The sequence below is a fragment of the Lysobacter sp. Root916 genome (assembly GCF_001429785.1).
Taxonomy (GTDB): Bacteria; Pseudomonadota; Gammaproteobacteria; order Xanthomonadales; family Xanthomonadaceae; genus Lysobacter.
The window spans coordinates 1-57,671 of record NZ_LMJF01000017.1; the positions used below are offsets into that span (position 1 = coordinate 1).

Consider the following 57,671-nt stretch of genomic DNA (forward strand, 5'->3'; position numbering starts at 1 on the left):
TGGTTGCTGCCGGGGTAAGCGAAGTTGGTGGTGATACCGCCGTGCAGCAGGCTGGTGCGGTTGCCGGTGGCGTTGGTTGCTGCCGGGGTAAGCGAAGTTGGTGGTGATACCGCCGTGCAGCAGGCTGGTGCGGTTGCCGGTGGCGTCGTAGGTGTAGGTCTCGATCGGGATACTGCTGACACCATCGCGCAGGATGGTCAGACGACCAAGGTTGTCGTAGTCGTAGCGGGCCAGGAACGCGCTCTGCAGGCCGTCCTTGAGCTCGGTGTCTGCGGAACTGTGGGTGTCCTTGTTTAAGACTTCTGCGGAACTATGGGTGCCCTTGTTCGCCGTTCGATCCAGGCCTTACGGCGCTCGAAAGAGCGCCCGGTGTAACGGTCGACTCCACATAGGAACGCACGACGTACACTGCGCTGCACGCAGTGGAAGGTCCTGGACTGGCCAGGAGGGATCAACAAGGAACGAGCCTGAGTCATATGACCAGCTTCGCCGACCCACCTCGTTTGCACAGCCAGGAAAGTCTGATCTGGATGTCAGGCTACTGCAGAACTGTGGGTGTCCTTGTTCACTGATAGGTGTCCCTCACGGGGCGGAAACAGTCGTATCCAGCGCGTCGCCACTTCGGCATCCGTCCATTGCCGCGCTAGGGTCGGCTCCAACTGCACGACCAAGTGCAGGTGGTTGCTCATCACGGCATAAGCATGAATGGCGACGGCAAAGCACTCAGCCAGCAATGCCAATCGCTGTTCGACCCAAACCTTCCGATGCTCGAAAGATCGACCGGTGTAGCGATCAACTCCACACAGGAACGCTCGACGCACGCAGCGCTGTATGCAATGAAAGGTGCCGGCCTGGCCGGGCGAGATTAGCGAAGAACGGGCCTGTGTCATGGGGCCAGCATCTCGGGTCTGCCGTGCTCGCGCAGCCAGAAAAGTCTGAATCGAATGTCAGGCTAGTGTGGAACTGTGGGTGTCCTTGTTCACCGTCTGAACTATGGGTGTCCTTGTTTGGAGCGAGCAGTCGGCTATAGGCGGAACTGTGGGTGTCCTCGTCCCCATACTCGCCCCCCTCCGCGTGTTCGCTTCGCCCCAAGAAATCAGCGCGCTGCCGCAATCGCAACAATCGCCATGCCAATCAGTTGACTTGCAACCACCAAAGCAACCGGACGACGTCGAATAACCGCTGCCGCAATCGCCCCAGCCACCAAAGCCGCCAACAAGGCTATACCGACAATTATTAGCACCAACTCCAGATCAAGCCTGCCCATCGCCCTCATGGCCAAGTTATAAAAAGCCAGAGTGAGCCAGGTTATGCCAACAGCATTTATTAGCCGACGAAAGTAGCTTTCACTCCCTACCTGCTGGCCCATGTATATACTCCCTATATTGATTAAAAAAGTGACTTTGACCTTCGATTATAGCCCCATCAAGCATAACCTTAGGCAGGTGATACAAAGTTCGCATTTCCGAGTACTTTGAGTACATCTCATTCAAAAACTTTAGAGCCTGTGAATAGCTAAGCTCGCTGCGTCGAAAGCCTGCGGCTTCGTAGTCCTTAAGCAGCTTTGAATCAAGCAGACCGCATTCAAGATAGTCCGTATACGGGCGTTTAGGCCCGACTGAATCGGGCTTTGTAGCGTCTATAAGGGAGCCCAGTTTATCAACACTCTTCCTGATCCTCCCACCCCACCCCGGGACATCCTTAGCTGAAATGGGCTTGAAGTTCAATTTGAACTCCCAAGCCATCGCCTGCATGCCACCACCACGATGAAAAGCCTCAATAGTCAGCAAACCATGGGGATCAAATGCAGTTACAGGGGTATTGTCGGCATATACAAATAAAGCAGTACCTCCGCCCAACCCAATCGGATCACTCTGCACATACCGCCCACTCCCCGCATCGTAATCCCGAAAGTAGTTGTAATTCAGCCCAGTAGCGGCGTCATACCGCTGCCCCGGGAACCGCATGTCGAGCACGAAGTCCGTGCTGTCCAGGTCCGGGTCCTGATTCGGCGGATCTTTGCCGAACGCCTCGCCGGCGTCATACCGCTGCCCCGGGAACCGCATGTCGAGCACGAAGTCCGTGCTGTCCAGGTCCGGGTCCTGATTCGGCGGATCTTTGCCGAACGCCTCGCCCTGTAGCGCCCAGGTCCAGATCGCGACGTCGCGGCTGCGGTCGATGACGGCACGCGGGGTGCCCAGGTGGTCGGGCTCGATGTAGTGCAGTTTCTGGTKGGCACCCGCGCCGGCCAGCAGGCCGACCGGGAGGTCGTCCAGCCAGATCGCTTGTTGCAGGACCGCGCCGTTGTGGTCGTAGTCGCCCAGCCAGCGGCCCGACTCGTCGTAGACGGTGTAGGTGTTCACGGCCGGGGTGCCGCCGCTGCCATCGGGGTTGCMGGTAACSGCCGGGATGGTCGAGAGCACGCGTTCGCCCAGGGCGTTGTAGGCGTAGCTGCGTAGCATGGTGCCGTTTTGCGACACGCTGTTCATGCGGTCGTCTTCGGCGTAGTTGAACTGCTTGAGCGCGCCGCCGATGGCCGTGGTGTTGCCCACGCCGTCGTAGCTGCGCGCGACGCTGCCCACCGWACTCAGGCGATGGTTGCTGCCGGGGTAAGCGAAGTTGGTGGTGATACCGCCGTGCAGCAGGCTGGTGCGGTTGCCGGTGGCGTCGTAGGTGTAGGTCTCGATCGGGATACTCTGACACCATCGCGCAGGATGGTCAGACGACCAAGGTTGTCGTAGTCGGGTCGTCTTCGGCGTAGTTGAACTGCTTGAGCGCGCCGCCGATGGCCGTGGTGTTGCCCACGCCGTCGTAGCTGCGCGCGACGCTGCCCACCGAACTCAGGCGATGGTTGCTGCCGGGGTAAGCGAAGTTGGTGGTGATACCGCCGTGCAGCAGGCTGGTGCGGTTGCCGGTGGCGTCGTAGGTGTAGGTCTCGATCGGGATGCTGCTGAGGCCGTCGCGCAGGATGGTCAGGCGGCCAAGATTGTCGTAGTCGTAGCGGGCCAGGAACGCGCTCTGCAGGCCGTCCTTGAGCTCGATGAGCTGACCGGCGGCGTCGTAGCCGTAGTGCAGCGACAGGCCGCCGCTGGCGTTGTCCTGGATCGTGACGGGCCGATAGTCGAGATCGTGCTGACGCGCCAGGGTGCGGCCGTTGCCGTAGACCCAGCCGACCGCCGGGCCGAATGGAGCGTAGCCGGCCTGATTGAGCAGCACCGTGCGGCTACCGCCGTTCGGGGTCACGCCAACTTCGGTGATGCGGCCCTGAGCGTTACGTACGTAGTCGACGACGGCGCCGTCGGGGTAGCTGATCGACTTCACATCGCCCGCAGCGGTGTAGGTGTAGTCGACCATAAAGAACCGGCCACCGACGATCTGCATCTTGGTTTCGACCTGGCCGAAGCGGTCGTAGCAGTAGCGCATCGCGGCGCCGAAGTTCTTGTTCGTGCCGGTCATGCGGCCCTGCGCGAACGCTGGGTCGCCGCCGCAGCCGGTGTTGAAGGTGTCGTAGTGATAGACGATGTCGTTGCCGCCGCTGGTGGCCAGCATCGAGACCGAGGTCAGGCGATTGAGCGCGTCGTAATCGTAGGTGTGCGCCTGGGCATCGTTGGCGTCGAGGCGGCTGTCCAGGTTGCCCGCGCTGTCGTAGCCGTACTGGGTCAGCCCGGTGTCCGGACTGGTCATCTGGGTCACGTCACCGAAGCCGTTGTAGCTGTAGTTCGTCTGCAGCCCCTTGGGGTCGGTCACGCGGGTGACGTTGTCGAGCGCGTCGTAGAGGTAGCCGGTTTCCGCGGCGATGCCGCCCGGGTCCTGCACGGTGCGCGAGACGCGGTTGAGCGGGTCGTAGTCGTGGTCGACCACGCGGCTGAGCGGGTCGGTGACCAGGTTGGGGTTGCCGTCGGCGTCGTAGGTGGTGCCGGTGATGTGGTTGCCGGCGTCCTTGTGCTGGGTTTGCTCGCCCAGGCTGTTGTAGAAACGCGACAGCTGCCGGCGCAGCACTGCGCCACTGTCCTTGGTCTCTTCCTTGATGCGGTTGCCGGCCTTGTCCAAGGTGTAGTGAATGGTGTTGCCGGCGTTGTCGGTGACGTCGGTCAGGCGCTGCGCGGCGTCGTAGGCAAAAGTGATGTAGCTGCCGTCAGGCTGGGTCAGGCGCTGGACCAGGCCGGTAGGTTCGTAAATCGCGCTGGTAATGCGGTCGTCGGCTTCGCTGGCGGCGTTAGGCCCACGCACCTTGGTGGCGGTCAGCCAGCCGCGCGGGTGGTATTCGTAGTCGGTGACCACGCCGGCAATGTCCTTGAGCGACAGCACCCGGCCTTGGGCGTCGTACTGCAGCACCTCGGTGACCTGCCCCAGGGCGTTGGTGGTCTTCCACAGGTCGCCCTTGCGGTGTGGGCAGGTCGCGGGCGCGGATGCGCAGCTGGCGTCGTCGCTGGGGTAGTAGGCGTAAGCGGTGACGTCGTTGACGTCCGTGCGTGGGCCATTGACCGACTTGAGCAGGCCGAGCAGCGGGCAGGTGCTGTTGCTGGCCGCGACATCGGCGGCTTCGCAGTAGACGTAGGCCGTGGTCCGGGTGGCGCTGGTGGCGGTGTCGCGCACGGTGACGGAGGTCGGCTGCATTCGTGCGTTGCGAGTGATGCGAGTCTCACGGTTGCCGATCAGAGTCGTCAGCACGCGGTTGACCGCAAGCTCGTGGCGCTGCTCGATGGTGCGCGCCTGCGCCGCGCCCTGCGCTTCGACCACGGTATGAGCGCGAGCAAGAAGGCCCGACACGGTATCGGTGAGTTCCGCATACTGGTGCTTGGTCACGGTTCCGTTGGGATCAGTGACCGTGTCGATGCGGCGGCGGAAGTCGGTGGTTTCGGGGTAGTAGGTAAAGCTGGTCGTCCCGGCGCTGTTGGCGACCGATGCGATTTTGCGTGGCGCACCGCTGGGCGGCGTCGCGGTGAGCGCGTAGACGTTCTGACGACCTAAGGCATTCGTGGCGGTGGCGGTGCCGGCCGCCGAATACGTCAGCGACAATCCGTCGGTGATATCTCCTAGCGTGCGTGACTGCACACGCGCCTTTTCGTCGTATACGTTGGTACTGAGGCGCCGATTATCCTCCGCCGTAACGCCGACCAGCAGCATCGGTATCCCATCAATACCGTAGTGGTAACGGCGCTGCGCGCCGTCCGGATAGGTCGCGGTCTCGACCTGCCCCAATGAGGTGTAGGTGTAGCTAACCAACACCACGCCAGCGGAACTGATCGATGCGATTGGAGCGCCACCCTTACCAGTGGTGCGAGTGAACTCAAGTACTCGTCCGCTGCTGTGGGTAATCGTGCTCAGTCGCTGCAAACTGTCGTAGCCGTAGACCAACGTGGTGCCGTCTTCGTAGGCCTGCTGCAACAATCGTCCTTCGGCATCAAAACTCAGAGTGCGATCGCCGCGGTACACGACCCAGTTCGTGCCGGAGGCGACCAGCCGGTCGCCGCTGCCATCGCTGGCCTCGTAGGCCGCGCCCACAGACTTGAACGCCGTGTGCCGCCCGTCCGCATCGACCAGGCCGTAGTGCACGGTCGAACTGCCGCCAATCGGATCGGTGCCCATCGCCAAGCGGACGTTGTGCGAGTTGGTCCAGCCCCCGCCGAACCCCCCGCCGGCGACGGAACCACCCGATTGATAGCTGCGCTGCAACGAAACCCAGCCCAGATCGAAGTCGTTGGTGGTCTCCGCCAGGGTGCCGCTGCTGATCTGGCAGTTCTCCTCTGTCGGGCAGGTTCGCACCGGTGCGCTGGCGTAGCTCATCTCGGAGCCAGGCACGCCCGCGCAGGCCTGCTTGGCGGCGCTCCACGCATGCACGGTGATGTTGGGGCATTGAATGGAGCGGTTACGCAGGATCGCCCCATTCTCGTTCGTGCTGGTGCAACTGCCGGGCGAGCCGACCGTATAGCTGGCCGTGTAGGTGGTGCTCTCGTTCAGGCTCTGACCGTTGTCCCAACTGCTGTCCACCTGCCAGTTCGGCGACACGGTCACGACGGTGGACGCAGGACAGCCTTGCCCGGTGCTGTCCGCGTCCAGACGCTGCTTGATCTGGTCCACCACCATCTGCAAGGTCGCGTTCGGCTGCTGCGGGTCGAGCAGGCTGTGGTGGCTCCACTCGCCCACCACCGGCGGCACGCGCTCGAATTCGTACTGGTAGATCGTGCGGTCGCTCAGCACGGTCTGCTTGGTGACTTCGAAACTGAAGGGGCCGTAGGGCAGCGAGGCGGCATGGATGCTTTCCATGTCCTGCTGCACGGCGCGCTCGGTGAGGTGCGGTCCGTTGAAGGCTAAATCGCTGGTCCAGACCTGGCCGATCTCCTGCGCGGAAGCGGCGCCGCTCAGTAGCGCCAGCAAGCCCAGCGCGGCCGCGAGCGAGCGAGCGCGCACGGCAATGGAGCGGCGGCGGTTCAATCCTTCGTAACCCATACCATCCCCTTCTTGTTGTCTGCGCCGACCTTGCGGACGGCGTGGTTTGCTGCTGAGGCGTGCGCGGCGCGAGCCGGGCATGACCCACGATGAGGCCTACCCGTCGCGGTCGCTGCGACAGCCTCTATAAGAAGTCCAACAAAGCGATGACACGGCGCAAAACCGGACGCGCCCAGGCTTCCTCGCGGCGCTTGCGCCCACCTTCGGCCAACACCAAGACAGGCCCACGACAGGCGCGAATCGGCGAATGGATCGATGCGAAGGAGCCGACGGCGAACGGTCGGCGGGCCCACATTCCTTATGCGTCACTGCGTGGCTCCCCGGTGGGATGCAGCGGTTACTGTTCGCCCCAGCACGCGGGTTACAGCCCGGTACGGCGTGGGGCCAGCTTCTCCACGGCCGAGGGCGGCGTCAAGTGCCGCGCATCGAGGTTTCGAAACTGTTCGAAGCGTCGGGATTGATGGCACACAGAACGCATACTTTGTGCAGGGTCATCCAGCGCCGAACCGTGCACAAAGTGCGCCAAAACGGTGGCTCTTAGCCGCGCAACGCCCACCACGCCCCGACCGCGACGATCGCCAGCATGCCGGCACCGGCGCCGACCAGGATGCGTTCCTGCCGTTGCGCTTTGGCCAGCGCATCGCCGTAGGGCATCGTGGTGTGCGCGATCATGGTGTACAGCGGCAGCCAGGAACGCGGCAGCAGTCGGTTCAAGGTCACGTCCAGGCGCTTACGCGCGAGGAACCATGGCGACTGCACTTTCTGACGCAGTTCGACGAAGTTGGCCTTGGACAATTCGGCCAGGGTGTCGGTGTGCGGGCGGCGCGAGCGCTCGTAATCGGCGAACGCGTCCGCGCGCCGGCCCGGATGACGCGCCAGTGCGGCCATCAACGCCGAGCAATCCTCGAACGCCGAGTTCATGCCCTGGCCGTAGAAGGGATAGACCGCGTGGCAGGCGTCGCCAACCAGCACCATCCAGTCCTCGCGGCTCCACGGCGCGGTGCGCGTGGTCACCAGCGAGCCGACCGGATGCGCCATCCATTCCTCGACCAGCTGCGGCAGCAGTGGCAGCAGATCGGGGAAGTACTTGGTGAACAGCGCGCGCACGTCGTCTTCGCTGCGGGTGGTGGCGAAACTATCCGGGCCCTCGAACGGCAGGAACAGGGTGAGCGTGTGCGAGCCGTCGCGATTGGGATGCGAGACGAACAGGCCGTGGCTGCGCGGCCACACGTGCAGCGCCTCCAGTTCGATCGCCGAGCTGCCGTCGGCCAAGGGTTTGAGGGTGAGCTCCTTGTAGCCCCACTCCAGGTATTCCTGGTGGTAGTCGGCGCGTTCGCCGCGCTGCATTTCCTGGCGCGCGCGCGAGAACGCGCCGTCGGCGCCGACCACCCAATCCGGGCGCACCTTCAAGGTCGCGCCGCCGGTGTCGAATTCGAGTTCGCGCGCGACCTTGTCGGCCGCGACCAGGCGATGGCCGAAATGCAGGCGCACCTGCGGATGGCGCTCGGCGCGATCCAGCAGCAGGCGGTTGAGTTCGTTGCGGTCGATCGAGTGCAGCACTTCGCCGCGGTCCTTGCCGTAGGGCTGGTAGCGGGTGCTGCCGTCGGGCGCGTGGATCACACGACCGGCCATGGTCACCGAGGTCGGCATCACCGCATCGATCAGCTCGGCCTCGGTCAGCGCCTGGATGCCGCGCTTGGACAGGCCCAGGTTGATCGAGCGCCCGCCCTCGGCGCCGCTCACGCGCGGATCGGGGCGGCGTTCGTAGACGTCGACGCCGTGACCGAGCGCGGCCAGACGCAGGGCCAGCAGCGAGCCGGCGAGGCCTCCGCCGACGATCGCCACGCGTGCGGCGGCGGTGGATGTGGCGGAGGCGTCAGTCATCTAGCGCGGATCCCGCGGCGGCGCGCGCCGTGCGTGCGCCGCCCGCACGCGCGGCGGTGCGCGGCAGCGCGCTCAGGCGCGGTGTTTCGACCGCGATCGCGGCTAGGCGCAGCTGCAGCTCGGCCTCGACCAGGGCTTCGATCGCCTGTTCGAAGTTGTTGCGGCGCAGATTGGGCCCGAGTCGGCGCAGGTAGGAACGCAGATAGGCCGCGCGCGTTTCCGGCGCGTCGATCTCGCGGCGCAGGAACGGCAGGTCGGACTCGACCATGTGCCGGATCGCGAGCATGGGCACCGGGCTGCGCAGCGGGAAGAAATCGGGATTGCGCAGGCCGGGGCTGCTGTTGTGGGCGTGAAACTCGCCCAGCATCAGGCCCAGCTCGACGAAGCCGCCCTTGTTCTCGGCCTGGATGCGATCGACCACGCTGGCGCCGTCGACGCCCAGGTTGGGGAACACGATCAGGATCGACTTGTTGACCGCCGCCGCGCCCGAGCGCGGTTCGATCTCCAGGAACAGGCCGCGGTAGTGCGCGATCAGCTCGGCCATGCGCTCCGGATCGGGCTCGGCGTCGGCGACCTCGGTGAGCCAGATCGTGTCCAGGCCCAACGCCAGCGGCGTGAACGGACACACCGGCCCGGTCCGGCCCAGCTCCGGGTGCGGTTGGGCGAGGAACTCGCGCACCCAGCTGACGATGGTGGGCAGCGGCGCGCTGGCGGGTTGGTTGCGCTCCACGTCGGAGGCGCGCAGCAGCTGGCCACGCGCGGCCGCGCCCGCGCTCTCGACATGGCTGCGGCCGGCCATCATGGCCGCGTCCGGGTCGGGCAGTTGGAAGGAATCGTTATCTGGGCTCATCGCCTCGCTCCTGGTTCCTGGCTCAGCCGCGTGCCGCATCGCGCACGCTGAGCGGGCGCATGTCGGTCCACCACTCGCGGATGCGAGCCAGGCAATCGTCCTTCGATCCCTCGAAGCCGGCGTCGCGCCAGCCCTGCGGAATCGCGTATGCCACCGGCAGGATCGAGTACTGGTCTTCGTGATTGACCACCACCCGATACGCGCCGAGATCCATCTCTTCTCCTTGCATGCAACCTCCATCCCAACTCAAGCCGCGGCGCCGATTCCCGCCGCCGAACCCGTCGCCAGGATCGGCGCATCGGGCAATTCGTCCTCGACCCGACGGATCGCGCGCACCGCATAGGCGCTGGCCGCGACCGCCGTCATCAGGACCCCAAGGACTATGAACATCAGGCCCAGGCCGCGGCCCGGACCGACGCCGATCCACGCCCCGACCGTGCCGGCCAGGGCGCCGCCGGGCGCCATCAACGGTTCGAACACGTGTTCGGCCAGCGGACCGGCCAGGCAATAGCCCAAGGGCATCGCCGCTTCCGACAGCACTCGCTGGATCGCGAAGCAGCGGCCCTGCAGATCGGCCGGCACCTTGCTCTGCCACAGCGCGGCATTCGACGCGTTGAGCACAGGTAACGTCAGGAAGAAGCCGAAACCGGCCACCAGCACCAGCGCGAACGACGGCGCCAGGCCGTGCACGGCCAACAGCACGCCGGCGGCCAGCGAGTAACCGAGCACGCCGTGGATGCGCCGACGCGGTCCGCCCCAGGTGCTCATGGCCAGGCCGCCCAGCAGCAGGCCGCAGCCGCCGACCGCCATCTGCACGCCCAGCAGGGCCGCGTCGGCGAACGACAGCACCAAGGGCGTGATCGCGATGCTGGCGATGCCGAACAGGAAGTTGGTGGCGCCGAACACCAGCAGCAGGCCGTACAGGCCCGGGCGATCGTGCACGTAGCGGAAGCCGGTGGCAGCTTCGCGCCACAGACTGTCCTCGGCCTCGGCCTCGGCGCTGCGTTGCGGGCGCGGCACGCGCGCGAAGCACAGTGCGATCACGCCGATCACGAAGGTCAGCGCATCGACGATCAGCACGCCCTGCATCGAGATCGTGCTGACCAGCACGCCGGCCAGCAGCGGCCCGCCGACCTGGGCGATCGCGAAACCGGTCTGGACCAGGCCGTTCACGCGGGTGAGCTGCTCCTGGCTGGCGAGCAGCGGAATGCTGGCCGCGTACGCCGGCTGCAGGAAGGCGTTGGCGATCGCCGAGATGCCAACGCCGGCATAGACATGCCACAAGGCCAGGCCGTCGGTGGCGTACAGCACGGCCAGCGCGACCATGGTCAGGGCCGAGACCGCGTCGCAGACGATCATGGTGCGGCGACGGTCCCAGCGATCGACCAGGGCGCCGGCGATCGGCGAGATCAGCAGCGCCGGCACCGCCATGGCGACGAAGATCAATGCGAACTGGGTGGTGGAACCGGTGCTCTGGTACACCCAGATGCCCAGCGCGAACGAGGTCAGGCGCGAGCCCACGCCCGACACCAGCTGGCCGACCCAGATCAGCAGGAAATCGCGCAGGCCGGCGTAGCGGTTCACGCTTCCTCCTCCTCGACCGCCAGCGGCAGGGCGCCGCGGCTGCGCAGGAAATCCAGATAAGTCGCGAACAGCACGCGGTCGGCGGGCGGACAGACCAAGCCCAGCGCGGCGACCGCGTCGAGGGTGGCGCTGCAATCGAAGCGCGGTTCGCGCGGGTCCGGATCCTGCGGGAACAAGCCGGCGAACGGCGCCAGCGCGTTCTCGCGCGACACCGCCGCTTCGGCCAGCAGCGCCTTGCGCCAGGACGGGTAGTCGATCTCTTCCACCGCCAAGCCGGCGTCGCGCATGGTCTCGACCGCTTCGACGATGGGCAGGCGACACGGATTGAAGAAGTGGTACTGGCCGTCGGCATCGCCCGCGCCCAAGGCCAGGCGCACGATCGCGCGGCCGACGTAATCCACCGGCGCCATGTCGAAGGACTCGTCGGGCAGGTGCGGCGCATAGCCCAGCTGCACGCAGCCCTTGATCCAGGCGTTGAAGTAGTCGCCCACGTTGCTGGTGCCCAGGCGGCTGTCGCCGGTGATGCGCGCCGGGCGGTAGATCGCCACCGGCAGCCCGCGCGCGCGCGCGGCCAGCGCCAGTTGCTCGCCCACCCACTTGCTCTGGTTGTAGCCGCCCATCTGGCCTTCGGCATCCGGCGGCGGATCGGATTCGCGCACCACCCGATCCATGTGGCGCTCGGTGAGATACACGCCCAGGGTCGACACCAGATGCACCGGCTTGACCCGGTGACGCGTGGCCAGGCGCAGCACCTCGAGGGTGCCGCCGACGTTGGCCGCTTCCAGATGTTCGTAGGGCGCGAGGAAATTGACCTGGCCGCCGTTATGGAAGATCACCTCGGCGCGCTGCGCGAGCGCGTCGAACGCCTCGGCGTCCAGGCCCAGGCGCGGCGCCGACAGATCGCCGCACACCGGCAGCAGACGATGTTCGTCGCCCGCGCGCCATAGCTCGTAGGTATCGAGGTTGGCGCGGATGCGGCGCAAGCCCTCGGCCTCGCTGTCGGCGCGCACCAGACACAACAGTTCGGCGTCGGTGGTGTCGAGCAGCTCGCGCACCAGATAGGCGCCGAGGAAGCCGGTGGCGCCGGTGACCAGGGCCGAGGCCGGTTGCGCGCGCGCGGCCGGCGCGCGCGCGCCGCTGGGATCGATGTCCGGCGGCAACACCACGCGCGCCCGCAGATCGGTGCGCGCGTCGGCCACGCCGGCGCGCTGAGCTTCGATCGCGCGCGCCAGGCCGGCCACCGTGGGGCTGGCGAACACCGCCGCCAACGGCAGCTCGACGCCGAACGCGGCGTGCAGCTTGAACACCAGCGGCAGGGTCGACAGCGAATCGCCGCCGAGCGCGAAGAAATCCTCGTCGGCGCCGATGTCCTCGCGCCCCAGCACTTCGCGCCAGACCGCGAGCACGCCGGTTTCGATTTCGCCCTGCGGCGCGCGCACGCGGCGCTCGGCGGCGGCCGTGGCCGGCGGCGCCGGCAGGGCGTGGCGATCGACCTTGCCGTTGCGATTCAAGGGCAGCGACGGCAGCGCCACGAACAGCGACGGCACCAAGGCGTCGGGCAGGCGCTGGGCGAGGAACTCGCGCAACGCCGCCGGCTCCAGTCCCGCCTCGGCGACCACGTAGGCGACCAGGCGCTTGTCGCCGGGCCGGTCCTCGCGCAGCGCGGCGGCGGCGGCCTGCACCTGCGGGTGCGCGGCCAGCGCGGTTTCGATCTCGCCCAGTTCGATGCGCACGCCGCGCAGCTTGACCTGATGATCGCGGCGGCCGAGGAACTGCAGGCTGCCGTCGGTGTTCCAGCGCGCCAGGTCGCCGGTACGGTACAGCCGCGCGCCGGGCGTATCGGCGTAAGGGTCGGGCAGGAACGCGGCTTCGGTGAGCGCGGGCTGGCCAAGGTAACCGCGCGCGATGCCGGCGCCGCCGATGCACAGCTCGCCGATCACGCCGCGCGGCGCCAGACCCAGCTCGGCGTCGAGCACGTACACGCGCACGCCCGGCAGCGGCGTACCGATCGGCAGCTCGGCGCCGGCGAATTCGCCGCCGTCGCGGGTGGACAGCATGGTCGCGCAGACCGAGGCTTCGGTCGGGCCGTAGTGGTTGCACAAGGCGACCCGGCCGCCGCTGACGCCGGCGTATCGACGCACCTGCTCCAGCGGCACGCTCTCGCCGCCGATCATCATCAGGCGCAAGGCCGGCAACAGCGGGCGGGTGCGCTGGGCCGCGAACCAGCCCTCGCTCCAGCGCCGCCACAGCGCGGCCGGCGCGTCGATCGCGGTCACGCCGTAATCGCGGCAGAAACTTTCCAGCTCGTACGGGCCCAGCTCGGCCGGGGCCGGATGCAGCACCAGCGCCGAACCGCTGGCCAGTGCCGGGAAGATGTCGCCGACCGAGGCGTCGAACACCAGCGGCGGAATCATCAACAGGCGCTGGGCGACGAAGTCGTGGCGCGCCATGAAGCCCAGGGTGAGATTGACCGCGCCGCGGTGCTCGATCACCACGCCCTTGGGCGCGCCGGTCGAACCGGAGGTGTAGATCACATAGGCGGCGCTGTCGGCGCCGGCCAGTTCCGCCGGCGGCTGCTCGGCCGGCGGCACGCCGTCGGTGATCACGCAGGGCACGGCACCGGCGACCGCATCGGCGCGCGCGACCAGCGCCGCGGGCGCGACCAGGGCCAGCGCGCCGGCGTCGGCGAGCAGGAAGGCGATGCGTTCGTCCGGGTGGGCAGGATCGATCGGCACATAGGCGCCGCCTGCGGCGAGCACGCCGAGCACGCCGATCAGCGCCTCGGTGGAACGGTCGGCGAGCACCGCGACGCGGGTTTCGGCGACCGTGCCCAAGGCGCGCAGGCGCTGGGCGATGCCGTTGGCGCGCCGGTAGACGTCGCGATAGCTCAACTCGCGTCCCGGCTCGACGATCGCGATCGCCTCCGGGCTGCGCTGGGCCTGGCGTTCGAACAGGGCGTACAAGGTCGGCGCGGGCGGCTGCGGCGCGGGTCCGCCGTCGCCCAGCGCCAGCACTTCGTGGCGCGCGTCCTGGTCCAGCAGCGACAGCCGCGACAACGGCAGGTCGGGATCGGCGAGCACGCGGTGCAGCAACACGCCGTATTGATCGGCCAGGCGCGCGATGGTGGAGGCGTCGAACAGGTCGCTGTCGTAGTCGAGCACGCCGTCCAGGCCGGCTTCGGACGCGCCCAGCGACAGGGTGAGCTCGAAGCGCGAGGTGTGCACTTCGGGCTCGAACCATTCGACGTTCAAACCGCGCAGCGTGAGCGGCGCGGTGCCGGCGTTCTGCAGCACGAACATGGTCTGGAACAGCGGCGTGCGGCCGGGCACGCGCTCCAGGCGCAGTTGGTCGATCACGCGCTCCAGCGGCGCCTGCGCATGCTCGAACGCATCCAGGCAGTGGGCGCGGGTGCGCGCGAGCAGATCGCGGAAGCTGGGATCGCCGGACAGGTCGCCGCGCAGCGCCAGGGTGTTCACGAACAGACCGATCAGCGGCGCGACGCCGTCGACGCCGCGGTTGGCGACCGGCGAGCCGATCACCACATCGTCCTGACCCGCGTGACGGCCAAGCAGGCTCTGGAACGCGGCCAACAGGGCCATGAACAAGGTCGCGTGCTCGCGCCGGGCGAGATCGGCCAGGCCGGCGGCGACGCTGAGCGGAATGCGCAGGTGATGGCGCGCGCCGCGCCCGGTGGGCGTCGGCGAGCGCGGACGGTCGCCGGGCAGGTCGAGCAGGCCGCTGCTGCCTTCCAGGGCCTGGCGCCAGAACGCCAGTTGGTCGGCGACCTGGCGCTCCTGCGCCGCATCGCGCTGCCACAGCACGGCGTCGCCGAACTGCAGGCGCAACTCCGGCAGGGCCGGGGTCTGGCCGTCCAGGCGCGCGTCGTAGCAACGCGAGAGTTCGTCGAACAGCACGCCGCCGGACCAGGCGTCGGAGACGATGTGGTGCATCACCATCAACAGCAGGTGTTCTTCGTCGTCCAGACGCAGCAAGGTCGCGCGCAGCAAGGGCGCGCGTGCCAGATCGAACGGACGTTTGGTTTCCTCGTCGGCGTAGCGGCGCGCCGCCGCTTCGCGCGCGATCAGGTCCAGGCCGCGCAGGTCGATCAGCGGCACCGTCACCTCGACCTGCGCCGCCACGGTCTGGCGGGGCTCGCCGGCGACTTCGGCGAACGACATGCGCAGCGCATCGTGGCGCTGAATCACGTCGGCCAGCGCGCGCTCCAGCGCGACCGGATCGAGCGCGCCGCGCAGAATGTGGTGACCGTACACATGGTAGGCGCCGCTGCCGGGCTGCAGCCGCTCGAAGAACCAGATCCGTTGCTGCGCGGCCGACAAGGGCAGGGATTCGCCCGGTCGGCTGCGGCGCTGGATCGCGTTGTCTTCCGCCGCGTCGGTGTCGCGCGCGGACAGGCGTCGGCTCAACAGCTCGCGCTGCTGCGGGGTCAGCCGGGCCAGGCGCTCGGCCATTGCGCCGGGCGCGTTGTCGTCGGGCCGGCTCATGCGCGGTCCACCGCTAAGGCGATCGTCGCGTTCATCGTTCCGCGCCCTCGCCCGCCAACAACAGTTGGATGTCGTCGTCCGACAGCCCTTCGAGCTGGTCGAGCATGCTCGCCAGCGCGTCGGCGTCGACGCTGTCCATGCGCTGGCGCAGCAGCAGCTCGGCGAAGCCGGCCACGCTAGGCGCCTCGAATAGGGCGCGCAAGGCGATTTCGCCGCCGAAGGCCTTCTGCACGCGCGTGATGAGCTGCGTGGCCAGCAGCGAATGGCCGCCGAGCTCGAAGAAATCGTCGTGGATGCCGACCCGTTCCAGCCCAAGCACCTCGGCCCACAGCCGCGTCAGGGTCTCTTCCTCGCCGTTGCGCGGCGCCACATAGGCCTGAGTCTCCAGCGCCTCGGCGTCCGGCGCCGGCAGCGCCTTGCGGTCGACCTTGCCGTTCGGGGTCAGCGGGTACTGCGCCAGCGCCACATAGGCCGAGGGCAGCATGTATTCGGGCAGACGCTGGCGCGCATGCGCACGCAGCTCGGCGGCGTCGGCCTGGCCGATCACATAGGCGACCAGGCGCTTGTCGCCGGGCCGGTCCTCGCGGCAGACCACGACCGCCTGACCCACCTGCGGATGCTCGGCCAGCACGGCCTCGATCTCGCCCAGCTCGATGCGGAAGCCGCGCAGCTTGACCTGATGGTCGATGCGCCCCAGCACCTCGATGCGGCCGTCGCGCAGGCGCCGCGCGAGATCGCCGGTGCGGTACAGGCGAGCGCCGACGCGCGCGCCGTAGCGATCGGGCACGAATTTCTCGGCGCTGAGTTCGGGCCGCGCCAGGTAGCCGCGGGCGACGCCGAGGCCGCCGATCAGCAACTCGCCGGGCACGCCCACCGGCACCAGCTGGCCGCGCGCGTCGACGATATGGATCTCGGTGTTGGCGAGCGGACGGCCGATGCTGATCGCCGCGTCGTCGGCGCGCACGCGCTCGACCGCCGACCAGACCGTGGTTTCGGTGGGGCCGTACAGGTTCCAAAGTTGCGCGCCGTGGGCGAGCAGACGATCGGCGAGCTCGCGCGGCAGCGCTTCGCCGCCGCACAGCAGGCGCAGTTGCGCGCGCCCACGCCAACCGGCGTCGAGCAGCATGCGCCAGGTGGCGGGCGTGGCCTGCATCGCGCTGGCGCCGGCGCTGTCGATCAGGCGCGCCAGCGCCGCGCCGTCGGCCGCGGTGGCGCGATCGGCCAGGGCGATGCGCGCGCCCACGCTCAACGGCAGCAGCAGTTCCAGCACCGCGATGTCGAAGGACAGGGTGGTGACCGCGCACATCACGTCGTCCTCGCCCAGGCCCGGCTCGCGCGCGACCGCGCTGAGGAAGTTGACCGCGGCGCGGTGCGGAATCTGCACGCCCTTGGGCCGGCCGGTGGAGCCGGAGGTGAAGATCACATAGGCCAGGTCTTCCGGGCCGACGCCGCTGTCGACGCGCGCGCCGGGCGCGGCGTCCAGATCGTCCAGCCACAGCGGCTCGCAGTCGCAAGCCGGCAGCTGCGCCTGCAACGCGCGTTCGCTCACGATCAGACGCATGCGCGCGTCCTCGACCATGTAGCCCAGGCGCTCGGCCGGATAGCTGGGGTCCATCGGCACGTAGGCCGCGCCGGCCTTGAGCACGCCGAGCAGGCCGACCAGCATGCGCGGCGAGCGTTCGACGAACAGGCCCACCAACTCGCCGGGGCCTACCCCGCGCGCGGCCAGGGCACGCGCGAGGGCGTCGGCCTGGGCATCGAGTTCGGCGTAGCTCAGGCGCTGCGCGCCGCATTCGACCGCGATCGCCTCGGGCCGGCGCTCGGCCTGGCGCTCGAACAGACGATGAAGCGGCGTATCCACCGGCGCATCCAATGCGGTGTCGTTCCATTCCGACAGCAGGCGCTGGCGCGCTTCGGGCGGCAGGATCTCGAGCTCGCCGATGCGCTGGTCCGGGTCGTCGGCGATCGAACGCAGCAGCTGCTGGAAGTGAGCGGAGAAGGCCTCGATGGTGGTGGCGTCGAACAGGTCGCTGGCGTATTCGAAGAACAGGGCCAGGCCGTCCTCGTGTTCGCTGGCGAACAAGGCCAGGTCCGAGCGCGCGGTGCCGGGATTGATGGTGTCGAAATCCACCGGCACCAGACTCAGCCCGGCCAGATCGCTCTCTTCGGAGGGGAAATTCTGGAAGAACAGCATGGTCTGGAACAGCGGCGCGTGGCTGAGCGAACGCTCCGGCTGCAGTTCCTCGATCAGACGTTCGGCCGGCAGGTCCTGGTGCGAGTACGCGCCCAGGGTGGTGTCCTTCACCTGCGCCAGCAGGGTGCGGAAGGTGGGATTGCCGGACAGGTCGTTGCGCAGCGCCAGGGTATTGACGAAGAACCCCGCCAGCGGCTCGAGTTCCTCGCGGCGGCGATTGGCGACGCCGACGCCGACCACCAGGTCGTGCTGGCCGGAGTAGCGCATCAACAGGGTCTGATAGGCGGCCAGTACGATCATGAAGGGCGTCGCGCCCTCCTGCCTGCTCAGGCGCTTGATCGCGTCCCAGGTCTGCATCGACAGCATGCTGCGCAGCACGTCGCCGCGGTAGCTTTGCACCGGCGGACGCGCGCGATCGCCGGGCAGTTCCAGCACCGGCAGCGGGCCGGCCAGGCGCTGGCGCCAGTAGTCCAGCTGGGTCTGCAGGGTCGGGCCTTCCAGCAACTCGCGCTGCCACAGGGTGTAGTCGACGTACTGCACCGGCAACTCGGGCAGCGGCGAGGCCGCGCCGGCCTGGTAGGCGCTGTACAACTGGCGCAGTTCCTCGTGCAGCACGCCCAGCGACCAGCCGTCGACCGCGATGTGATGGGCGTTGAGGGTGAACAGATAACGCTCGTCGTCGACCTGCACCAGCAGCGCGCGCAGCAGCGGCCCGCGCGCCAGGTCGAATGCGCGCCGAGCTTCGGCGCGGGCCAGCGCGAACGCCGCCGACTCGCGCTCCGACGCCGGCAGCGCGCGCAGATCATGGCGTTCGATCGGTACCGCCGACGGCGGCTGCACGACCTGGTGCGGGCCCTGTTCGTCGGCCGCGATCAGCGTACGCAGGCTTTCGTGGCGACGCTGGATCTCGTCCAGCGCGCGCGCGAACGCCGCCTGGTCCAAACGGCCCTGCATCCACAGCGAGGTCGGCACGTTGTAGGCCGCCGAACCGGGATCGATCTGGTCGAGGATCCACAGCCGCTGCTGCGCGAACGACAGCGGAATCCGCGCCGGGCGCGGACGCCGGCCGATTTCGCTGCGCGGCACCGACGGCGATTGTTTGGCCAGTTGCTGCAGCAGCAGCGCGCGTTTTTCCGGCGACAGGCCGGCCAGGCGCTCGTGGATTTCAGCCATGCGCGCCTCCGGACAGGGTCGCGGCCAGACGCGCGCTGGCCTCCTCGTCGCTGAGGTGCTCCAGACTCGCGAGCAGGCTTTCCAGGTCCTCCGGCGCCAGCTCGGTGCTGGCCGCGGCGACGCGCGCGGCCAGGCGTTCCAGGGTGGCGTCCTCGAACAGCGCGCGCAGCGGCAGCTCGACGCCGTACTGCTGCTCGATCCGCGCCAGCAAACGCGTGGCCAGCAGCGAATGGCCGCCGAGGTCGAAGAAATTGTCGCCGCGCCCGATCCGCGGCGCGCCCAGCAGTTGCTGCCAGATCGCGGCCAGCGTCAATTCCTCGGGCGTGACCGGCGCCTCGTAGCTGGCGTCGTCGTCGCCGCCGGCCACGGCTTCCGGCGCCGGCAGCGCGCGGCGGTCGACCTTGCCGTTGGGCGTGAGCGGGAAGCGCTCGAGCACGACGAAGGCGCTGGGCACCATGTAATCGGGCAGCGCGGCCTTGAGGTGATCGCGCAATGCGGATATCGCCGGCGCGACGCCGTTGGCGGTCACGTACGCGACCAGACGCTGGTCGCCGGGCCGGTCCTCACGGCAATGCACCACCGCCTGGGTCACCTCCGGCACCTGCGCGAGCACCGATTCGATCTCGCCCAGTTCGATGCGGAAGCCGCGCAGCTTGATCTGATGATCGATGCGGCCGATCACCTCGATCGTGCCGTCGCGGCGCCACAGCGCGAGATCGCCGCTGCGGTACAGGCGGCCGCCCGGCGCGCCGAAGGGATCGGAGATGAACTTCTCCGCGGTCAGATCGGGGCGCCCGCGATAGCCGGTGGCCAGGCCGTCGCCGCCGATCAGCAGTTCGCCCGGCACGCCCGCCGGCAGCCGCTTCATGTGACGGTCGACGATGTGGATCTGGGTGTTGTCGACCGGCTTGCCGACCAGGATCGGGCCGCTGCCCGGGTGCACCCGGCACAGCGCCGAGTACACCGTGGTTTCGGTGGGGCCGTAGAGGTTCCACAGTTCTCGCGCGCACGGCAACAGACGGTCGGCCAGTTCGCGCGGCAGGGCCTCGCCGGTGGAGATGATCTTGATCCCGGCTTTGCCGCTCCAGCCCAGCTCCAGCAGCATGCGCCAGGTCGCGGGAGTGGCCTGCATCACGTCGATCGCGGTGTCGTCGACCAGACGGCGCAGGCGCAGGCCGTCGCGCGCGGTGTCGCGGTCGACCAGCAGGATGGTCGCGCCCACGGTCAGCGGCAGCACCAGCTCGAACAAGGCGATGTCGAACGACAGCGTGCTGATCGCGCACAGCACCTGACCGCGCGCCAGGCCCGGCTCGCGCGCGACCGAACGCAGCAGGTTGACCGCCGAGCGCTGCTGGATTTCCACGCCCTTGGGCTTGCCGGTGGAACCGGAGGTGAAGATCACATAGGCCGGATCGCGCGCCGCGGCACCGCCGTCGGGCGCGCGCTCGGCGCGCGCGTCCAGCGCCGCATCGGCGTCGGCGTAGATCACCGTCGCGACATCGCCTGGCAGGCTGTCGGCGAGCGCGCGCTGGCTGACCAGCACACGCGCGGCCGAGGCCTCGAGCATGTAGGCCAGGCGATCGGCCGGATAGGTCGGGTCCAGCGGCATGTAGGCGCCGCCGGCCTTGAGGATGCCGAGCAGGCCGATCAGCATTTCCGGCGTGCGTTCCACGTACAGGCCGACCAGCTCGCCGGGACCGACGCCGGCCGCACGCAATTCGTGGGCGAGCGCGTTGGCGCGGCGGTCGAGTTCGCGGTACGACATCTCGCGTGCGCCGCAGCGCAGCGCGATCGCGTCGGGCGTGCGCTCGACCTGGGCCTGGACCTGGGCGGCGATGGTGGGATCGTCCGGCAGCTCGCGCGCGGTGTCGTTCCAGCGCGCGAGTTCTTCGCGCTCTGCGTCGGTCAGCAACTCCAGCGTACTCAGCGGCGCGTCGGGCGTGGCCGCGGCCGAAGCCAGCAGGCGCAGCAGATGCCCGCACAAGCGCTCGATGCGCGCGCGGTCGAACAAATCGGTGCTGTATTCCAGCATCAGCTCGCGCTGACCGTGCTGGTTCACGAACAGGCTCAGATCGCCCTGGGCGGTGCCGGGGGCCAGATCGGTCAGATGCGCCTGGCGCACCTGCATGCCGCCCATGCCCAGGCCCAGCGCGGGATAGTTCTGGAAGAAGAACAGCGCTTGCGCGAACGGCGTGTGGCTGGCCGAGCGCGGCAGGCGGCGGGTCTCCAATATCCGGTCCAGCGGCGCGTCGGCGTGCTCCATCGCGCTCAGCACGCTCTCGCGCACCTGCGCCAGCAGCTGGGCGAAACTCGGATCGCCTTCGATGCGCGTGCGCATCGGCAGGGTGTTGACGAAGAAGCCGATCACCGGCTCCAGCTCGACCCGCGCGCGGCCGGCCACGCCCATGCCGACGGTGATGTCGTCCTGGGCGGTGTAGCGCGACAACAGGGCCTGATACGCGGCCAGGAACACCATCGACAGCGTGGCCTGGCGCTCGCGCGCGAGCCGCTCGAGCTGCTCGTAAACCGGCGCTGGCACTTCGCTCAGGTACAGCGCGCCGCGGAAACTCTGCGCGGCCGGACGCGGCCGGTCGGCGGGCAGATCCAGCGAGGTGAGCGCGCCGTCGAGGCGCTCGCTCCAGTAATCCAGCTGCGGTTGCAGGCCGTCGCCGCCGAGGGTCTCGTGCTGCCACAGCGCGATGTCGGCGATCTGCAACGCGGGCGCAGCGGTGTCGGCGGCGCCCCCGGCGCGCAGGGCGTCGTAGGCGCGCTGCAATTCCTCCAGCAGCGCATTGGTGGACCAGCCGTCGATCGCGATGTGGTGGAAGCCCAGCACCAGCAGATGGCGCTGCGCGGCGACGTCGATCAGGGTCGCGCGCATCATCGCGTCGCGCCCCAGGTCGAACGCGCGCGCGGTTTCCACGCGCGCCAGACGCAGGGCCTCGGCCTCGCGCTCGTCGGCATTGGCGCCGTTCGCGCTCAGCTCCTGCCAGGGCAGGTCGATACGCGCGAGGATGTGCTGATACGGATCGCCGTCCTGCGCGCGGAACACCGTACGCAAGGTTTCGTGGCGATCGAGCAGGGTTTGCAGGGCCGCGCGCAAGGCGACGCGATCGAGTTCGCCGTCCAGCCACAGGCCGACCGGCAGGTTGTAGGCGGTCATGCCGGGTAGAAAACGGTCCAGCCACCACAGCCGGCGCTGGCCGAAGGTCAGCGGGATGCGCTCGGGGCGCGCGCGCGGCTGAATCCGGTTCTGGCCCACGCGCTGACGCGCGCTCAACTGACGCAGCAGTTCGCGTTTCGCAGGCGATAGCTCGGCGATACGCGGGTCGATATCACTCATCCCTGAACTTCCTTGACTTACGAGCATCCTCGGCCGACCTGATCCGGTCGGTTTCCCTTTGGCATCCAGCACGCGTCGCTTCGGAGATGCTCTTGCACGCGAACCATGTTCGCGATCATCCTTGGCGTTCCATCCGTGGTGCCCCCCGTCTATATCCTATCCACATAACGTGGTCAGGGGGCAAATGCGGACCACATCGGTTGCCGGGACGTCCAATGCCCGGCTGGGGAAACCGTTGCGGGGAGTGCGTTATCCGGCCGTGGGACGGCCGGTTGCAAGTCCAAACCGAGTATTAGGGGTTTCAGGAGCAACAGCCAGCAGGGAGGGGGAACACATGGATCGACCGTTCTCGCAGCACCGAACGACGCCCAGACCACGCACCGACGCCGCGCTGGCGGGGGCGTGATGGGTCACATCGCAGCCGCTCTCGACGCGTTGATCGCCTGGTCGGCGCGGATCGGCGCCGATCCGCTGCTGGTACAGGGCGGCGGCGGTAACACGTCGGTCAAACAAGACGGCACCTTGTGGGTCAAGGCCTCCGGCACCTGGCTCGCGCAGGCGCGCGAGCGCGATATTTTCGTGCCGCTGCCGTTGGACGAGGCGCGCGCCGCGCTCGGTCACGCCGACGGCGAAGCGCGGCTGGCGCGGCTGGGCGCCGCGCATGCGTTGCGGCCCTCGATCGAAACCTCGCTGCACGCATTGCTGCCGCATCCGGTGGTCGCGCACGTGCATTCGGTGAACACCATCGCCTGGGCGGTACGCGCGGATGCGCGCACGCGACTGGATGCCCTGTTGAAGGACCTGAATTGGGCCTGGGTGCCGTATCGGCGCCCCGGTTATCCGCTCACCCAGGCGGTGCGCGAGGCCTTGAATGAACGCGCGGCCGACGTGCTGGTGTTGGCCAATCACGGCCTGGTCGTCGGCGCCGGCGACTGCGTCGCGGCCGATGCGTTGCTGAACGAAGTGGAGCGTCGATTGGCGTTGCCCGAGCGCTCCACGCGCAGCGCCGACCCGGCGCGCTTGCGCGCGGTCAACGACCTGAATTGGGAAGCACCGCAGGACCCGCGCGTGCATGCGCTCGGCGTCGACGCGGCCGCGCTGGCGATCGCCCGCGACGGCGCGCTGTATCCGGACCACGCGGTGTTCCTTGGCGCGCGCGCGGCCGTGCTGGACGGCACCGACGCGCTCTCGGACGCGGTCGCGCGTTGCACCGCCGCCAGCGGCGTCGCGCCGGCGTTCGCGCTGCTGCCCGGCGCCGGCGTGCTGGTCGCGCCCGGCCTGTCGGCCGGCGCGCAGGCGATGCTGCTGTGCCTGGCCCTGGTCGCGCTGCGCCTGCGCGGCGACGAGCCGCTGGTCTACCTGGGCGACGACGACGTCGCCGCCCTGGTGGACTGGGAAGCCGAAGCCTATCGCCGCGCCTTGGCGCGGCCCGCGCACTGACCCCCACGCACCGCACGACGCCACGGAAGGAGCCCATGCAGATCGTCGTCCCCATGTCAGGTTTCGGAGAGCGCTTCCGCCGCGCCGGTTATCGCGTGCCCAAGCCGCTGATCGAAATCGACGGCAAGCCGATCATCGCGCACGTGGTCGACCTGTTCCCGGGCGAGACCGATTTCGTGTTCGTGTGCAACCAGGATCATCTGGATCGCGACGACTACCACATGGCCGAGCAGCTGGCGCGGATCTGTCCGAGCGGTCGGGTGCTCGGGATCGCGCCGCACAAGCGCGGCCCGGTGCACGCGGTGCTGCAGGCGATGGAGCTGCTGGATCCGGACGCGCCCACCCTGGTCAACTACTGCGATTTCGCCTGCGCCTGGGACTACCGCGATTTCAAGTCATTCGTGCTCGACAGCGGCTGCGACGGCGCGATTCCGTGCTACACCGGCTTCCATCCGCACATGATGGGATCGACCAACTACGCCTACGTGCGCACCGACGGCGCGCGCGTGCTCGACATCCAGGAAAAACAGCCCTACACCGACCAACCCACGCGCGAGTACGCCTCCAGCGGCAGCTACTACTTCAGGTCCGGCGCGCTGATGCGCGACGCCTTCGAACGCTGCAGTGCGCGCGAGGATCTCAGCCTGGGCGGCGAGCACTACGTGAGCCTGGCCTACAAGCCGATGCTGGAAGACGGCGCCTGCGTCGCGGTGTACGAGCTCAACCACTTCATGCAGTGGGGCACGCCGCAGGACCTGGAGGAATACCGCTACTGGTCCGACGCGTTCCGGCGCCTGGCCGATCCGGCCCGCCCGCAGGCGCCGCCGCGCCAGCGCGGCGCGGTGATGGTACCGATGGCCGGGCTGGGCGCGCGCTTCGCCAGCGAGGGCTATCGCGAGCCCAAGCCGCTGATTCCGGTCTCCGGCGAACCGATGGTGGTGCAGGCCGCGCGCGACCTGCCGGAGCCGGCGCGGCGCGTGTTCGTGCAGCGCCGCGACCTGGAGGGCGCCGCGCGCATCGCCGATGCGCTGCGCGCGCGTTTCCCCGGCTGCGCCCTGGTCGATCTGGAGCGCGTGACCGACGGCCAGGCCCGCACCTGCCTGCTAGGCCTGGACGACGTCGACCCCGAGCAACCGCTGACCATCGGCGCCTGCGACAACGGCGCGGTGTTCGACGCGCAGGCGCTGTCGGCGCTGCTGGACGACGAGGACGTGGACGTGATCGTCTGGGTCGCGCGCGGCTATCCGGGCGCGGCGCGCCGACCCACGCACTACGGCTGGGTCGACGAGGTCGACGGCCGGGTGCTGTCGGTGTCGGTCAAGCAGCCGCTGGCCGATACCGCCCGCGATCCGATCGTGCTGGGTACCTTCACGTTCCGCCGCGCCGCCGATTTCGCCGCCGCCGCGAACGCGATGATCGCGCGCGACGGGCGCGTCAACGGCGAGTTCTACGTCGACAGCTGCATCAACGACGCGGTCGCCGCCGGCCTCAACTGCCGCGTGTTCGAAGTCGCGCACTATCTGTGCTGGGGCACGCCCGACGACCTGCGCACCTTCGAGTACTGGCAGTCCTGCTTCCACAAGTGGGACGCCCACCCCTACCGCATCGAACACGACCCGCGAGTGCCCGCGCACGCGCGCCCGGCCCTGGCCGAGCGCTACCGCATGCGCGAGCCGGAGCGCTTCCGATGCTGATCCCTGCTTTCGCCGCCGTTCGCAACATCGCTGCCCGTTCCGCTGGAGAGTCGTCCCATGGTCCTGCCTAGCACCTACTTCCCCACGCACGAGGAGAACCGCTTCGCGCACGAAGGCGAAGTCGGACTGGCGCGCGAGTTCTTCCTCAAGCACCGCCCGCGCAATCTCGAGTTCCTGCTGCACAAGCGCTACGACTGGATGAACGCCTACCTCAAGCCCGGCCAGCGCGTGGTCGAGTTCGGCGCCGGCTCCGGCTTCAGCAAGGAATTCATCCGCCACGACAATTTCCGCATCACCGACGTGGAGGCGCGGCCGTGGATCGACGACGTCGCCGACGCCATGGACCCGCCGTATCCGGACGGCTCGATCGACGTGGCGGTGTTCAGCCACATGATCCACCACCTGCCCAATCCGGTGCGCTTCTTCCAGGTCATGCAGCGCAAGCTCGCGCCGGGCGGGCTGATCCTGATCCAGGACCTCAACACCTGCTTCCTGCTGCGCCTGGCCCTGCGCGCGATGCGCCACGAGGGCTGGTCCTACGACATCGACGTGTTCGACGAGAACGTGGTCGCCAACGATCCGCGCGATCCCTGGTCGGCCAACTGCGCGATCCCGCTGCTGTTGTTCCGCGACGAGGACGCGTTCCGCCGCCACCTGCCCGGCTTCGCGATCGAACGCAACCAGCTCAACGAGTGCTTCGTGTTCCTGGTCTCCGGCGGCGTGGTGGTGCAGGCCAAGACCGTCGAGCTGCCGCGCTTCCTGCTCAAGCTGATCGACGCCACCGACCGCGCCCTGGTCCGCTTGCTGCCGTCGGTATTCGCGATGGGCCGTTCGGTGGTGCTGAGGAAGATCGAAACGCCGTGACCATCTCCCTGCGCCTGTCCCTGGTGATCCCCTGCTACAACGAAGCCCGCAACCTGCCGTTGCTGGTGGCGCGCCTGCGTCAGACCTTCGTGCGCGAGGACGTGGAAGCGATCCTGGTCGATAACGGCTCCACCGACGACACCCCGGCGGTGCTGGCCGAACTGCTGGACGGCGTCGAACGCATCCGCAGCGTCCGCGTGGAACGCAACCAGGGTTACGGCTACGGCATCCTCGCCGGCCTGCGCGCCGCGCGCGGCCTGATCGTGGGCTGGACCCACGCCGACATGCAGACCGATCCGGCCGACGCGCTGGAGGGCCTGGCCCTGTTCGACGACCGCGACCCGGGCACGCTGTTCGTCAAAGGCCGCCGCTACGGCCGGCCGGTGGCGGACGTGGTCTTCACCGTCGGCATGTCGCTGTTCGAGACTCTGCTGCTGCGGCGCCGGCTGTGGGACATCAACGCCCAGCCGACCCTGTTCGCGCGCGCCTTCTTCGAACGCTGGCAGGCGCCGCCGCACGATTTCTCGCTGGACCTGTACGCCTACTACCAGGCCCGTCGCAGCGGCCTGCAAGTGCGCCGTTTCCGGGTGCGCTTCGGCGAGCGCGCCTACGGCAGCTCGCACTGGAACGTGAACTGGCGCGCCAAGGCGCGCTTCATCCGCCGCACCGTGGATTTCAGCCTGCGCCTGCGCAAAGACCTCTCGCACCCCGCATGATCATCGTCCGCCACCGCCGCAACACCCGCGCGGAACTGCGCGCGACCTCGCCGGAGTTCGGGATCGAGCTCGATCTGCGCAGCCGCGGCGACGCCATCATCATCCACCACGACGCCTTCGCCGACGGCGAGGATTTCGAGGACTGGCTGGACGACTACCGCCATCGCCTGCTGATCCTCAACGTCAAGGAGGAGGGCCTGGAGGACCGCCTGATCGCGCTGATGCGCGAGCGCGGCATCCAGGACTGGTTCTTCCTGGACCAGTCCTTCCCGTTCCTGGTCCGCACCGCCGCGCGCGGCGAATCGCGTTGCGCGGTGCGGGTGTCGGAGTACGAATCGATCGACACCGCGCTGTCGCTGGCCGGTCGGGTGGGCTGGGTCTGGGTCGATTGCTTCACCCGCTTTCCGCTGGATCGCGCCCAGGCCGATCGCCTGCGCGCGGCCGGCTTCCGCCTGTGCCTGGTCTCGCCGGAACTGCAGGGCCGCAACGCCGCCCAGGGCATCGCCGAGTTGCGCGAGCGGCTCGCGCGCGACGGCATCGCCGTGGACGCGGTCTGCACCAAGGAGACCGAACTTTGGCGATGAGTCTGGCGCGGCTGTGGCGAGACCCGATGCTGCGGACCTGGGAGTTCCGCGCCGGCCTGTTGCTGCGCGCGGCGCTGATCGTGCTGCTGGTGCCGAAGATTCAGCAGCAGTGGTTCCTGCCGTTCCTGGATCACGCGATCCGCTTTCCCAGTCTGGATCCGTGGTCCAGCTTCCTCGCCGCCGGCGGCACGCCGCTGGCCTATCCCTACGGCCCGGTGATGCTGCTCGCGCACGCGCCGGGCAGCGTGCTGGGCTGGCTGGTCGACGCCGCCACCGGCAGCGCCGCCTACACCGGCATCGGCTTCCGCCTGGGTCTGCTCGGCGCCGACCTGGCCTGCCTGCTGCTGTTGCGGCGGCTGCTGCCGACCGAGCGCCCGCGCATGCTGCTGTGGCTGTACTGGTGGTCGCCGATCGTGCTGTTCGTGACCTATTGGAACGGCCAGACCGACATCGTGCCGATCGCCTTGCTGCTGCTGTCGCTGCTGTTGATCCGACGCTATCGTCCGGTGGCCTCCGGCGCCGCGCTCGGATTGGCGCTGGCGGCCAAGCTCAGCATGGGCCTGGCCGCGCCTTTCATCGGCATCTACCTGTGGCGCAACAAGCGCCTGCGTTCGATGTTGGCGCCGTTCGCGCTGGCCTGCGCGGTGCTGGCGACGCTGCTGACGCTGCCCTGGCTGGCGTCGTCCGGCTTCGTGAGCATGGTGTTCGGCTCGCGCGAATTCGGGCGCGTGTTCGACCTGGCCCTGCCGCTGGGCGAGGAACTCAAGCTCTACCTGACCCCTACCCTGTACCTGCTGGCGGCCTACGCGGCCTGGCGTTTCCGCCGCATCAGTTTCGAACTGCTGATCGCCAGCACCGGCCTCTCGTTTTTCCTGGTCGTGCTGGGCACGCCGGCGCCGCCGGGCTGGTACCTGTGGCTGGTGCCGTTCCTGGTCGCGCACCAGCTGCAGGGCGATCGCAGCGCGCGCGTGCTGGCCGGCGGTTTCTCGCTGCTGCTGATCGCGATGCACGTGTTCATTTCCAGCGGCGCCAGCGCGCCCCTGCTGGGCTGGGATCCGGCACCGGCGATCGCGACGGTGGCCGCGCGCATCACCCCGCACGTGCACTCGCTGTGGATGACCCTGATGGTGGCGTCGGGCCTGGTGCTGATCGTGCAGATGTTGCGCGAACGCGTCGGCCGCAACGACTACTACCGCATCGCCCAGAAGCCGCTGGCGTTGGGTATCGCCGGCGATTCGGGCTCCGGCAAGGACACCCTGAGCCGCGCCCTGGCCGGCGTGTTCGGCGACCACTCGGTGGTGCACGTATCGGGCGACGATTACCACATCTGGGACCGCTACGCGCCGATGTGGAAGGGCCTGACCCATCTCAATCCGCGCGCCAACGACCTGCAACGCTTCGGCAACGACGTGCTGGCGCTGATGGACGGCAAGGCCATCGTCTGCCGCCGCTACGATCACAGCGCCGGGCGCTTCGAGAAGCCGACCCTGCTGGCCAAGAACGACGTGATCATCGCCTCGGGCCTGCACGCATTGCACTTCCCGCGCCTGCGCCGGCGCTACGACGTCAGCGTGTTCCTGGACGTGGACGAATCGCTGCGCCGGGCCTGGAAGATCCACCGCGACGTGCATCAGCGCGGCCACGACCTGGCCGCGGTCACCGGCTCGCTGGAGCGGCGCGCGCCGGATTCGCAACGCTACATCCATCCGCAGAAGGCGGTCGCCAGCCTGGTGCTGCGCCTGCAACCGGTCAACCCGCAGCAACTCGAGCGCGGCATCCCGCCCGATCAGGTGCGCCTGAAGCTGGTCGCGCTGATCCGCAACGGCACTTATCACGAGCGCGTGGCGCGGATCCTGATCGGCGTGTGCGGCCTGCACCTGGACGTGCAGCTGGCCGACGACTCGGGCGAAGTCGAGATGGAGATCGAAGGCGACGTGGTCGCCGAGGACATCGCCCTGGCCGCGCGCAGTCTGGTGCCCGGCCTGCAGGAGATGTTGGACATCCGTCCCCAATGGGAGGACGGCATGAGCGGGATCATGCAGTTGCTGGTCCTGGTGCACACCGAAGAAGCCCTGAAGAACCGAATCCAATGAGCCTGAACATCCACAACGCGGATACCGCCCTGCGCGCGCCGCAGGCGATCATCTTCGACACCGACAACACCCTCTACGCCTACGGTCACCCGCACGCCTGCGCGACCGTGGCCGCCGAGGAGAAGGCGGTGCGCCTGCTCGGTTGCGACGTCGCCGACGTGCGTCAGGCTTTCTCGCAGGCGCGATTGGAAGTGAAGCAGCGCCTGGGACGCACCGCCAGCTCGCACAGCCGCCTGCTGTATTTCCAGCGCGGCATCGAGCTGCTCGGGCGCAAGACCCAGTTGGTGATCACGCTGGATCTGGAACAGACCTACTGGCGCACCTTCCTCGCCCACTGCGAGCTGTTCCCGGGCGTGCGCGAGTTCCTGATGGCGCTGCGCAGCCGCGGCATCGGCACGGCGATCATCACCGACCTCACTTCGCAGATCCAATTCCGCAAGATCATCTACTTCGGCCTGGACGATTGCTTCGACTACGTGGTGACCTCGGAGGAGGCCGGCGCCGACAAGCCGCAGGAGGCGCCGTTCCAGCTGGCGATCGACAAGCTCGGCATCGATCCGGAGCGCATCTGGATGATCGGCGACGACCCGGCCAGCGACATCGCCGGCGCGCGCCGCTTCGGCATCACCACCCTGCTGCGCGTCGATCGCGCCCACAACGGCCATGCGCGCGAGTCGGCGCCGGACCTGGTGTTCGACGATTTCGAGGAACTCAGCCGCTACGTGTTCTCGGGCAAGGTCGAAGGCTGGGCCGCGCAATGAACGCCGCACGCCTTCGCTCGCGCCGCACCGTCCTTCGGAGCCAGACCGCATGAACCTCGCCGCGCACCGGATTTCCAGCGAACGCTGGGTCGTCGCCGCCCTGTCGAGCCTGCTGCTGGCGACCCTGCCCGCGGTGGCGGTGGGCGCGTATGTGCCCACCGCGTTCGCGCCCAGCGTTGCGCTGGCGATCGCGCTGGCTTTGGCGGTGTTCGCCACGCCCTGGCTCGCGCGCCGGCTGCCCGGCGAATGGGACGGCCTGCGCCGCGCGCATCCGATCTGGAGCGCGCTGTGGCTGCTGATCGCGCTGGCCGCGATCGCGCGCACCGCCGGCGTCGCCTTGTTCATGCTCGATCCGGCCCAGGCCCAGGCCTCGGCCTACTGGTTCGACGAGTTCTACGTGCGCCACAACTGTTTCTCCGGCATGTGGAAGGCCGCCGGCCTGGCCGCGCAGGGCGTGCCCAACCTCTACGATCCCGAGCACTACGGCGGCATGGAAGGCCGCTTCAAGCTCGACGACTTCCTCTACCTGCCGCAGTTCCTGATCCTGCCGCGCGCCGGCCTCGCGGTGAGCGACGGCTTCCTCGAACTGCGCGCATTGTGGTTCGCGATCGAAGGCGCGGTGCTGGCGGCGAGCGTGTTCGTGCTGGGCCGCTGGATCGGCGGCGCGGCCGGGCGCCGCATCGCCTTGCTGATGCCCGCGCTGTGGCTGAGCACGCCGGTGCTGCTGACCTTGCAGCTGGGCAATTTCCAGATCGCGGCGATCGCGATGTCGCTGCTGGCGATGATGCTGTTCTGGCGCGGCCGCCCGATCGCCGGCGGCGCCCTGCTCGGCTTCGCCGTGTTCAAGCTGTTTCCCGGCCTGCTCGGCCTGTACCTGCTGGCCGCGCGGCGCTGGCGCGAGGCGGCGTGGACGATCGCGTTCGCGGCGTTGTACAGCGTGATCGCGCTGCTCTGGCTGGGCACCGCGCCCTTCGAAGCCTTCTTCCAGTTCCAGGCGCCGCGCATTCTCAGCAACGAATCCTGGGCCTTCCTGTGGCTGGACGGGCTGGAGCCGGTGGTGGCGATCAACGATTCGGTGCCGGGCCTGACCCTGAAGCTGGAGCTGCTGGGCGTGGGCGGCATGACGCCGGCGGTGGAGAAAGCGGTGTCCTGGGTCTGGACGCTGGCGGTGTTCGCGCTGGCGATCTTCGCCGCGCGCCGCGCGTCGAGAATGTCGCGGCTGGAACTGGTCTCGACCTGGCTGGCGCTGCTGGCGCTGGCCGCCTACCGCAGCCCTTTCGTGCCCGACCACAACGGCCTGTTCGCGCCGATCTGGCTGTGGCTGCTGGTCGCCGCGGGCAGCCGCCTGCAGCCGCCGCGCATCGTCGCGCTGGCCATCGCCTACCTCGCGCTGAGCGCGGTGCTGCCATTCGGCGGCATGCCGCTGCCCGAACTGATGGGCCGTCTGGCGCTGTCCACCTTCAGCCAGTTCGTCGCACTCGGCCTGTGCCTGTGGGTGGTGTTGCGCCGGCCGTCGGGCGAGGTCGACGCCACGCGCGCATCGGCAACGCCGTCGCCGGCGTTGTCGATGGGGTGAGGGCGCGATCAGCTGGCAACCACCACCCGCCAGTGATCCGGCCCCAGCGCCTGCCAATCGATCTCCACCGGCAGGAACTTCTCGATCAGGCGCGCGTTGCTGCTCAGGTGCTCGCTGATCGTGGTGGTGGTGAACTCGCCGCCACCGGCCAGGGCCATCGGCAGCAGCAGCTGATCGGCCAAGTGCTCGCCGACGCAGGCGGGCGAATCCAGATACGCGCGCACCTCGTCGGCGAGCTTGCGCGCGATGTCCTCGGCCATCACGCCGCGCTCGCCGTGACCGGTGAAGGTCTCGCAGTGCGCGGCATGGCGCACCTGCACGCTCAGCGCATTGCCCGGGCCGAGCGCCGGACGCACGCCGAGCAACTCCAGCTCGCTTTCGCCCAGTCCCAGGCGCTCGCCCAACACTTCCAGCTCACGGCGGCCGATGCTGGCCGACAGCGCCGACAGCAGCGCGGTCGCGCGCACCGACTCGCGCTCGCCGCGGGTATCGAACACGCGGCGCTGCAATTGGGCGCCACCGGCCACCGTCGCGTGGACGATGCCGCCGCCGGCCGGATAGAAGCCGTGGCGCTCCAGGCGTAGCGAAGCCTCCGCGCCGATCCGGCGCAGCGCCGGCAGATAGCTGTCGGCGATGAAGTCGGCGCTGGGCGCGAGCGGATTGTGGGTGCCGCCCTCCAGCACCAACCGCGACGCCGCGTCGCAGCTCCATAGCGCGGGCAACACCGTCTGCAGCACCAGCGTGGTCGAGCCTGCGGTGCCGGTGGCGAAGCGATAGTCGCCCGGCACGACCTGGCCCGGCTCGAAGCGCAGGCTGGTCGCGCCCAAATCGACGCCGTGCACGAAGGCGCGGCCGACGGTCGCGGCCGCGTTGACGGCGGTGAGGTGCTGGCGCATCAGGCCCGGGCGCGAACGCTTGGCGCGGATGTGCTGCATGCTGAAGCCGATGCCCGTGCATAGGCTCAGGCTCAGTGCGGTGCGCAGCAGTTGCCCGCCGCCCGCCGAGCCGTCCAGTTCGATCATGTCCATTGCGAATTCCGAATAACGATGCGGACGGGGCCCGGCCCCGTCCGTTTCCATGTAAATACCGCGTCGCCCGCGGGCGACGCGCTCAACCCTTGACGCACACCACCTGACGCAGCGTATGCACGACCTCGACCAGGTCGCTCTGCGCGGCCATCACGGCTTCGATCGGCTTGTACGCGGCCGGCGACTCGTCGACCACCTCCGCGTCCTTGCGGCATTCCACGTGCGCGGTGGCCTTGACGTGGTCGGCCACGCTGATCAGCTTGCGCGCCTGGGTACGGCTCATCACCCGGCCCGCGCCATGGCTGCAGCTATGGAAGCTGTCGGCATTGCCCAGGCCGCGCACGATGAAGCTCTTCGCACCCATGCTGCCGGGGATGATGCCCAACTCGCCCTTGCGCGCGCTCACCGCGCCCTTGCGGGTCACGAACACGTCCTTGCCGAAGTGCTGCTCGCGGTTGACGTAGTTGTGATGGCAGTTCACCGCCTCGGCCGCGGCCTCGAAAGGCTTGGCGATCACCCCACGCGCGGCCGCGACCACGTGCTGCATCATGATCTCGCGATTGATGCGCGCATAACGCTGCGCCCAGTCGACCGCGAACACGTAGTCGGCGTAATGCTCGCTGCCCTCGGGCAGGTACGCCAAGTCCTGATCAGGCAGGTTGATCATCCAGCGGCGCATGTCCTGCTTGGCCAGCTCGATGAAGTGGGTGCCGATCGCGTTGCCGACGCCGCGCGAGCCGGAGTGCAGCATGAACCATACGCGCTGCTCCTCGTCCAGGCAGACCTCGACGAAATGGTTGCCGGTGCCCAGGGTTCCCAGATGGTTGAGGTTGTTGGTGTTCTTCAGGCGCGGATGGCGCTCGCAGATGCGCTGGAAATCGGCGACCAGCTGCGTCCAGCCCTCGATCGCGCGCTCGGGCGGATTCTGCCAGGCGCCCTTATCGCGCACGCCGCGGCCGGCGGTGCGGCCGTGCGGCACCGCGCGCTCGATCGCGCTGCGCAGCCCGGCCAGGTCGTCCGGCAGGTCGCTCGCGGTCAGGCTGGTGCGCGCGGCGATCATGCCGCAGCCGATGTCGACGCCGACCGCGGCCGGCACGATCGCGCCGATGGTCGGCACCACCGAACCCACGGTCGCGCCCTTGCCCAGATGCACGTCCGGCATCACCGCGATCCAGCGGTGGATGAAGGGCAGCTTGGCGATGTTCTGCAACTGCTGGCGCGCCTCGTCCTCCAGCGGCACGCCGCGGGTCCACAGCTTGATCGGGGCGGAGCCGGGCTCCTGGATGACGTCGTAATTCTGGGTGCTCATGACCTTCACTCTATTCGTTGGTGGTACCGCGTCGGGCCCGCGCCATAGCGCCGGGCCGGTGGCCGCCGCCTTGGCGCGCCGTTACTGCCGGCCCGGCTGGCCCCATTGCCAGCCAGGCGCCGCTGCCTGCTCGCACCCGCCGAAACCGCCGGGTGCCTACGTACCAGAGCAATCGCCGTGCCAACTTCGCGCAAACGCAATATCCCGTTGATATTGAAGGACTATTTTCAGTATCGGCGCGGACGGAGTTCGGTGGCCATCTTAATTTCGTATATTCTCGGCGCGCCTCTTATAGGAATGGATATGCGCAAGCGTCAGGTCGTGATCGGCATGCTCGGCACCATGCTGGACAGCGGCACCGGGCCCGGGCGTTGGGAGAAGTGGCGGCCGACGGTGTCGCTGGGCATGCACCAGGACTTCCTGCTCGACCGCCTGGAACTGCTGCTGGACCAGCGCCGCTACGGCAAGCTCGCCGCGACCGTGCGCGAGGACCTGGGCCAGGCCTCGCCCGAGACGCAAGTCCGCATCCACGACACCTACCTGGCCGACCCCTGGGATTTCGAGGGCGTGTACGCGGCGCTGCACGACTTCCTGGCCGGCTACGAGTTCAAGCCGGAGGAAGAGGACTACTACGTCCACATCACCACCGGCACCCATGTCAGCCAGATCTGCTGGTTCCTGCTGACCGAGAGCCGGCACTTCCCGGGCCGCCTGCTGCAGACCTCGCCGCCGCGCAAGCAGGGCGGCGCCGATCCGGGCACCTACGCGGTGATCGACCTGGACCTGTCGCGCTACGACCTGATCGCGCAACGCTTTCAGCAACAGCAGCTGCACGATCGCGACCTGCTCAAGAGCGGCATCGCCACCCGCAACGCCGCCTTCAACCGCATGATCGAGCAGATCGAAACGGTGGCCACGCGCTCGCGCGCGCCGATGCTGCTGATGGGCCCGACCGGCGCCGGCAAGAGCCAGCTGGCCAAGCGCGTGTTCGAACTGAAGAAGCTCAAGCACCAGCTGCCCGGGCAGTTCGTCGAGGTCAACTGCGCGACCCTGCGCGGCGACGGCGCCATGAGTTCGCTGTTCGGCCATGTCAAAGGCGCCTACACCGGCGCGGCCGGCGACCGCGCGGGCCTGCTGCGCTCGGCCCATCGCGGCCTGCTGTTCCTGGACGAGATCGGCGAGCTGGGCCTGGACGAGCAGGCGATGCTGCTGCGCGCGCTGGAAGAGAAGCGCTTCCTGCCGGTGGGCAGCGACAAGGAGGTCGAAAGCGACTTCCAGCTGATCGCCGGCACCAACCGCGATCTGCACGAGGCGGTGCAGCAGGGCCGATTCCGCGACGACCTGCTGGCGCGCCTGAACCTGTGGACCTACCGCCTGCCGGGATTGGCCGAGCGCGCCGAGGACATCGAGCCGAATCTGGACTTCGAACTCGAACGCTGGTCGCGCGAGCAGCACCAGCGCGTGACCTTCAACCGCGAGGCGCGCGAGCGCTACCTGCGCTACGCCACCAGCGCCGAGGCCGCCTGGAGCGGCAACTTCCGCGACCTGGGCGCCTCGGTGATGCGCATGGCGACCCTGGCCAACGCCGGGCGCATCCAGACCGCCCAGGTCGAAGAGGAGATCGAACGCCTGCGCCGTCAGTGGCGCTCGGGCCAGCCGCTGTCGCCGCTGCAGGCCCTGCTGGGCGAACGCTGGGACGCGCTGGACCGTTTCGACCGCGTGCAACTGGAAGACGTGGCGCGCGTGTGCGCGCGCGCGAAGTCGCTGTCGCAGGCCGGGCGCGAGCTGTTCGCGGTTTCGCGCAGCCAGCGCGCCAGCACCAACGACGCCGACCGCCTGCGCAAATACCTGGCGCGCTACGGGCTGGATTGGGAACAGCTGCGCGAGGCCGCCGTCGACCCCGCCTGACACGATCCAGACCCGGAAAACCTGCGCATATCCGGTGCCTTTCGACGCCGTCTGTAAACGTTGCCAGCGCGCATTCATCCGCCGTTTTGTTCGGCAAATTCGCTGTAAATCCTTTGTTTACAAGTATTTAACAGGCATGACTTTCGGCGTGACCGTGCACGAACCGCAGAGTTCCTAAACTTTCAAGTACAAAATTCAGCTTCGATTGAATCGCCGCTTGGATACTGCGCCACATCCGAATCACAAGAGCCGCCCCACCCCGAGGCGCCGCGATTCGGACGCACAAAACCAATAAGAGGCCGAGACCTTTATGAAGCGCACTTTGCTTGCCCTGACCCTGCTCGCCGCCCTGCCGTTCGCCGCCTCCGCGGCCGAGGGCGTGTCCTACACCTACGTCGAAGGCGGCTACGCCAAGACCAACACCGATGGCGGCGACGCCGACGGCTGGGCCCTGAACGGCTCGGGCGCGATCGCCGACAACTTCCACATCTTCGGCGGCTACAGCAAGCAGGAGATCGACAACACCAATATCGACTTCGACCAGTGGCGCGTCGGCCTGGGCTACAACCACGAGCTGAACTCGCGCGTGGACCTGCTGACCCGCGTGGCCTACGAGAAGTTCGACGCCGGCCAGGGTCTGGACTTCAACGGCTACAGCGTCGAAGCCGGCGTCAACGGCACGCTGACCCCGAACATCCAGGGTTATGCGCTGGCCGGTTACGAGGACTACGAGAAGTCGGACGGCGAGTTCTACGGCCGCGTCGGCGCTCTGGTCAAGTTCAACGACACCTGGGGCGTGAACGGCGACGTCAAGTTCGTCGACGGCGATACCCAGTTCTTCGTTGGCCCGCGCGTCAGCTTCTAAGCGCGGGCGCGTCACCCCGTACCAATCGCGATTTCTCTCTCTCCCCCGAACGTCGCGATCGAGCCCGGCCCCGGCCGGGCTCTTTTTTTGCGCCGAACCGGTTTAGCCCCACCCTGGAGGCGGTCACACGTAATCCGTGTCGCCTTTGGCAGTTGTGGCGATGTGAATGTTTCGTTATCGTGCGCCCCGCCGCAATGCGGCATGGACGCAAACCAAACATCAGGATTGAGAATTCATGAAGAAGCAACTCGTGCTGGCAGCGCTGCTGGCCACCGCCCCGTTCGTCGCCTCGGCCGAGGGCCTGAGCTATTCCTACGTCGAAGGCGGCTACACCCGCGTTGACGTCGACACCGGCGTCGCCGGCTTCGATCCCGAGCTGGACGGCGGCTACATCCGCGGTTCGGTCGAGCTGGGCGAAAACTTCACCGTCTTCGGTCACTACAGCAAGACCCAGGACGATGTCCGCGTCAACGGCATCCCCGGCACCTTCGACACCGACTTCGAAACCGCCGAGATCGGTTTCGGCTACCACGCCGACATCAGCGACCGCGCCGACTTCATCGCCGAGCTGTCGTACCTGCGTCAGGAAATCTCGGTCGAGAACAGCAGCGGCGAAGGCAAGGGCGGCAAGCTCAACCTGGGTATCCGCGGCGAGATGACCGACAACCTGGAAGGCTGGGTCAAGGCCGGCTACATCGACGGCGGCGACTTCGAAGGCGACTTCGTCGGCACCCTCGGCGGCCAGTACAAGTTCAACCAGACCTGGGGCGTCGTGGCCGAGGTCGAGTTCGTCGAAGACACCACCCAGTACATGATCGGCGCTCGCGCCAGCTTCTGATCCATCGAAGCGGTCGAACGATAAGAGAAAGCCCGGCTTGCCGGGCTTTTTCTTTGCGCGTTCGATCGATGCGTAGACGCTCCGGCAGCCCCGTAGGATGCGGTGAGTCGAAGACGAACCGCATCGCCGCGCAAACCTTCCCAAGCGCGGCGGGCCGCGGCCACACGATGCCGCGCTTGAGCGCGCCCCGCGCCCGATTGCCGGCCCAGCTCACTCTTCCGCGCTGGGCTCCGTCTCGGGCGCTTCCGCCGGAATCCGTTCCAGCACCTCGCGCAGCGATTGCTCGAGTTCGCGCTCCATCTGCTTGCGATTCATCGCCGCGGCGCTGGCCAGTTCCAATTCCTCGCAGGCGACCGAACGCGGCTCGTCCTTGCAGACCTTGCGGATACCGGCCAGCAGCTTGTCGTCGCCGCTGTTGTGATAGGCCTCGACCACGTTGCCGCAGCCTTCGCGCACGTGCATCGCGCAGACCCGGTCGTAGTAGCCGGCCGCGCGCGCCCAATCGCCGCCGAGCGCGGCGGTATGGCCGGCGCCCATGCAGGCCGACATCGAGCCGCTCGCGCAGCAGGCCTCGACGCTGGCACCGGCGGCGAGCGCGCAGTGGTCGATGCGGTAGGGCCGTTCGATGATCTGGTCGCTGGCGATCGGCAGCGGCACCGCCGCGCAGGTCTCGGGCATGCCGCGCAAATAGACGGTGAATCGGGTCCAGTCGTCCATGCCGACCAGGGTATCGTCGCCCAGCCAGCGCAGCACGAAGTCGTCGCCCTTGTCGTGGCGCACCAGCACCTGGTCCTCGCGCAGGCGATAGCGCATGGTCGCTTCGCCGTCGCTGGAGGCGGCCACCGCGCGGTCGTCGCCGAAACGGAAGACATCGAACAATCCGCCGGCGCCGCTGGCGTAGGTGCCGCAGGGCTGTTGCGGCTTGCGGCGCGCGGGCGCGTCGCTGAGCTCGATCACCTTCAAGCCCTGGACGTGCTCGCAGGCCTGAGCGTCCAGCCGCCATTCGCAGGCGCTGGCCAAGGTGTCGCGCGCGCTGGCGTAGCGGCCGGCGATCCAGTCCTGTTCGGCCAACGCGGTGCAGGCCTTGGCCGAGCGCGCTTCGCGGCAGCCGGCGCGCAGGGCGGCCAGTTCCGGCGCCGATACCGCCGCGGTGCGGAACAGGTACAGCGGCGCGTTCGGGTCCTTAGGGGCGAGCGCCTTGACCCACTCTTCGCAGGCATAAGGGCTGGCCTCTTGTCGGCAATACGCCTCCAAGCGCTGGGCGCGCTGTTCGGCCGGCATTTCGCGGTCGTAGGCGAGTTCGCCGACGCAGGCCTGAATGTCGCCGGCGGCGCAGGCCAGACGATCCTGATCGGCTTCGGGCGTGCCCTGCGGCGCGTTCGCGACACCCGCGCCCAGCGTGGGGACGCAGACCGCAGGCGCACTGCGGCGATAGGTCAGCGCCTGGCTACGCATGCGGTCGGGTTGCAGTACCAGCCGCTCGCCGTCGGCCTCGATGCGGTAGATGTCGAGCAGCGGGCTGTCGGCGTGACGCATCAACAAGGTGTCGCCGTCGATGCGGTAGCGCCAGGCGTTGGTGCTGAGAAAGCCCTGGCGGTCGCGCGCGCTCACGCTGTTGCCGGCGAAGTTGAGCAGCGGGGCGTATTCGTCGTCGGGTTGGTACTCGCCGCAGGGCGGTACGGCGGCCCAGGCGGGCGCGGAGAAACACAGCAGCAGCGGCAGGGCCGCGAGTAGCGCGCGCATCGGAAGTCCGTTTCGACGGGGAGGGCGCGCTAGTGTGGCCTCGCGCGGGGCTCAGGCCAAGATGGGCGACGGCGCGGCCGCGAACCGCGCGGCGCCGGACTCAGCCGAACAGTTCGTGCGGGTACTCGGGCTTCTGTTCGCGCGCGAGCAGCTGACGCAGGCCGTCGGCGGGCGTGATCTTGCCGTGCAACACGGCCTGGACCGCGCTGGAGATCGGCAGTTCGATGCCGTGGCGTTCGGCTTGGCGCATGACTTCGTCGGCGGTCTGCACCGACTCGACCACCTGGCCTATCTCGCGCACCGCCGCTTCGATGCTCTGGCCGCGGCCCAGCGCCAGGCCGAGACGGCGATTGCGCGAGAGGTCGCCGGTGCAGGTCAAGACCAGATCGCCGAGACCGGCCAGGCCCATCAGGGTTTCCGGCTGGCCGCCGATGGCGTGGTTGAGGCGCAGCATCTCGTTGAGGCCGCGGGTGATCAGGCCGGCGCGCGCGTTGAGGCCCAGCTGCATGCCGTCGGCGACGCCGGTGGCGACCGCGAGCACGTTCTTCATCGCACCGCCGAGTTCGGCGCCGAGCATGTCGTCGCCGGTGTAGGCGCGGAAGCTCGGGCCGTGCAGCACGCCGGCGACCGCGCGCGCGAACGCGGCGTCGTCGGAATGCACGGTCAGCGCGGTCGGCAGGCCTTGCGCGACTTCCTTGGCGAAGGACGGACCGGTGACCACGGCCAGCGGCACGTCGTCGCCCAGCACTTCGGCCGCGACTTCATGCAGGAAGCGGCCGCTGCCGGGTTCGAAACCCTTGGTCGCCCAGGCCACGCCCGCGTGCGCGGGCCGATGCGGCGCGAGCGCGCGCAAGGTTTCGGCGAAGGCGTGCGAGGGCACCACCACCAGCACCAGATCGGCGCCGGCGAGCGCGGCCGCCATGTCGGCGGTCGCGCGCAGCGTCTCCGGCAGGGCGATGCCCGGCAGGTAACGCGGGTTTTCGTGTTGCGACTCGATCGCCGCGACGCCGTCGGCGTCGCGGCCCCACAGCACGGTCGGATGACCGTGCCGCGCGATCAGGGCGGCGAGCGCGGTGCCCCAGGAGCCCGCGCCCAACACCGCCACGCGCGGCGAGGCATCACCGGAAGTCGCGTCCGTGTCCATGCCGTGGTCCGATCGCGGGCGGCCCTCAGGCGTTGCCCGCGGTCTCCGCGTCGGCCAGGCCGCCGGCCTGCTGCGAGGCGCGCTGACGCAGGCCTTCGGCGTACAGGGCGTCGAAGTTGATCGGCTGCAGGAAGAACGGCGGGAAGCCGCCGGACTGGATCAGGTCGCTGACCAGCTGGCGCGCGTACGGGTACAGCACGTTCGGGCAGTGGGTGCCCAGCATGCCGTCCAGGGTGGCCTCGTCGAAACCGGCCAGGCCGAACACGCCGGCCTGCTTCACTTCGACCAGGTACATCGGCTTGTCGCCGGCGCTGCAGGTCAGGGTGATGCCCAGCACGACTTCGAAAGCGGCGTCGTTGAGGCGCTGCACGCTCTGGTTGAGGTTCATCTGCAGCTGCGGCTGCGCGGTCTCGTTGAACACCGCCGGCGCGCCGGGGACTTCGAAGGAGACGTCCTTCACGTAGATCTTTTCGACCGTGAACGCCGGACCGGCGGCTTCGACCGGCGCGACGGCGCCGTTGACGTTTTCTTCGGACATCGGATGACTCCAGCGGTGTTAAGTGTTTGACGATGCGGTCGAAACCGCGGAAAGAGGCCGATTATGGCATGCGTGCGAACCACGCCCCGCGTTCAGGCGTGGGGGCGCCGCGCGCCGCGCGCAAGGGGCGGCCGCGCACGGCCGCCGCCGCCGGGCAGGATCAGGCGCGGCCCTTGACCAGCGGCAGATCGGCCTGCTGCCAGGCCTGCACGCCGCCGTCGAGCCAATAGACCTGCTCGAAGCCGGCCTTCTTCAGGCGCTTGGCGGCATCGGCCGAGGCCTGGCCGTTGCGGCAGACCATGACCACCGGCAGCGACTTGGCGCTGGCCAGCAGTTTGTTCTCGGGATCGAACTGGCCGGGCGAGACCGAACGGCTGCCGGCGATGTGGCCCTTCTCGAAATCGCTGGTCGGCGAAAGGTCGACCACCAGCGCGTTCTCGCGGTTGATCAGGCCGGTCAGCTCGGCCGGACGCAGGGCCTTGTAGCCGCGGAACAGGCGCGCGCCTTCCGTGTAGACCAGGGCGACGGTGAGGCCGACCAGACCCATCGACAGGAACATGTGGCGGCTGCCGAAGGCGAGCAGTTCTTCTAAGGTCACAGGATCACGGGGACGACGGATGGGGGCGCGATTGTCGCCCACGGCGGCGGGCGGCGCAAAAAAACCGGCTCGGGCCCGTCGCGACGGGCCCTGGGCGGGGTTACATGCCGTCCCAGAGGTCCGGCAGGCCCGAGGTCAGCCACCAGGTCTTGGCGATCGGGTCCCAGCGCCATTCCTCGCGGTAGCGCACGGTGCGTTCGGCCTGGGTGTGGCGGTTGATCACGCCGATCTCGATGTCGCGCACGGCCAGGCCGAGTTCCTTGTCCAGGCTGGAGCCGACGTCGCGGTAGGACGACACCTGGACCTGCTTGTAGCGCTCCAGCTCCAGCGCGGTGACCGGGTGGGCCTTGCGGTAGATCGGATCGATCAGGTTCTGCGCCTGTTCGAATTCGCCCCAGCGCACCGCGCCGGACCAGGCGTACTGGTTGCGTTCGAGTTCGTTGGTCTTCTTGCTGGCCAGGGCGCCGCCGGCGACCGCGCACAGGCACAGCAGCAGCAGGACTTTCAACAGGCGCATCGGGTGTCTCCGGCAAGGGACCGCGTCGGCCGACATGCTAGCCGGTTCCGGGCGCGGTGTTGTGTCGCGCGCCTCAGCCGCGCGCGATGGCGACGTAGCGGGCGGTGAAATCGGTCGCGACCCCGCCTTCGGGCAGGCGCACGCGCGCCACCAGGCCGGTGCGGGCGCGTCCGCGCTCGCGCAGCGTGCTCAGGAAGCTGTCCCAGTCGGCGTCGGCGGCGAGCTCGGCGTCGACGTCGATGTCGGCGTAGAGGGGGGCGAGGTAGCGGATCTGGCTGTCGGCCACATAAACGTCGGCGTCGAGGCCGGCCTGTTCCAGGCGCAGCGAGACCAGCCCCCAGGAGGCCAGGGTCATCATCGAGGCCAGGCTGCCGCCGAAGGCGCAGCCCTTGTCGTTCACGTGTTGGGCCAGCGGCGCGTGCAGGCGCAGGCGCTGGCCGTCGTAGTCGGCGACGTTGAGCTGCATCGCCGCCACCGGCGGCATCGATTGGTAGTGCTGACGCAGGCGTTGCAGGGCTTGTTCGAGGCTCATGGGGCACGCGTTGGGGGAGGCGGACGGGATGCCGCGGCCTGCGCGGCTATGCCAAGCTGCCGGCATGCGTCCGCACACACCGCCACAACCGCCGCGATGGTACGTGATCTCGCTGCGGCCCAGCGGCGCGCACGCCGCCCTGCGGCGGGGCGCGGCGCGGCTGGGCGCCGACTTCATCGCCCTGTCGCCGTGGCGTTGGCGCCGGCGCGACGACGAGGCCGCGCGCGCCGCCCTCGAGGTCGCGCTGAGCGCGCCCTATGCGGTGTTCACCAGTCCCGAAGCGGTACGCGCCGCGCACGCCTTGCGGCCGCTGCGCGACGACGGCCGGCGCGAGTGGTTCGCGGTCGGCGCCGGCAGTGCGGCGGCCTTGCGCCGGGCCGGCATCGCGCGCGTGCACGTGCCGCGCCGAATGGACAGCGAAGGCCTGCTCGCCGCGCTCGACACCCGCGAGTTGGCCGGCCGCGCGGTCGGCCTGATCACCGCGCCCGGCGGCCGCGGCCTGCTGACCCCGGAGCTGCAGGCGCGCGGTGCGCGGGTGCTGCGCGCCGACGTTTATGCGCGCGTGCCGATCGCGCCCGCGCCGCGCGCGATCGCGCGGCTGCGCGCGCTGGATGCGCCGGCGGTGCTGGCCCTGTCCAGCGGCGAAGCGCTGCAACGCGCCCTGGAGACCCTGCCCGAGGACGCCGCACGCGCCCTGCGCGGCGCCACCGCGCTGGCCGCCAGCCAGCGCCTGGCCCTGCTCGCGCGCGAACTGGGCTTCGCCCGGGTCCGGGTCGCCGCCGGCCCGCGTCCGCGCGAGCTGCTGGCGGCCGTGCCGGACGAGTTGCGTCGATCCGCATGACTTGCGAGGACGGGCCTTCCGGTAGCATGGCGGTGTCATGAGCGCCTCCCCCGATTCTTCCGCCCCGGCCTCCCCCACCTCCCGGCCCGCCTCCGACGTGTCCTCGCCCTCGCCCGCCCCCCGACGCTCCTCTTACTCCTGGCTCTGGTTGCTGTTGCTCGTGCTGCTCGCGGCCGGCGGCTGGTACTACTGGAAACAAATGCAAGCGAGTGCCGCGCGCGAACGCGCCGCGGTCGCCGACGCCGACCTGCGCCTGGACGCGCTGGACGAGCGCATCAACGCGCTGCGCAACGACCAGCGCTCGCAGAACCGCCGCCTGCAGCAGGCCGACACCACCAACCGCGTGCTGCGCGACGAATTGCACGGCATCGGCACGCGCGCCAGCCTGATCGAAGACAGCGTGTCCAAACTCGCCGACCCCGATCGCCACGGCGCCCAGGCCATGCGCCTGGACGAAACCGAACTGCTGCTGACCCTGGGCCAGCAACGCCTGCAGATCGCCGGCGACCTGGCCGGCGCGCGCCGCGCCTATGCGCTGGCCGGCGGCGTGCTCGACGGCATCGACGACCCGGCCTACCTCAGCCTGCGCCAGACCCTGATGCAGGAGCGCGCCGCGCTGGACGCGCTGGGCATCGACCCGCGCGTGCGCGCGATGGCCGAGCTGGACGCGTTCGCGCGCACGCTGAGCCTGGCGCCGGTGCGCGACGCGCAGCCCGCCGCGCCGCGTGCGCCGTGGTGGCAGCGCGCGTTCGGCAACATCGTCGACATCCAGCCCAGCGACGGCGCGGTCGCGCTGCGCCCGGCCGATCGCGCGATCGCATTGGCCGGCCTGCAACTGGAAATCTCGCTCGCTCGCGCCGCCGCCGAACGCCGCGACGATGCCGGTTACCGCAACGCGCTGAGCCGCGCCGACGGCTGGCTGCAACGCCTGGCGCCGGCCTCGGCGGCGCAGACGCGCCAGCGCGACAGCCTGAAATCGCTGGCCGCCATGCCGCTTTCACTGACGGTTCCCACGCTGGGCAGCACACTGCAGCAACTGCGCCAGTTGCGCACCACGCGCTGAGGAGCCCGGATGAATCTGTTCCGCAATCTGCTGTTCTGGATCGTGCTGGCGCTGGCCGGCGCCCTGGTCGCGCAACTGCTGGTGCAGGACCCCGGCTACGTGCTGGTGCGCTACGGCGGCAACGACTACACCACCAACGTCCCGAAGGCGATCCTGATCGCGGGCGCCACCTTGATCGGCTTGTGGCTGGCCTGGAAGGTGCTGTCGCTGCCGTTCGCGGCGGTGCGCCGGCATCGCAAGAAGCAGGCGCGCGCGCGCTTGATCGACGGCTTGGACGCCTTGCATCAGGGCCATTGGTCGCGCGCGGAAAAGTCCCTGGCCCTGGCCGCACGCAGCGACGACGTCGCCTCGATCGCGCATGTCGGCGCCGCCCAGGCCGCGACCGCGCGCGGCGACGCCGCCGCCAGCGCGCAGCATCTGGACAGCCTGGGCAATGCCGGCTACCCGACCACGCGCGCGTTGGCCGCGGCCGAACTGGCCCTGGCCGCGGATCGCGCCGACGAGGCCCTGCTCGCGCTGGACGCGCCCGCCGCGCAGCCGCTGCCGCCGCGCGGACTGCTGCTGCGCGCGCGCGCGCTGGCCGCGCTGGGCCGCGCCGGCGAGGCTTACGGGCTGCTCGGTGCGCTGCGCCAGCAACAGGCCGTGCCGGCCGAGCGCCTGAGCCTGCTGGAAGCGCAGTGGGCCGAGGCCTCGCTGCGCGAAGCCGCCGACGCCAACGTGCTGGCCGATCGCTGGGAAGCGCTGCCCAAGCCGCTCAAGAGCGAGCCGGCCGCGGTCGCCGCCTACGCCGAACGCGCCGCCGCGCTGCGCTGGGAAGAAGCCGCGGCCAAGAGCCTGGAACAGGCGCTGGACACGCGTTGGGACGAATCCTTGGCCGCGCTCTACGGGCGCCTGCCGATCGGCCGCCTCGACGCGCGCCGCGGCAACGCCGAGCGCTGGCTGTCGGCGCATCCGGCCAGCCCGGCGCTGCTGGTCACGCTGGCGCGCCTGGCCCGCGCGCAGGGCCAATGGCCGCAGGCCGAGGCCTATCTGCATCGCGCGCTGGCCCAGGGCGCCAACAGCGAAGCCTGGGAAGAGCTGGGCCACGGTTTCGCCGCCGCCGGCGACGATGCGCGCGCGCGCCTGAGTTACGCCAATGCCCTGCGCGCCGCGCGTGGCGAGGCCGCGAGCGAGCTGCCGGGACGCGACCTGCGCCAGAAGATTTTCGACGAGGCCGTGGTCGAGGAACGCGACGAACACGGCATGCCGCGTCTGCGCGGCTGAGCGGCGTCCGGCATCGATGCGCGGCGATCGCCGCGCGTTCGCGCAGCGGACTCAGCGGCCGCCGACGTAGGTCGGCAGCGTCGCCAGGAACGCCTGGCCGCAGCCTTTGAAGCGCGCATAGACCGGGCCGATGTGGCTGGGCATCAGGATCCGCGCCATGGCCACGCCGCCGATCAACAGCCCCAACATGAGCAGGGCGCCGGCCAGGATCAGCCAGCCGCGCTCCATATCCACGCCCATGAACATCAGCGTCATGCCCAGCGGCACGCTGGCCCAGGCGATGCCCAGGCCGATCCTCCGCCGGCGCAGGTGGCGTTCGCACAGGCCGGCGCTGACGCGCGTGTGCTTGCGCACCATCGCCGCGATCACCGCGTAGATCAGCAGATTCAACAGGATCAGCACGTACCAGGCCGGCGTGTGCCAGTAATAACGGCGATGCTTGATCGGCTCCACCGCCGGCGCATTGCACTTGATGCAGCGCGGCGGCAGTTTGCACTCCGCGCGCACCACCAGCACCGCGCCTTCCCGCCAGCAGTCGCCGTCCAGCTCGACCCGCGTCGGCGCGACATACAGCGGCGCTTTCGGCGCCTCATACGGATTGAACGCAGTCATCGGATCCCCTGTCGCCGGCGACTCGGCGCGCCCGTGTTCGCAAGGCCGCGCCGGTGGACGCGCGCCATCCCCATGACTGCGCGCCGTGCCTGCGACGAGGATAGAGGCCGCGCAGCGGCTTGCCTAGCCGGACGCGAGCAAATCCCGATACACCGCAAGGTCCTCGGCCGAGTAGCAGCAGAAGATCGCGCGCAGCGGGTACGACTGCGTGGCCAACGTCACCGTCGCGATCGCGATGCGCGCGGCGGCGTCGATCGGATAGCCGTAGATGCCGGTGCTGATCGAGGGGAACGCGATCGAGCGCAGCGCGTACCGCTGCGCCAGCTCCAGCGCATTGCGATAGCACGCGGCCAGGGTGTCGGCCTCGCCGTGCTCGCCGCCGCGCCAGACCGGGCCGACGGTGTGGATCACATGGCGCGCGGGCAGCCGATAACCGCGCGTGAGCTTGGCCTGTCCGGGCTTGCAGCCGCCGAGCAGGCGGCATTCGGCGACCAGCTCGGGACCGGCGGCGCGATGGATCGCGCCGTCGACGCCGCCTCCGCCCAGCAGCGAGCTGTTGGCGGCATTGACGATGGCGTCGACGTCCAGGGTGACGATGTTGGCCTGGATCGCTTCGAGGGACATGCCGGCGCTCCTGGGTGAAAAACTCGATGCCCGTTAACGCGATGGGAGCGGGGCGAGTCGCGAGGGCGCCGGGCGCCGATCGCGGCTCACGCCGCTCCCACAGGTAGCAGGACGCGTGCGGGCGAGGCTCAGCGCTCGAGGATCGCCACCACGCCCATGCCGCCGGCGGTGCAGATCGAGATCAGGCAACGGCCGCCGCCGCGCTGCTTGAGCTCCTTGGCGGCGGTGGCGACGATGCGCGCGCCGGTGGCCGCGAACGGATGGCCGGCCGCCAGCGAGGAGCCGTTGGGGTTGATCTTGGCCGGGTCGATGCGGCCCAGCGGCGCGTCCAGGCCGAGGCGGTTCTTGCAGTAGTCCTCGCTCTCCCAGGCGCGCAGTGTGCACAGCACCTGCGCGGCGAAAGCCTCGTGGATCTCGTAGAAATCGAAGTCCTGCAGCGTCAGCCCGTTGCGCTTGAGCATCTCCGGCACCGCCACGGTCGGGGCCATCAGCAGGCCTTCGCCGTGCACGAAGTCCACCGCCGCCACCTGCGAATCGCGCAGGTAGCACAGCACCTCGTGGTTGTGCGCGCGCGCCCACTCTTCCGAGGCCAGCAGGCAGGCCGCGGCGCCGTCGGTGAGCGGGGTGGAATTGGCCGCGGTCAGGGTGCCGCGCCCGGAGACCTTGTCGAACGCCGGCTTCAGCGTGGCCAGCTTTTCCAGGCTGCTGTCGGCGCGCAGGTTGTTGTCGCGCGAGACGCCGCGGAAGCTGACCACCAGGTCCTCGAAGAAGCCGCGCTCGTAGGCCGCGGCCAGCTTCTGGTGCGAGGACAGCGCCCACTCGTCCTGCGAGTCGCGCGCGATGTTCCACTCCTTGGCCATGTCCTCGCAGTGGTCGCCCATGCTCTTGCCGGTGCGCGGCTCGGCCACGCCCGGGAACTCGGGCTTGAGCTCGCGCAGATGGAAACCCTTGAACGCGGCCAGCTTGTCCTTGGTGGTCTTGGCGCGCGCGGCCTCGAGCAGACGGCGGCGCAGGCGCTTGCCGTACACGATCGGCACGTCGGAAGTGGTGTCGGAACCGCCGCCGATGCCGACCTCGATCTGGCCGGTGGCGATCTTGTTGCCGACGGTGATGATCGAATCCAGCGAGGTGCCGCAGGCGCGCTGCAGGGTGATGCCCGGCGTCAGCGGCGACAGCCCCGAGGACAGCGCGGCCTCGCGGCCGAGGTTCCAGTCGCTGCTGTGCTTGATCACGGCGCCCATCGCGACCTCGCCCAGCTGCTGGCCGTGCAGGCCGAACTTCTCGACCAGGGCGCCGAGCGTCCGTACCGACATGCCGAGATTGCCGACGTCCGCGTAGGCGGTGTTCTGGCGGCAGAACGGAATGCGAACGCCACCGAGCACGGCGACGGGACGGACAGGACGCATCGGGATACCTCGGGTTGGCGGGACAGCGGGAAGGCGGGTGAAGCTGGAGACCGGCCCGCAACATCATCACGGGCATAATGGCGCAGTGTAGCGCCGCCTCCGCGCGCAACCAAACGCCAGCGTATCCAAGCCCGACGATGACCTCAGACGCCAGCCACCGCCCAGCGCCTCCCGCCCCGCTGCACGTGCTCGGGGCGCTTGCGCTGGAGCTCCGGGGCGACGCCGCCGTCGCCCGCCACGCCCTGTCCCAGGCCCAGGTCGGGCCGCTGGCCGACCTGATCGCGCGCGATCTGGCCGGCTTCGCGCCCCAAGCCGCGGCGCTGGAGCTGGTCGTCGTCGGCGCCCATTACGACCCGGTCGAGGTGCTGCGCCCGGGCTGGCCGCTGCACCACGAGCTCGACCAGTTGGCCGCGCGCGCGCCCGGCCGGCGCGAGGCGGAGGGCCGGATCGTGGCCTTCGGCGCCCACGAGGACCGCCTGCCCGGCACCCTGCCGCCCTCGCCCGACTTCGCCGGCGGCCCGCTGCGGCTGGTGCCGTTCCTGCTCGGCGGCGACCCCGACATCGCCGCGCGCGTGGGCGACGCCTTCGAAACCAGCCTGCTCGAACGCGGCATGGCCGGCGCCGACACCGCCCTGGCCGCGCAGGAGGCGTTCGGCCTGCAGGTCGAGCACGCGCGCTACCTGACCGTGCACGACCTGGCCGCGATGATGGCCATGCAGTACGAGCACGCCGGCCTGGCGCCGCTGTGGCCGATCCTGGAAACCGCGCTGCTGCAGCCCGACGGCGAGGAGTGGCTGGACACGCCGCCGGAGCCGCTGATCCATTACGCCGACGGCGAAGCGCGGATCGCGATGTTCTCGCCGCCGGCCTGGCATGCGCGCTACGCGCCCGAGGCGCCCTGCGACAGCGACGACTGCCGCGCCCAGCTCAATCGCCGCTACCAGCATTTCGAGGCGCGCCTGCGCCAGATCGCCGCGGTGCTGGGCGCGCACGGCGTGCCGGTGACCTTCGTGCATTGCGAAGACGGTGAGCAGGCGCGCGATCAGCTTTGAAGCGCGCCTGAGCCGGCGCGCTCAGCTTTTGCCGAACTCGCTTTCGAAGATCGCGTAACCCGCATCGTCCATGGCCAGCGCACGGTAAGTGCTTTGCGCGGCGGTGTTGGCGCGTTCGACGTACAAGCGCAGACCGATCACGCCCGGCGTGGCCTGCGCCAGCGCGGCGACGTGGCCGTGCATGGCCTGGTACACGCCCTGGCGGCGGTGCTCGGGGGCGACGTAGACGCTCTGGATCCACCACCAGTCGCCGTTGCGCCAGTCGCTCCACTCGTGGGTGAACATCAAGGTGCCGGCGGCGGCGGCGATGGTTTCGCGGCCGGCGACTTCGACTTCGCGCATGGCGATGAAGTAACGCGCCTTGGCGCCATCGGCCAGACCGGCCTCGACGCCGGCGCGCACGGTGTCCGGATCGAGTCGCTTGTGTTCGGTTTCCCAGGCCATCGCGATCATCCAGTCGGCGATCAGATCGCGGTCGGCGGCTTCGGCGTCGCGGATGCGCAGGCGGGTCATGGCGGCGTGTCTAGGCGTGGGCGGTCAGGATAAGCGGGCGGCGCTGGTTCGTCGCCGCCCTTATGCCACGACGGCGACGCGCGGCGCCGCCGATCGCCGAACTCAGTGCGACACCGAGATCACGCCGCAAGCCACGCGCGCGCCGGCGTTGCCGGCCGGCTGGCTCACGTAGTCGTCGGGCGCCGCATGCACCACCACCGCGCGGCCGGCGATGTCGTTGCCGGCGCCGCCGCCCAGGGTCACGGCGCGCGCGTGCGCGTCGACCTTGGCCACGCCGTCGGCATCGGCGACCAGGTTGTCCATATCGCCGCCGTGATGGCTGCCGCTGTCGACCTTGCCGTGCGCGCTCATGCCCGGATTGAAGTGGCCGCCCGCGCTGCTGGCGTCGACCGCGCTGCAATCGCCCTTCTCGTGGATATGGATCGCATGCACGCTGCCCGGCGCGAAGCCGCCGATCACGCCGGTCAGGCGCACGCCGTCGGCGGTCGGCACGATCTGCAGCTTGCCGCTGACCAGACTGCCCGAGGCCGAGGCCAGGATCGCCTGCCCGGACTGCGCGGTGGACACCGGCTTGGGCGCCGGCGGCGCGGTCTTCTTCGGCGCCGACCCGCAGGCGGTCAGAACCACGGCGGTGACGGCGATCAGGGCGGTGCGGGCGGCGGTGTTCATGACGACTCCTGGGTTCGATCGAATGCGTTGGATAAGGAATGGGATAGCGGCCCCGGCACGCTAGCGCGCGCTCGGTTCAGCGCCGGTGAAACTAGCTGCGCTTGCGACCGGAGCCGAGCTTGCGGGTCAAGGTGTTGCGGCCCAGGCCCAGGCGCGTCGCGGCTTCGCTGCGACGGCCGCCGGTATGCTCCAGCGCTGCTTCCAGCAGCGTGCGGTCGAACCGATCGCGCGCATGCGCATGGATGTCCTGCGCACCCTCGGCCAGTTGCGCGCGCACCCACGCGGCCAGGCGCGCGTCCCAGTCGTCGTCGCCGCGCGCGCGCGCGCTGGTGGCCAGCGCCTCGTCCAGATCGGCGCGGCCGATGCTGTCGCCGGGCGCCAGCGCGGCCAGGCGCCAGCACACGTTCTCCAACTCGCGCACGTTGCCGGGCCAGTCGTGCGCCTGCAATCGCTCCAGCGCCGCCTTCGACAGGCGCTTGGGCGCGGCCGCGAACTTGGCCGCGGCCGCGGCCAGGAAACGCTCGGCGAGCTGGCCGATGTCGGCGCGGCGTTCGCGCAGCGGCGGCAGGCGCAGGCGCACCACGTCCAGGCGATGCAACAGATCGGCGCGGAAGCGGCCCTCGCCGACCAACGTCTCCAGGTCCTGATGGGTGGCGGCGATCACGCGCACGTCGACGCGGATCAGTTCGCGGCCGCCGACGCGGAAGAACTCGCCCTCGGCCAGCACGCGCAGCAAACGCGTCTGCAACGGCAGCGGCATGTCGCCGATCTCGTCCAGGAACAGGCTGCCACCGTCGGCCTGTTCGAAGCGGCCGATGTGGCGGCGCTGGGCACCGGTGAAGGCGCCGGCTTCGTGGCCGAACAATTCGCTTTCCAGCAGCTCGGCCGGAATCGCGGCGGTGTTGAGCGCCACGAACGGGCGCTGCGCGCGCGGCGATTCGCGGTGCAGCGCGCGCGCGACCAGTTCCTTGCCGGTGCCGGTCTCGCCGGTGATCAGCACCGACAGCGGCGCCTGCGCGAGCCGGCCGATCGCGCGGAACAGCGTGCGCATCGCCGGCGTGTCGCCGATCAAGGCATCGGCCGCGGCCGCGTCGCCGGCTTCGGCCGGTGCCGGCGCGCCGCGTTCGGCGCCTAGCGCGCGCGCGGCCAGCGCCACCGCGTCGTCGAGATCGAAAGGCTTGGACAGGAACTCGTGCGCGCCGCCGCGGAACGCGCCGGCGGTGCTGGCCACGTCGGTGTAGGCGCTCATCACGATCACCGGCAGATGCGGCGCGGCGGCCTTGAGCTTGTCCAGCAGCACCAGGCCGTCGTCGCCGGGCATGCGCACGTCGGTGAACAACAGCTCGGGCGCGCCGCGCGAGGCCAGCGCGTCCAACACGTCCTGGGCGTTCTCGAAACCGTCGACCGCGTAGCCGGCCTCGCGCAAGGCGGTGGCCAGCACGAAGCGCACGCTGCGGTCGTCGTCGACCACCCAGACCCGGGCCGGCGCGGAAGGGACGTTCATTCGGGCGCAGCCTCCGGTTCGATCGACATCGGCACCAACAGGGTGAACACCGTATGGCCGGGCCGCGAACGGTAGGCCAGCGAACCGCGGTGTTCGCGCGCGACCTGCTGCGCCAACGCCAGGCCCAGGCCGCTGCCTTCGGCGCGGCCGGATACCAGCGGCAGGAACAATTGCTCGGCCAGCTCCTCGGGCACGCCGCGGCCGTCGTCGCCGATCTCCAGGCGCAGCGCTATCGCATGCGCGATGTCGGCGATGCGCACGCTGTGTTCGGCGCGCGTGCGCAGGGTCACCTGGGTCGCGCCGGCCTCGATCGCATTGCGCACCAGGTTCCACACCGCCTGCATCAGGCGGTCGGCGTCGCCGGCGAACTCGGGCAGGCTGGGGTCGTAATCGCGCACCAGCCGTACCGCCCAACCGGCCTCGCTCTCGGCCAGGCGCAGCACGCGTTCGAGCACCGCATGAATATTGAGCGCCGCATGCGCGCGCGGCGGCGCCGGCGTGAGCAGCTGATCCAGCAGCGCGGTCAGGCGATCGACTTCGCTGCCGATCAGACCGACCAGCTCGCGCGAATCGCCGTTGCCCGCGTTGCCGTGATCGAGCCGGCGCGCCAGCAACTGCGCCGCGCCTTTCACGCCCGCGAGCGGATTGCGCAGCTCGTGCGCCAATCCCTTCAACGACGCCGACAAGGCCGAGGGCAACAGCAAGGCCGGATCGTCGCCCGGGAACTCATCGACCGGGTGCACCTCCAGCAGCCAGCCGCCATCGTCCAACCGGCTCAGCCACAGATCGGCGAAACGCTCCTCGCCATCGGCATAGCGCAGGCGGGTGCGGCGCAAACGCAGCGACTCGTCCATCGTGGTACGTGCCAAGGCCGCTGCCAGCCGCCCGTCGCCCGCATCCAGCCCGGCCAGCGGCCAGCCCGGCAGGCGCCGCGCGCTGACCCCGAGCCAGCGCGAGAACGCCGCATTGCAGCCCAGGATCGCCCCGCCGGCATCGCTCCAGGCGAGCGGGGTGGTGAGGCTGTCCAGGGCCGGCGCGGGGATGGAATCGGGGGGCATTGCACCATCTTAGTGCAAGTGCGAGCGGGTTCACTGGTGACACGCCAAGGACCGAACCCAGCGCGCCGGCGCCGCGCTCGCGATCAGGCCACGTTGGCCCTGGCGGCGAGCGGGCTGACCTGCCGGATCAGCTCCTGCAAGGGGCAGGGCTTGTGGATGGCATAACCTTGCGCCGCGTCCACGCCGATCTCGCGCAAGCGCTGCAGCACCGCCTCGGTCTCGGCCCACTCCGCCACGGTGCGCTTGCCCTGCGAGCGGGCGACTTCGGTGATCGCGCGGACCACGGCGTAGTCCAGATCGTTGCGATCGATGTCGCGCACGAACAATCCGTCGATCTTGAGGATGTCGACCGGCAGGCTTTTCAGATACGCGAACGACGACAGTCCGCTGCCGAAGTCGTCCAGCGCCACCAGGCAACCGCGCGCATGCACGGCGTCGATGAAGGCATGGGCCTGGGAGAGCCGGTCGATGGACGCGGTTTCGGTCAGTTCGAAGCACAGCTTGCGAGCGACCTCGGGGTGCGCGTCCAGCAAGGCTTCGGCGCGCCGGCAGAAATCGCGCGAGGCCGCCGACTGGCCGGACACGTTCACGTGGCACAGCTCCAGCTGCTCCAGATGCGCGCGATTTCGCGACAGCGCCTGCAAGGTCAGGTTCAACACCTGCAGATCGATCATGCTGGCCTGGCCATAGCGCTCGGCCGCCGGCAGGAACGCGCCGGGATTGCACAGGTTGCCGCTGACGTCGCGCAAGCGGACCAGGATTTCGTACTGCAGCCCACCGGTTCCCGCCGTGAGCGACGCTATGCGCTGCGCATACAGCTGCAGGCGATCCTCGGCGATCGCCGAGCGCGTCTGATCGACCCAATGCATCTCGCGCCGGTGCTCGGCGACCTCGGTGTCGCTTTCGACATACACCTGAACGCTGTTGCGGCCACCGTCCTTGGCGAGATAGCAGGCGGTATCGGCGGCGCGAAGCAGCCAGGCCACGCTGGGGCTTTCGGCGTTGATCTCGACCAGCCCGATGCTCGCGGTCAACGCGAAATGGTGGCCCTCCCACAGCAGGCACGTGTCGGCCAGCACCTGGTTGATGCGGCCGGCGAGCCTGGTCGCGGCCTCGACGGGCGTATCGCGCAGCAGCACCGCGAACTCGTCGCCGCCCAGGCGTCCCATCCAGTCCTCGGGGCGAAGGTGGCCGGGCAGGGTCGTCGCGATGAGCCGCAGCACTTCGTCGCCGGCGGCGTGGCTGCAGGTGTCGTTGATCAGCTTGAACTGGTCGAGATCGAGGAAGCACAGCGTGTGGCGGCGACCGTCGGCGTGCGCCTGTACCAGCAATTCGTCCAGACGATGCTCGATCTCGCGCCGGTTGATCAGGCCGGTCAATCCGTCGTGGCTGGCCTGGAAGGTCAGGATCTGCGCCAGGTCGCGCGCCTCCGACACGTCCTCGATGATGAGGAAGATCCGGCCGGCTCCGGCCTCGACCTGCACGTTCGACGGCGTGACGCGCCCCCAGAACTCGCTGCCGTCCGAACGCCGGACCTTGCGTTCGACCGGGACCGAACCGTCCATCCAGGCATCGCCCGCGGGGCTGGCGTCGACCAGATGGTCGCTGAAACGCGTACCCACCAGGTATTCCGCCGAATAGGACAGCATCGCCGCCAACTCTTCGTTCGCCGCCAGCACCAGGCCTTCGCTGTTGAGCTTGGCCATGCCCACGCTGGCCTGCTGAAACGCCGCGCGGAACCGGCTTTCGGTGGCGCGGATGCGGCGTAACGAGGAGTGATAGGCGAGCACCGCCAAGGCGGCGATGACGACGAACAGGACGCCACTGACCAGCAGCAACAGCGCGCGCACTTGCGCTACGCCCTCGAGCAGGGTGCTCGCGAACTTGCGTTCCATGGGCTGCAGCGTGCGGCCGATGCTATCCAGCTCCGCGCGCACCTGCGGTCCGGCGGCGGTCGCGCCCGGTCGACGCCAATGCGCCTCCAACTGATCGGCGATGGCTTGCAGCCGGTAGATACGAGGCTCGGCCTCGCGCCAGATCGCGACCGCGTCGGCGAAGAACGGGGCCCGGGAAAAGGCCCGGTACACCCAGATCAGGCGCGGGATATCCGCTTCGGCGTTGCGGCCGGCGCGGAAGCCGCGTTCGGCTGCCTTCAGATCCACGGGGCGGCGCTCCAGCGCCAATCGGCCCGCGCGGTCGCCCATGGGCACTTCCAGCGCCTTGCGCGCCAGCGCCAGCTCGTGCGGATCGCCCCGCAAGGAGTAGCGGTCGAGGTGGTAAACGATTTCCAGGCGGGCCCGGGACCAATGGCCCTCGCCGACCAGGTAGGCGGTCGCGCCCGCCTGGATCTCGATGACGGCCGCGGAGATGGCCGTGGCCAGCCCCGCCGCGAACACCAGGGCGACGAAACCCATCCAGATACGCCAGGGCGCCTGCTTGATGCCGGACGTCGCGCACCAGGCTCCGTTGCGCACAGCAGCTACATCCCTGTACTGCATGACCGCCCCCCCGAGCCTGGCATGTGTGACAGCGAATGTACGCCGTTGCCGGCGAATCTCAACTGCCCGGTATGCGGCCCCGCCGACGCCGAAACCCGGCGCCGGCGCGGCGCCGGTCGCCGGGGGGAGCCCGGCTCAGAGCGACATCGCGGACTCGATTTCCGCGGTCTTGATGCGCGCCAGCGCCAGGCTCGATTTGGCCTTGTCCAGCACCAGGTAGATGAAGACGCCCGAGCGCTCGGTCATGGGCCGGATCACGTGGTACTGCTTGCCCAAGGTGATCAGGATGTCCTCGATGTTGTCCTTCAGACCCAGCGACTTCATGGTCTTGAGCTTGGCGCGCACGACCTCCGTGTTGCCGGCGCCGGCGACATCCAGGTCCACGCCGCCGCCGGCCTTGCCCAGCACCATGCCGCTGTTGGAATCCACCACAGCGGCAGCGGAAGCACCGTCGATCAGCATCAGCTCTTCCAGGGATTGCGTCAGATTGCCCATGGCCCACCTCCTCGGTTTCGCACCGGAAACGGAACGGCCACGGACCCGATGCGACGTCCGCGGCCGGTATGCGGATCAAGTCGCCAGGCGTCGCCCCAGCGCGTGCGCCGTGTCGCGCGCGGCGTACAGCACCGACCCCAGACTCGCGGCGTCGCTGCACAGAACGCTCATCAACAGTTCGCGACCCGGCACGGGTATGCGCAAGGTCACCACCGCGCCGCCGTCGGTTTCGACGATGACGTTTCGACAGCCGCTCATCTGCAGCTCTTGCGCCACCGCTTCGCTCAGCGCGAGCAGCGAGCTGACCATGGCGGCGAGCTTTTCGACCGCGATGCCGTCGCGCAGGACCGCGGCGACTTCGAAGCCGTCGCCGGTGACGACCGCCGCCGAGTCCACGCCCAGGGTCTGGCTGACCAGGACCTCCAGTACGTCGCGGCAGGGCGGGTGCAGATCGTGCGCGCTCACGCGGGGGCTCCGGTGGGCAGCGCCGCGGCCGCTTTGGCCTCGACCATCGCGATCAAGGCGCCCAACATCGTCCGCACCTGCGCGGCGTTGCGGGCATCGACGGAAAACACCGGCAAGACCCGCCCGAGCTGCGTCAGTCGCACGTGGTAGGCGTCCATGGCCGGGCCGCGGCCGACGTCGCGACGGGTGATGCCGATCACCAGCGCGCCGCGCGTGCCCAAGGCCTCGAAGCTATGCAGATAGCGCTCGAGCTCGGACAGCGGGTCAGGCCCGTCGTTGTCCAACAGCAGCATCATCCCCAGCGCGCGCTTCTCCAGAATGCGCCACATGAAGTCGAAGCGATCCTGGCCCGGCACGCCGTAGAGTCGGACCTTGTCGCCATCGCCCAGCGAGATCTCGCCGTAATCCAGCGCCACTGTGGTGGTGGCCTTGGCATTGCGCTGCAGATCCGTGTTGCCCGCTTCGGTGCGCACGACCGGTATCTCGCTCAGCGCGGATATGGCCGTGGTCTTGCCAGCGCCCATGGGGCCGGCCACCAGCACGATGTATTCGCGAGCCATCGATATCTCCTACTTCATCCAACGTCGCCACAGACGGTCGAACAGGCCGCCGGTCGCTCTGTCTTGCGGGGGCGGAGTCGGCGCCGGCGCGACCGCGGCCACTTCCAGCACGCCGCACAACTGGCAGGCATGCATGAAGTGATCGGCTTCGGTCTCGCTCATGCCGGTGGCCGCGGCCAGTTCACAGGCGTCCATCGCGCCCGCCGCCAGCGCCGCGCAAGCTTGCAAATGCCGCGGATCGTGCGGCAGGCGCGCGAAATCCGGCCACTGGCGCAAGCGGTGGCGCTCGTGGCGGGCCGCGTGCTCGCGCGAGGCCAACA

Annotated in this window: 44 protein-coding genes and 1 pseudogene (1 of these 45 running past the window's edge); 15 read left to right on the forward strand and 30 right to left on the reverse strand. The window is 69.3% G+C overall.

Annotated features, from left to right (window positions below; translation table 11 throughout):
- Positions 1 to 1,096 precede the first annotated feature (1,096 nt).
- The 10 genes and pseudogenes from ASE35_RS21405 to ASE35_RS19595 all read right to left on the reverse strand — a co-directional run bounded on the left by ASE35_RS21405 (position 1,097) and on the right by ASE35_RS19595 (position 21,980).
- Positions 1,097 to 1,369 (reverse strand): hypothetical protein, encoded by a 273-nt coding sequence (locus ASE35_RS21405; RefSeq protein ID WP_157489585.1) that lies wholly within the window; start codon positions 1,367 to 1,369, stop codon positions 1,097 to 1,099.
- 442 nt (positions 1,370 to 1,811) lie between these two features.
- Positions 1,812 to 2,722, reverse strand: a pseudogene (locus ASE35_RS19555) (RHS repeat-associated core domain-containing protein); the annotation flags it as partial.
- Positions 2,719 to 6,531, reverse strand: a complete 3,813-nt coding sequence (locus ASE35_RS19560; RefSeq protein ID WP_082611390.1) for a DUF6531 domain-containing protein — start codon at positions 6,529 to 6,531, stop codon at positions 2,719 to 2,721. The pseudogene ASE35_RS19555 and the gene ASE35_RS19560, both read right to left, overlap by 4 nt.
- A 456-nt stretch (positions 6,532 to 6,987) precedes the next feature.
- The gene (locus ASE35_RS19565) at positions 6,988 to 8,334 is read right to left on the reverse strand and encodes an NAD(P)/FAD-dependent oxidoreductase (RefSeq protein ID WP_057164863.1); all 1,347 of its coding nucleotides are present in this window, start codon (positions 8,332 to 8,334) and stop codon (positions 6,988 to 6,990) included.
- On the reverse strand, positions 8,327 to 9,184 hold the full coding sequence (locus ASE35_RS19570; protein ID WP_157489586.1) for a DUF6875 domain-containing protein: 858 nt from the start codon (positions 9,182 to 9,184) through the stop codon (positions 8,327 to 8,329). Before ASE35_RS19570 ends, ASE35_RS19565 begins: the two co-directional genes overlap by 8 nt.
- Positions 9,185 to 9,206: 22 nt before the next feature.
- Positions 9,207 to 9,398: an MbtH family NRPS accessory protein gene (locus ASE35_RS19575; RefSeq protein WP_235568829.1), complete on the reverse strand. Its 192-nt coding sequence runs from the start codon at positions 9,396 to 9,398 to the stop codon at positions 9,207 to 9,209.
- A gap of 32 nt (positions 9,399 to 9,430) precedes the next feature.
- Positions 9,431 to 10,768 carry an MFS transporter gene (locus tag ASE35_RS19580; protein ID WP_057164865.1) on the reverse strand — a complete coding sequence of 446 codons (1,338 nt, stop codon included), beginning with the start codon at positions 10,766 to 10,768 and terminating at the stop codon, positions 9,431 to 9,433.
- Entirely contained in the window at positions 10,765 to 15,270 is a 4,506-nt protein-coding gene (locus tag ASE35_RS19585; protein WP_057164866.1) for a non-ribosomal peptide synthetase, read from the reverse strand. Before ASE35_RS19585 ends, ASE35_RS19580 begins: the two co-directional genes overlap by 4 nt.
- Before the next feature lie 31 nt (positions 15,271 to 15,301).
- Positions 15,302 to 18,637, reverse strand: coding sequence for a non-ribosomal peptide synthetase (locus ASE35_RS19590; protein WP_057164867.1), 3,336 nt, complete (start codon positions 18,635 to 18,637; stop codon positions 15,302 to 15,304).
- Entirely contained in the window at positions 18,630 to 21,980 is a 3,351-nt protein-coding gene (locus ASE35_RS19595) for a non-ribosomal peptide synthetase (protein ID WP_057164868.1), read from the reverse strand. The genes ASE35_RS19590 and ASE35_RS19595 overlap by 8 nt, the downstream gene beginning before the upstream one ends.
- 405 nt (positions 21,981 to 22,385) lie before the next feature.
- Here ASE35_RS19595 and ASE35_RS19600 point away from each other — a divergent pair, with 405 nt between their 5' ends.
- From ASE35_RS19600 to ASE35_RS19635, 8 genes are read left to right on the forward strand one after another with little or no spacing between them, the layout of a single operon-like run.
- Complete coding sequence (locus tag ASE35_RS19600; protein WP_057164869.1) at positions 22,386 to 23,420, forward strand: class II aldolase/adducin family protein; 1,035 nt, start codon at positions 22,386 to 22,388, stop codon at positions 23,418 to 23,420.
- A 35-nt stretch (positions 23,421 to 23,455) separates the two neighbouring features.
- Complete coding sequence (locus tag ASE35_RS19605; RefSeq protein WP_057164870.1) at positions 23,456 to 25,114, forward strand: NTP transferase domain-containing protein; 1,659 nt, start codon at positions 23,456 to 23,458, stop codon at positions 25,112 to 25,114.
- A gap of 57 nt (positions 25,115 to 25,171) precedes the next feature.
- Complete coding sequence (locus ASE35_RS19610; RefSeq protein WP_056177051.1) at positions 25,172 to 25,978, forward strand: class I SAM-dependent methyltransferase; 807 nt, start codon at positions 25,172 to 25,174, stop codon at positions 25,976 to 25,978.
- A complete protein-coding gene (locus ASE35_RS19615; protein ID WP_200943973.1) occupies positions 25,975 to 26,694 on the forward strand; it encodes a glycosyltransferase family 2 protein in 720 nt (239 codons plus the stop codon). The genes ASE35_RS19610 and ASE35_RS19615 overlap by 4 nt, the downstream gene beginning before the upstream one ends.
- Positions 26,691 to 27,278 (forward strand): phosphatidylinositol-specific phospholipase C/glycerophosphodiester phosphodiesterase family protein, encoded by a 588-nt coding sequence (locus ASE35_RS19620; RefSeq protein ID WP_057164871.1) that lies wholly within the window; start codon positions 26,691 to 26,693, stop codon positions 27,276 to 27,278. The genes ASE35_RS19615 and ASE35_RS19620 overlap by 4 nt, the downstream gene beginning before the upstream one ends.
- Positions 27,275 to 29,371: a glycosyltransferase 87 family protein gene (locus tag ASE35_RS19625; RefSeq protein ID WP_157489588.1), complete on the forward strand. Its 2,097-nt coding sequence runs from the start codon at positions 27,275 to 27,277 to the stop codon at positions 29,369 to 29,371. Before ASE35_RS19620 ends, ASE35_RS19625 begins: the two co-directional genes overlap by 4 nt.
- Positions 29,368 to 30,132 (forward strand): HAD family hydrolase, encoded by a 765-nt coding sequence (locus tag ASE35_RS19630; protein WP_056177058.1) that lies wholly within the window; start codon positions 29,368 to 29,370, stop codon positions 30,130 to 30,132. The genes ASE35_RS19625 and ASE35_RS19630 overlap by 4 nt, the downstream gene beginning before the upstream one ends.
- A 49-nt stretch (positions 30,133 to 30,181) precedes the next feature.
- Positions 30,182 to 31,708, forward strand: coding sequence for a glycosyltransferase family 87 protein (locus ASE35_RS19635; RefSeq protein ID WP_057164872.1), 1,527 nt, complete (start codon positions 30,182 to 30,184; stop codon positions 31,706 to 31,708).
- 8 nt (positions 31,709 to 31,716) lie between these two features.
- On the opposite strand, the gene rtcA is transcribed toward ASE35_RS19635, so the two are convergent.
- On the reverse strand, positions 31,717 to 32,736 hold the full coding sequence (gene rtcA, locus ASE35_RS19640) for an RNA 3'-terminal phosphate cyclase (protein WP_057164873.1): 1,020 nt from the start codon (positions 32,734 to 32,736) through the stop codon (positions 31,717 to 31,719).
- An 82-nt stretch (positions 32,737 to 32,818) separates the two neighbouring features.
- A complete protein-coding gene (locus ASE35_RS19645; protein WP_057164874.1) occupies positions 32,819 to 34,045 on the reverse strand; it encodes an RtcB family protein in 1,227 nt (408 codons plus the stop codon).
- A gap of 303 nt (positions 34,046 to 34,348) precedes the next feature.
- On the opposite strand from ASE35_RS19645, the gene rtcR reads away from it, so the two are divergent.
- From rtcR to ASE35_RS19660, 3 genes are all read left to right on the forward strand, one after another.
- Positions 34,349 to 35,953: an RNA repair transcriptional activator RtcR gene (rtcR, locus tag ASE35_RS19650; protein ID WP_057164875.1), complete on the forward strand. Its 1,605-nt coding sequence runs from the start codon at positions 34,349 to 34,351 to the stop codon at positions 35,951 to 35,953.
- A gap of 310 nt (positions 35,954 to 36,263) precedes the next feature.
- On the forward strand, positions 36,264 to 36,818 hold the full coding sequence (locus ASE35_RS19655) for an Ax21 family protein (protein WP_057161581.1): 555 nt from the start codon (positions 36,264 to 36,266) through the stop codon (positions 36,816 to 36,818).
- 235 nt (positions 36,819 to 37,053) lie between these two features.
- The gene (locus ASE35_RS19660) at positions 37,054 to 37,656 is read left to right on the forward strand and encodes an outer membrane beta-barrel protein (RefSeq protein ID WP_057161580.1); all 603 of its coding nucleotides are present in this window, start codon (positions 37,054 to 37,056) and stop codon (positions 37,654 to 37,656) included.
- Between the two features lie 210 nt (positions 37,657 to 37,866).
- Here ASE35_RS19660 and ASE35_RS19665 read toward each other — a convergent pair whose 3' ends face one another.
- From ASE35_RS19665 to ASE35_RS19690, 6 genes are all read right to left on the reverse strand, one after another.
- The gene (locus tag ASE35_RS19665; protein ID WP_057164876.1) at positions 37,867 to 39,399 is read right to left on the reverse strand and encodes a hypothetical protein; all 1,533 of its coding nucleotides are present in this window, start codon (positions 39,397 to 39,399) and stop codon (positions 37,867 to 37,869) included.
- Between the two features lie 100 nt (positions 39,400 to 39,499).
- Positions 39,500 to 40,543 carry an NAD(P)H-dependent glycerol-3-phosphate dehydrogenase gene (locus ASE35_RS19670; protein WP_057164877.1) on the reverse strand — a complete coding sequence of 348 codons (1,044 nt, stop codon included), beginning with the start codon at positions 40,541 to 40,543 and terminating at the stop codon, positions 39,500 to 39,502.
- 25 nt (positions 40,544 to 40,568) lie between these two features.
- Entirely contained in the window at positions 40,569 to 41,081 is a 513-nt protein-coding gene (gene secB, locus ASE35_RS19675) for a protein-export chaperone SecB (RefSeq protein WP_056177074.1), read from the reverse strand.
- 160 nt (positions 41,082 to 41,241) lie between these two features.
- Positions 41,242 to 41,679, reverse strand: coding sequence for a rhodanese-like domain-containing protein (locus ASE35_RS19680; protein ID WP_157489589.1), 438 nt, complete (start codon positions 41,677 to 41,679; stop codon positions 41,242 to 41,244).
- 100 nt (positions 41,680 to 41,779) lie between these two features.
- Positions 41,780 to 42,196 (reverse strand): hypothetical protein, encoded by a 417-nt coding sequence (locus tag ASE35_RS19685; RefSeq protein WP_056177076.1) that lies wholly within the window; start codon positions 42,194 to 42,196, stop codon positions 41,780 to 41,782.
- Between the two features lie 73 nt (positions 42,197 to 42,269).
- A complete protein-coding gene (locus ASE35_RS19690) occupies positions 42,270 to 42,728 on the reverse strand; it encodes a YiiD C-terminal domain-containing protein (protein ID WP_056177079.1) in 459 nt (152 codons plus the stop codon).
- A gap of 103 nt (positions 42,729 to 42,831) precedes the next feature.
- Between ASE35_RS19690 and ASE35_RS19695 the strand changes: the two genes are divergently transcribed.
- Genes ASE35_RS19695 through ASE35_RS19705 form a run of 3 tightly spaced genes read left to right on the forward strand, consistent with a single transcriptional unit; the run spans position 42,832 to position 45,895 of the window.
- Positions 42,832 to 43,569, forward strand: a complete 738-nt coding sequence (locus ASE35_RS19695) for a uroporphyrinogen-III synthase (protein WP_235567192.1) — start codon at positions 42,832 to 42,834, stop codon at positions 43,567 to 43,569.
- Between the two features lie 37 nt (positions 43,570 to 43,606).
- On the forward strand, positions 43,607 to 44,632 hold the full coding sequence (locus ASE35_RS19700; RefSeq protein WP_082576394.1) for a uroporphyrinogen-III C-methyltransferase: 1,026 nt from the start codon (positions 43,607 to 43,609) through the stop codon (positions 44,630 to 44,632).
- Between the two features lie 9 nt (positions 44,633 to 44,641).
- On the forward strand, positions 44,642 to 45,895 hold the full coding sequence (locus ASE35_RS19705) for a heme biosynthesis HemY N-terminal domain-containing protein (protein WP_057161576.1): 1,254 nt from the start codon (positions 44,642 to 44,644) through the stop codon (positions 45,893 to 45,895).
- Between the two features lie 51 nt (positions 45,896 to 45,946).
- Here the strand turns inward: ASE35_RS19705 and ASE35_RS19710 are convergent, their stop codons facing one another.
- The 3 genes from ASE35_RS19710 to ASE35_RS19720 all read right to left on the reverse strand — a co-directional run bounded on the left by ASE35_RS19710 (position 45,947) and on the right by ASE35_RS19720 (position 48,537).
- Entirely contained in the window at positions 45,947 to 46,507 is a 561-nt protein-coding gene (locus tag ASE35_RS19710; protein ID WP_057161575.1) for a hypothetical protein, read from the reverse strand.
- A gap of 123 nt (positions 46,508 to 46,630) precedes the next feature.
- Positions 46,631 to 47,131 (reverse strand): O-acetyl-ADP-ribose deacetylase, encoded by a 501-nt coding sequence (locus ASE35_RS19715; RefSeq protein ID WP_057164878.1) that lies wholly within the window; start codon positions 47,129 to 47,131, stop codon positions 46,631 to 46,633.
- Between the two features lie 128 nt (positions 47,132 to 47,259).
- Positions 47,260 to 48,537, reverse strand: coding sequence for an acetyl-CoA C-acetyltransferase (locus ASE35_RS19720; RefSeq protein ID WP_056177088.1), 1,278 nt, complete (start codon positions 48,535 to 48,537; stop codon positions 47,260 to 47,262).
- A 137-nt stretch (positions 48,538 to 48,674) separates the two neighbouring features.
- On the opposite strand from ASE35_RS19720, the gene ASE35_RS19725 reads away from it, so the two are divergent.
- Positions 48,675 to 49,589 (forward strand): hypothetical protein, encoded by a 915-nt coding sequence (locus tag ASE35_RS19725; protein ID WP_057164879.1) that lies wholly within the window; start codon positions 48,675 to 48,677, stop codon positions 49,587 to 49,589.
- 21 nt (positions 49,590 to 49,610) lie between these two features.
- Here ASE35_RS19725 and ASE35_RS19730 read toward each other — a convergent pair whose 3' ends face one another.
- From ASE35_RS19730 to ASE35_RS19770, 9 genes are all read right to left on the reverse strand, one after another.
- The gene (locus tag ASE35_RS19730) at positions 49,611 to 50,102 is read right to left on the reverse strand and encodes a GNAT family N-acetyltransferase (RefSeq protein ID WP_057164880.1); all 492 of its coding nucleotides are present in this window, start codon (positions 50,100 to 50,102) and stop codon (positions 49,611 to 49,613) included.
- Between the two features lie 102 nt (positions 50,103 to 50,204).
- Positions 50,205 to 50,771: a superoxide dismutase family protein gene (locus tag ASE35_RS19735; RefSeq protein WP_057161571.1), complete on the reverse strand. Its 567-nt coding sequence runs from the start codon at positions 50,769 to 50,771 to the stop codon at positions 50,205 to 50,207.
- Between the two features lie 91 nt (positions 50,772 to 50,862).
- Entirely contained in the window at positions 50,863 to 52,275 is a 1,413-nt protein-coding gene (gene ntrC, locus ASE35_RS19740) for a nitrogen regulation protein NR(I) (protein WP_057164881.1), read from the reverse strand.
- Positions 52,272 to 53,333: an ATP-binding protein gene (locus ASE35_RS19745; protein WP_057164882.1), complete on the reverse strand. Its 1,062-nt coding sequence runs from the start codon at positions 53,331 to 53,333 to the stop codon at positions 52,272 to 52,274. Before ASE35_RS19745 ends, ntrC begins: the two co-directional genes overlap by 4 nt.
- 83 nt (positions 53,334 to 53,416) lie before the next feature.
- Entirely contained in the window at positions 53,417 to 55,807 is a 2,391-nt protein-coding gene (locus ASE35_RS19750) for an EAL domain-containing protein (RefSeq protein WP_162259079.1), read from the reverse strand.
- Positions 55,808 to 55,966: 159 nt separating this feature from the next.
- The gene (locus tag ASE35_RS19755) at positions 55,967 to 56,326 is read right to left on the reverse strand and encodes a hypothetical protein (protein ID WP_056177102.1); all 360 of its coding nucleotides are present in this window, start codon (positions 56,324 to 56,326) and stop codon (positions 55,967 to 55,969) included.
- A gap of 75 nt (positions 56,327 to 56,401) precedes the next feature.
- On the reverse strand, positions 56,402 to 56,791 hold the full coding sequence (locus tag ASE35_RS19760) for a roadblock/LC7 domain-containing protein (RefSeq protein ID WP_056177104.1): 390 nt from the start codon (positions 56,789 to 56,791) through the stop codon (positions 56,402 to 56,404).
- Positions 56,788 to 57,351, reverse strand: coding sequence for an ATP/GTP-binding protein (locus ASE35_RS19765; protein WP_056177106.1), 564 nt, complete (start codon positions 57,349 to 57,351; stop codon positions 56,788 to 56,790). Before ASE35_RS19765 ends, ASE35_RS19760 begins: the two co-directional genes overlap by 4 nt.
- A 9-nt stretch (positions 57,352 to 57,360) precedes the next feature.
- On the reverse strand, positions 57,361 to 57,671 hold the 3' portion of the coding sequence (locus tag ASE35_RS19770) for a hypothetical protein (RefSeq protein ID WP_057164884.1). The gene runs 676 nt beyond the window's last position; 311 of the gene's 987 nt are visible here — the last part of the coding sequence; its start codon lies beyond the right edge, outside the window; its stop codon occupies positions 57,361 to 57,363.

Bases quoted from the DNA above. Each gene is read 5' to 3' on its own strand.
- ASE35_RS19765 (WP_056177106.1), bottom strand. From the start codon at position 57,351: ATGGCTCGCGAATACATCGTGCTGGTGGCCGGCCCCATGGGCGCTGGC.
- ASE35_RS19625 (WP_157489588.1), top strand. From the start codon at position 27,275: ATGAGTCTGGCGCGGCTGTGGCGAGACCCGATGCTGCGGACCTGGGAG.
- ASE35_RS19560 (WP_082611390.1), bottom strand. From the start codon at position 6,531: ATGCCCGGCTCGCGCCGCGCACGCCTCAGCAGCAAACCACGCCGTCCG.
- ASE35_RS19710 (WP_057161575.1), bottom strand. From the start codon at position 46,507: ATGACTGCGTTCAATCCGTATGAGGCGCCGAAAGCGCCGCTGTATGTC.
- ASE35_RS19730 (WP_057164880.1), bottom strand. From the start codon at position 50,102: ATGACCCGCCTGCGCATCCGCGACGCCGAAGCCGCCGACCGCGATCTG.
- secB (WP_056177074.1), bottom strand. From the start codon at position 41,081: ATGTCCGAAGAAAACGTCAACGGCGCCGTCGCGCCGGTCGAAGCCGCC.
- ASE35_RS19665 (WP_057164876.1), bottom strand. From the start codon at position 39,399: ATGCGCGCGCTACTCGCGGCCCTGCCGCTGCTGCTGTGTTTCTCCGCG.
- rtcA (WP_057164873.1), bottom strand. From the start codon at position 32,736: ATGGACATGATCGAACTGGACGGCTCGGCGGGCGGCGGGCAACTGCTG.
- ASE35_RS19705 (WP_057161576.1), top strand. From the start codon at position 44,642: ATGAATCTGTTCCGCAATCTGCTGTTCTGGATCGTGCTGGCGCTGGCC.
- ASE35_RS19745 (WP_057164882.1), bottom strand. From the start codon at position 53,333: ATGCCCCCCGATTCCATCCCCGCGCCGGCCCTGGACAGCCTCACCACC.
- ASE35_RS19755 (WP_056177102.1), bottom strand. From the start codon at position 56,326: ATGGGCAATCTGACGCAATCCCTGGAAGAGCTGATGCTGATCGACGGT.
- ASE35_RS19645 (WP_057164874.1), bottom strand. From the start codon at position 34,045: ATGAGCACCCAGAATTACGACGTCATCCAGGAGCCCGGCTCCGCCCCG.
- ASE35_RS19565 (WP_057164863.1), bottom strand. From the start codon at position 8,334: ATGACTGACGCCTCCGCCACATCCACCGCCGCCGCACGCGTGGCGATC.
- ASE35_RS19600 (WP_057164869.1), top strand. From the start codon at position 22,386: ATGGGTCACATCGCAGCCGCTCTCGACGCGTTGATCGCCTGGTCGGCG.
- ASE35_RS19715 (WP_057164878.1), bottom strand. From the start codon at position 47,131: ATGTCCCTCGAAGCGATCCAGGCCAACATCGTCACCCTGGACGTCGAC.
- ntrC (WP_057164881.1), bottom strand. From the start codon at position 52,275: ATGAACGTCCCTTCCGCGCCGGCCCGGGTCTGGGTGGTCGACGACGAC.
- rtcR (WP_057164875.1), top strand. From the start codon at position 34,349: ATGCGCAAGCGTCAGGTCGTGATCGGCATGCTCGGCACCATGCTGGAC.
- ASE35_RS19655 (WP_057161581.1), top strand. From the start codon at position 36,264: ATGAAGCGCACTTTGCTTGCCCTGACCCTGCTCGCCGCCCTGCCGTTC.
- ASE35_RS19685 (WP_056177076.1), bottom strand. From the start codon at position 42,196: ATGCGCCTGTTGAAAGTCCTGCTGCTGCTGTGCCTGTGCGCGGTCGCC.
- ASE35_RS19610 (WP_056177051.1), top strand. From the start codon at position 25,172: ATGGTCCTGCCTAGCACCTACTTCCCCACGCACGAGGAGAACCGCTTC.
- ASE35_RS19605 (WP_057164870.1), top strand. From the start codon at position 23,456: ATGCAGATCGTCGTCCCCATGTCAGGTTTCGGAGAGCGCTTCCGCCGC.
- ASE35_RS19575 (WP_235568829.1), bottom strand. From the start codon at position 9,398: ATGGATCTCGGCGCGTATCGGGTGGTGGTCAATCACGAAGACCAGTAC.
- ASE35_RS19660 (WP_057161580.1), top strand. From the start codon at position 37,054: ATGAAGAAGCAACTCGTGCTGGCAGCGCTGCTGGCCACCGCCCCGTTC.
- ASE35_RS19735 (WP_057161571.1), bottom strand. From the start codon at position 50,771: ATGAACACCGCCGCCCGCACCGCCCTGATCGCCGTCACCGCCGTGGTT.
- ASE35_RS19595 (WP_057164868.1), bottom strand. From the start codon at position 21,980: ATGAGTGATATCGACCCGCGTATCGCCGAGCTATCGCCTGCGAAACGC.
- ASE35_RS19585 (WP_057164866.1), bottom strand. From the start codon at position 15,270: ATGAGCCGGCCCGACGACAACGCGCCCGGCGCAATGGCCGAGCGCCTG.
- ASE35_RS19725 (WP_057164879.1), top strand. From the start codon at position 48,675: ATGACCTCAGACGCCAGCCACCGCCCAGCGCCTCCCGCCCCGCTGCAC.
- ASE35_RS19590 (WP_057164867.1), bottom strand. From the start codon at position 18,637: ATGGCTGAAATCCACGAGCGCCTGGCCGGCCTGTCGCCGGAAAAACGC.
- ASE35_RS19670 (WP_057164877.1), bottom strand. From the start codon at position 40,543: ATGGACACGGACGCGACTTCCGGTGATGCCTCGCCGCGCGTGGCGGTG.
- ASE35_RS19700 (WP_082576394.1), top strand. From the start codon at position 43,607: ATGAGCGCCTCCCCCGATTCTTCCGCCCCGGCCTCCCCCACCTCCCGG.
- ASE35_RS19635 (WP_057164872.1), top strand. From the start codon at position 30,182: ATGAACCTCGCCGCGCACCGGATTTCCAGCGAACGCTGGGTCGTCGCC.
- ASE35_RS19570 (WP_157489586.1), bottom strand. From the start codon at position 9,184: ATGAGCCCAGATAACGATTCCTTCCAACTGCCCGACCCGGACGCGGCC.
- ASE35_RS19720 (WP_056177088.1), bottom strand. From the start codon at position 48,537: ATGCGTCCTGTCCGTCCCGTCGCCGTGCTCGGTGGCGTTCGCATTCCG.
- ASE35_RS21405 (WP_157489585.1), bottom strand. From the start codon at position 1,369: ATGGGCCAGCAGGTAGGGAGTGAAAGCTACTTTCGTCGGCTAATAAAT.
- ASE35_RS19620 (WP_057164871.1), top strand. From the start codon at position 26,691: ATGATCATCGTCCGCCACCGCCGCAACACCCGCGCGGAACTGCGCGCG.
- ASE35_RS19690 (WP_056177079.1), bottom strand. From the start codon at position 42,728: ATGAGCCTCGAACAAGCCCTGCAACGCCTGCGTCAGCACTACCAATCG.
- ASE35_RS19630 (WP_056177058.1), top strand. From the start codon at position 29,368: ATGAGCCTGAACATCCACAACGCGGATACCGCCCTGCGCGCGCCGCAG.